The sequence below is a fragment of the Streptomyces sp. NPDC097129 genome (assembly GCF_055668065.1).
The window spans coordinates 55,602-106,884 of sequence record NZ_JBVOQE010000012.1; the positions used below are offsets into that span (position 1 = coordinate 55,602).

The following is a 51,283-nucleotide window of genomic DNA, read 5'->3' on the forward strand; positions in this document are numbered from 1 at the left end:
TCTCGCACCCCGCCTCGCAAGCGCAGGGCCAAGGTCTCGCTCCCCGCCGTAGAAGGGCCAGGCCCCTTCACCCGCCTCGCAGGGGCAGGGCCAAGGTCTCGCTCCCCACCCTGCAAGGCCAGGCCCCCCACGCCGCCCTGCAAGGCCAGGCCCCTCACGCCGCCCTGCAAGGCCAGGCCGCCTCAACCCGCCCTACAAGACCACGCCCCCTCACCCCGCCGTGAAGTGGCCGATCAGTAGGGACAGTCGCCGCTCGTGCGCCTGCTCCGGCAGGCGGCCGCTGCGCATCAGGGTCACCAGGCCGTGCAGGCACGCCCAGAAGGTCTCGGTGAGGAGACCGGGTTCGTCGCCGTCCGCCGCGATCGGCTCGACGGCGCTCAGCAGCTCGCCGAAGGCCTCCTGCAGTGGCGCCGGCGCCTCGGGCGTGGCGAACGGCAGGTCGACGATGTGCGTGAACATCGCGTCGTACAGCGCGGGCCGCCGACGCGCGAAGGCGGTGTACGCCCCGCCCACGGCCGCCAGCGCCTCGCGCGCGCCGGGCGCCGCCGTGCGGGCGGCCCGCAGCTCCGTGGCGAGTTCGGCGCAGCCCTGCACCGCGACCGCCGCCATGATCGCGTCCTTGCCCTTGAAGTGGCTGTAGAGGACGGGCTGGCTGTACTCGATCTCGGCCGCGAGCCGTCGTGTGGTCACCGCGTCCCAGCCCTCGGCCTCGGCCAGCTCCCGGGCGGCCGTCACGATCAGGCGCTCACGTTCCGCTCGTTCGCGCTCCCGGCGCGTCTGGATCGTCATGGCAAAAGTCTAGCAGCGCTAGCCAATCTGTCGGCGCTCGTGCTAGCTTCGCTCCAGTTCCTAGCGATGCTAGAAAAACAGTCACAGGGGGATTCCATGACCGTCACCGCGTACACCCTGGCCGTGCTGCTCGACGTGTTCTGCCTGTTCCTCGGCTACCGCTTCTGGTTCCAGCCCGGCCCCGCGGCGGCCGGCTACGGCGTCCCGGCCGACCCGCGCGGCGACGCCCGCGCCTACCTGTCGGTGAAGGGACTCAGGGACGGCACCTTCGGGCTGCTGGGCCTGGCCCTGCTCGCGTTCGCCGGGGCCCGCGCCGAAGCCTGGTTCATGGTCTGCGTGGCGCTGGTCCCGTTCCTGGACACGCTGATCGTGCTGCGCAACGGCGGCACGAAAGCCGTCGCCTTCGGGATCCACTTCGCCACCGCGATCGTTGTAATGATCAGTGCGGGACTGCTCTTCGCGGTCTGACGCAGAGAAGCCACGCAGGGAAACGAGGGGGACACGTCATGTCGCTGTTCGTACCGAAGTTCGACGAGACCGTGCTGGTCCGGGACGCCGAGGCGGAAGTCGTCGGGGGTGACCCCGTCGCCGTCCGGCTGCTCGCCGACAGCAGCGCCAGCGGCGGCGCGCTGTCCACCGTCCGCGTGACGCTCGGCGAGGGCGCCGACGGCGCCAAGCCGCACGTGCACCACCACTCCGCGGAGATGTTCTACCTGCTCGACGGCGCCGCCGACGTCCTGTCCGGCGACGATGTCGTCACCGCCGGGCGCGGCGACCTGATCATCGTCCCGCCGGACCGCCCGCACGCCTTCGCCGCCGTCCCCGGAGCCACCGCGGACCTGCTCATCGTCATCACCCCGGGCGTCGAGCGCTTCGAGTACTTCCGCCACCTGCAGCGCATCCGGCTCGGCGAGGTCGCCCCCGAGAGCCTCCTCGACGTGCAGGAGCTGTACGACAACCACTTCCTGCCCAGCGAGGCATGGGAGAAGCGCCGCAGCTGACCCCCGGACCGGTCCGGCCCGCGAGGCCCCCGGCAAACCGTTTAACGAAGACGGGCCCCCGCCCCATAGGATTGGGCACTGGCGTCACATTTCCGCCTGCCGCAGGACGCCTGGCAGCACGCTCGCCCTCCGGGCGGACGGCGGAAATGAGACACCGGCCCCCGGCCCACACCACACACACTCACCCCAGAGGATCGCTGCATGCCTGGCATCACGCGCGAGGAGGTCGCCCACCTCGCCCGGCTGGCGCGTCTGGAGCTGAAGCCCGAAGAGCTCGACCACTTCGCGGGACAGCTGGACGACATCATCGGCGCGGTGGCCCGCGTCAGCGAGGTCGCCGACCAAGACGTACCGCCGACCTCGCACCCGCTCCCGCTGACGAACGTCATGCGGCCGGACGAGGTCCGTCCCTCGCTCACCCCCGAGCAGGCGCTCTCCGGCGCCCCGGCCCAGGAGCAGCAGCGTTTCAAGGTGCCGCAGATCCTGGGGGAGGAGTGACCGCCATGACGGACAACATCATCAAGCTCACCGCCGCGCAGATCGCCGAGAGGATCGCCTCCGGCGAACTCACGGCCGTCGAGGTCACCGAGGCCCATCTGGCCCGGATCGAGGCCGTCGACGAGAAGGTGCACGCCTTCCTGCACATCGACCGCGAGGGCGCGCTCGCGCAGGCCCGCGCCGTGGACGCCAAGCGTGAGCGCGGCGAGAAGCTCGGCCCGCTGGCCGGCGTCCCGCTCGCGCTGAAGGACATCTTCACCACCGAGGGCGTGCCCACGACCGTCGGCTCGAAGATCCTCGAGGGCTGGATCCCGCCCTACGACGCGACCGTCACGCGCAAGCTGAAGGCCGCCGACGTCGTCATCCTCGGCAAGACCAACATGGACGAGTTCGCCATGGGGTCCTCCACCGAGAACAGCGCCTACGGCCCGACCGGCAACCCGTGGGACCTCACCAAGATCCCCGGCGGCTCCGGCGGCGGTTCCTCCGCCGCGCTCGCCGCCTTCGAGGCGCCGCTCGCCATCGGCACCGACACCGGCGGCTCCATCCGCCAGCCGGCCGCCGTCACCGGTACGGTCGGCGTGAAGCCGACCTACGGCGCGGTCTCCCGCTACGGCATGGTCGCCTTCTCCTCCTCCCTCGACCAGGGCGGCCCCTGCGCCCGTACGGTCCTGGACGCGGCCCTGCTGCACGAGGTGATCGCCGGCCACGACCCGCTGGACTCCACGTCCATCGACGCCGCGGTCCCGCCGGTCGTCGAGGCCGCGCGCAACGGCAGCGTCGAGGGCATGCGCGTCGGCGTGGTCAAGCAGTTCCGCGGCGAGGGCTACCAGGCCGGCGTCATCCAGCGCTTCGACGAGTCCGTGCAGCTGCTCAAGGAGCTGGGCGCGGAGATCGTCGAGCTGGACTGCCCGTCCTTCGACCTCGCGCTGTCGGCGTACTACCTGATCGCGCCCTCCGAGTGCTCCTCCAACCTGGCCCGCTTCGACGGCCTGCGCTACGGCCGTCGCACCGGCGACGACGGCGGCCACTCGGCGGAGGAGGTCACCTCCCTGACCCGTGAGGCGGGCTTCGGCCCCGAGGTCAAGCGCCGCATCATGCTCGGCACGTACGCGCTGTCGAGCGGCTACTACGACGCCTACTACGGTTCCGCGCAGAAGGTCCGCACGCTGATCAAGCAGGACTTCGACAAGGCCTTCGAGCAGGTCGACGTGATCGTCTCCCCGACGACCCCGACCACCGCCTTCGCGATCGGCGAGCGCGCCGACGACCCGATGGCGATGTACCTCGCGGACCTGTGCACCATCCCGACCAACCTGGCGGGCAACGCGGCCATGTCCCTGCCCTGCGGTCTCGCCCCGGAGGACAACCTCCCGGTCGGCCTGCAGATCATCGCCCCGGTGATGAAGGACGAGCGTCTGTACAAGGTGGGCGCCGCCGTCGAGGCCGCCTTCGTGGAAAAGTGGGGGCACCCGCTCCTGGAGGAGGCTCCGTCACTGTGAGCAAGCTGTCCAAGGCCAAGGACTTCAAGAAGTCCAAGTCCGGTACGTACCTGTCGATGGCCACCACCGCGTTCGGCGCGCTCGGTGTCGCCAAGCAGATCAAGAAGGCCCGCGCCGAGCAGGACACGCTGCGGCTGATCGACGCCACCGTCTCCGCGGTCGCGATCGTCACCGGCCTCGCCATCCTGTACCGCGAGCTGAAGCGGCTGGGCGACGACGACGTCCTGCTGGGCTGAGAGGGAAGTTTCACCGTGACCACCACGACCGACCTGGTGTCGTACGACGAAGCACTCGCGTCGTACGACCCCGTCATGGGCCTCGAGGTCCATGTCGAACTCGGCACCAAGACGAAGATGTTCTGCGGCTGCTCGACCTCGCTCGGCGCCGACCCGAACAGCCAGACCTGCCCGGTCTGCCTCGGTCTGCCCGGCGCGCTCCCGGTCGTCAACGCGACCGGAGTCGAGTCCGCCATCAAGATCGGCCTCGCGCTGAACTGCGAGATCGCCGAATGGTGCCGCTTCGCCCGGAAGAACTACTTCTATCCGGACATGCCGAAGAACTTCCAGACCTCCCAGTACGACGAGCCGATCGCCTTCAACGGCTACCTCGACGTGCAGCTGGAGGACGGCGAGACCTTCCGCGTGGAGATCGAGCGCGCCCACATGGAGGAGGACACCGGCAAGTCGACGCACGTCGGCGGCGCCACCGGCCGTATCCACGGCGCGTCCCACTCCCTGCTGGACTACAACCGCGCCGGCATCCCGCTCATCGAGATCGTCACCAAGCCGATCGAGGGCGCCGGTGAGCGCGCCCCCGAGGTGGCGAAGGCGTACGTCCGCGAGCTGCGCGAGGTCATCCGTGCCCTCGGCGTGTCCGAGGCCCGCATGGAGATGGGCCAGATGCGCTGCGACGTGAACCTGTCGCTGCGTCCCAACGGCACCGAGAAGTTCGGCACCCGCAGCGAGACCAAGAACGTCAACTCGCTGCGCTCGGTGGAGCGTGCGGCCCGGTTCGAGATCATGCGCCACGCGGCCGTGCTCTCCTCCGGCGGCACGATCATCCAGGAGACCCGCCACTTCCACGAGGACACCGGGTCCACGACCTCGGGCCGCGTGAAGGAGGAGGCCGAGGACTACCGGTACTTCCCGGAGCCCGACCTGGTGCCGGTCGCGCCCTCGCGCGAGTGGGTCGAGGAGATCCGCGCGGCCCTGCCCGAGATGCCGCTGGCCCGCCGCACCCGCCTGCTCACCGAGTGGGGCATCACCGCCACCGACATGCAGGCGATCCTCAACGCCGGCGCGCTGGACCTGATCGTCGCCACCATCGACGCCGGCGCCGACGCGGCCTCCGCCCGCAAGTGGTGGATGGGTGAGCTGGCCCGCAGCGCCAACGAGTCCGGCACCTCGCTGGACGAGCTGGCGATCACGCCGCAGCAGGTGGCCCGGGTGACCGAGCTGGTCACCAAGGGCGACCTGAACGACAAGCTGGCCCGGCAGGTCATCGAGGGCGTCCTCGCCGGCGAGGGCACCCCGGACGAGGTCGTCGACAAGCGCGGCCTGAAGGTGGTCTCCGACGAGGGCGCGCTCACCACCGCGGTCGAGGACGCCATCGCCGGCAACCCGGGCATCGCGGACAAGATCCGCGGCGGCAAGGTGGCCGCGGCCGGCGCCCTGGTCGGCGCCGTCATGAAGGCCACGCGCGGTCAGGCCGACGCGGCCCGCGTCAAGGAGCTGATCCTCGACAAGCTGGGCGTCAGCGAGGGCTGAGCGAGACCCGTGCACAGGCAGGCCCCGGGGACCGATGTCCCCGGGGCCTGCCGCATGTGAGTGACGCCACAACAGGTGACAGAGTTCCCCCGATTGTCCTGTGACCTCGCTCCCAACACCTGTGAACCAGGCCACGAAAGCGGCAAACGATCATTTCCGCCTGAAAGAGTGGCTATGCGTTGCTCATGCGTTCTTTGCGGGCTGTTCGGTTAATGGACCACTGTTCCCGGTCAAAGATCCACAATTCAGTCACTCTGGGAGCAGGTTCGTGGCAGCCCTTGCACGCTGGTGTGTTCGACGGCGCCTGATCGCCGTACTGCTGTGGCTCCTCGCCTTCGGCGGAGTCACCGCTGCCGCCGCCGTGACCGGCTCCGCCTACTCCAACGACTACGACGTCCCCGGCACCCAGGCCGGCCACGCCGCCGAACTGCTCGCAGAGGGCTTCCCCGGCATGAGCGGCGACAGCGACACCGTCGTCTGGCACACCACGTCCGGCACCGTCCGCGCCGCCGACGTCGAGCAGACCATGACCCGCACGCTGGAGAAGATCGACGACCTGCCCGGCGTGGTGGCCGTCAGCGGCCCCTACAGCGGCCAGGGCGCCGGCCGGGTCAGCGCCGACGGACACACCGCCTACGCCACCGTCACCTTCGCCGACACCGTCGAGCACCTCACCCCCGCCGAGGCGCAGGCCGTGGTGCACACCGCCAAGGCCGCCGAGGGCGACGGGCTCCAGGTCGAGCTGGGCGGCAGCGCCATCGCGCTGACCAAGACCTCCGGCGGACACCTCGCCGAGATCGTCGGCGTGCTCGTCGCCGCCGTCGTGCTCTTCCTCGCCTTCGGCTCCCTCGCCGCCTCGCTGCTGCCCATCGCCACCGCCCTGGTCGGCGTCGGCACCGCCTACGCGGGGATCGAACTGCTCGGGCACGCCATGACCGTCGCCGACTTCGCGCCCATGCTCGGCATGCTCATCGGGCTCGGCGTCGGCATCGACTACGCGCTGTTCATCGTCACGCGCCACCGACGCGGGCTCAAACGCGGGCTCAGTGTCACCGAGGCCGCCACCAACGCCGTCGCCACCACCGGACGCGCCGTCGTCTTCGCGGGCGCGACCGTGTGCATCGCCCTGCTCGGCATGCTGATCCTGCGGCTGAACTTCCTCAACGGCGTCGCCGTGGCCGCCTCACTGACCGTGGTGCTCACCGTCGCCGCCTCCGTGACCCTGCTGCCCGCCCTGCTGTCGTTCATCGGCATGCGCGCCCTCAGCCGCCGCGAACGGCGCCGGCTCGCCGAGCACGGGCCGCAGCCGGAGCTGCCGACCGGGTTCGCGGCCCGCTGGTCGGCGTTCGTCGAGCGCCACCCCAGGAAACTCGGCGGCATCGCCGTCGCCGTCATCGCCCTGCTCGCGCTGCCCACGCTCTCCCTCCATCTGGGCACCTCCGACCAGGGCAACGACCCGCAGACCACCACCACCCGCAAGGCCTACGACCTCCTCGCGGACGGCTTCGGGCCGGGCGTCAACGGGCCTCTGACCCTGGTGACGCGCGTAGACGGCGCCCAGGACAAACTCGCCCTGGACAACCTCGACACCACCCTGCGCGGCACCCGGGGCGTCGCCTCCGTGACCCCCGCGACCTACGGCCCCGGCGGCGACACCGCGTACCTCACCGTCGTCCCCGAGTCCGCGCCGCAGTCGCAGGCGACCAGCGACCTCGTCGGCCGGCTGCGCACCGACGTGCTGCCCCGCGCCGAGGCCGGAACGTCCCTCGACGTGTACGTCGGCGGCGTCACCGCCTCCTACGACGACTTCGCCGGCGTCATCGTCGGCAAACTGCCCCTCTTCGTCGGCGTGGTCATCGGGCTCGGCTGCCTGCTGCTCCTGCTCGCCTTCCGGTCCGTCGGCATCCCGCTGAAGGCCGCCGTGATGAACATCGCCGCCGTCGCCGCCGCGTTCGGCGTCGTCGTCGCGATCTTCCAGTGGGGCTGGGGCAGCGAACTGCTCGGACTGGGCCGCGCGGGCCCCATCGAGCCCTTCCTCCCCGTGATCATGGTGTCGGTCCTCTTCGGGCTCTCCATGGACTACCAGGTCTTCCTGGTCAGCCGGATGTACGAGGAGTGGCTGGAGACCGGCGACAACCGGCGCGCCGTCCGCATAGGGCTCGCCGAGACCAGCCGGGTGATCAACTCCGCGGCGGTCATCATGATCTCCGTCTTCCTCGCCTTCGTCCTCAGCGGAGACCGGGTCATCGCCATGTTCGGCATAGCGCTGGCCGCCGCCGTCGCCCTGGACGCCTTCGTCCTGCGCACCCTGCTGGTGCCCGCCCTCATGCACCTGCTCGGCGCCGCGAACTGGTGGCTGCCGCGGAGCCTGGACCGCGTCCTGCCCCGCATCAGCATCGAGCCGCCCGAGTGCCGCGCCGCCCATGAGAGGCTGGCCGCTGCGACGGACGCCGAGGTGGCGGACGTACTGGCGAAGGAGCAGCGGCAGGATGTACGCGATATCCCTGGGTGACGACGGAGCGCGGCTGCGGCCGCTGGAGCCCTGGCACGCCGAGGAGTTCCTGGCGCACCTGGAGCGGGGACGCGACTTCATCAACCGGTACGTCCCCTTCGGCTCCAAGGCCGTCGACGTCCCCACGGCGCGCGAGGCGCTCCAGCGGTACGCCGACCTGCGCGCCGCCGGCACGGCCTCGCTGCACGGGCTGTGGCTGGACGGCAAGCTCGTCGGCGGCGTCCTCACGCTGAACTTCGACGCCGAGAACGGCACCTGCGAGGTCGGCTGCTGGCTGGAACCCGCCGCGACCGGGCGCGGGCTGATCACCCGGGCGATGCGGGTGCTCATCGACTGGGCCGTCGAGGAGCGCGGCATCCACCGCGTCGAGTGGGTCGCCTCCGCCGGCAACGTCCCCAGCATCAACGTCGCCCGCCGCCTCGGCATGACCCGCGACGGGGTACGGCGCGCGGCCTACCTCCACCACGGAGAACGGCACGACCTGGAGATCTGGTCGGTGCTCGCCCCCGAATGGCGCGCGGCACGCGCGTGACGCCCGCCGGGCCCCGGGACGATCATTAAGGGACCTCTCAGACTCCGTCCGTACGGTGCGGAGCATGGCTACCAAGACTGAGCACGAGGCCGCGGCGACGCCGGCCGACGAGGCGACCGGGACCGAGGAGGAGACGCAGACCGAGCAGGAGACGCCCGAAGCGCAGGCGGGGGAGACCGAGCAGCAGGAGGCCGGCCCGTCCGGGGTCGGCCAGGGCGCCGGCGCCGTCGTCGCCGCCGGGCTGGGCATCGTCTCGCTCACCGGCGGCTGGACGGGCACGGTGGCCTCCGCGCGCCAGTCGCTCATCGGCCAGCTGCACACCTCGCAGTCCTCCAGCGTCGCGAAGATGGTCAAGGCGGGCTACGGCGACGCCTGGCAGGCCACCGCGCTGTGGGCCGGCCTGTTCGCACTGGCCGCGCTGGTCGTGGGTGTCGTCGTGCTCGCCCGGCCCGCGTTCGGCGCACCCGGCAGGCCGCAGGCGCCGTGGATCAAGTCGGTCGCCTGGGCGGGCGTCTCCCTCGGCGTCATCGGGCTGCTCCTGGCGGTCCTGAAGTACACGGACGTCCTGCTGGGACTGCCCGCCACGAGCTGACCCCGGCGATGGTCTTAGGTCCACCGCAGTGCCTTACGACGGCCCTGAGACCCCTTACCCGTGTCTAAGGCCCCGCGCGGCGCGCAAGATGCGGAACTCTCCCGATGTGGCGGACCCCCCTGGGAGACGAGAGTTGGGGCATCGCAGCAAGCGAAACCTCGACTCTCATCCCGCAGGGGGACCCCATGTACGAGTACGACGTCCAGCAGGCCCGATCCGCCGAGCTGATCCGCCGGGCCGACCAGGAGCGCCTGGCCCTCGAGGCCGTCCGCGCCCGCCGCGCCGCCCTCCGCGAAGCCGCCGCACACACCACGGAGGCCGAGGGGCATACCGGCCGCCCGCGCCGCCGCTGGTCCACCCGGGCCGCGTGAGCGGTACGACGCCGGGTGCGGGGAGCGGCCGTACGGGGGTCGGCCGCCCGCACCCGGCGACGTCCACGCCGGCACACCCACCCGGTACCACCGACACCGGCCTCCCGACGAGGCCGGTGTCCGGCGTTTCGGAGGCGATGGTGTCCGGGATGGCGGCGGCGCCGGAGGTCCGGGCGCCCGGGTCGGTACCGGCCCCGGCCGATCGCCCCGGCGGAGGGGACGTGTCCGGATCGGTCCCGGTGACCGCGCCCGTCGCACTTCCCCGGCCGCCCGACAAGGACACCGCGGGAGCCTCCGCCCGTGCGGGCGTCGGCCTGATGACCAGCGTCGAGGGTCCGGCGCCCGCTCTGCCCCCGGCGAAAACCGGTGCCCGGTTGTCAGAGGCCCGTGCGATGCTCTCCGGCGTGGAGACCAGGTCCGTCAGTCCCGTGTTCGTCGGCCGCGCCGACGAGTTGGAGACATTGCACAACGCGCTCGCCCGCGCCGCCACGGGCGAGCCGCAGGCGTTGCTCATCGCGGGGGAGGCCGGCGTCGGCAAGACGCGGCTGGTGGAGGAGTTCGCCACCGCCGCCGGCCGGGAGGGCGCCGTCGTCGCGCTCGGCGGCTGCGTCGAGATCGGCGCCGACGGCCTGCCGTTCGCCCCGTTCTCCGCCGCCCTGCGCGCCCTGCGCCGCGAACTGCCCGCCGACGTCGCCGCCGCGGCCGCCGGTCAGGAGGACGAACTGGCCCGGCTGCTGCCCGAGTTGGGCGAGACCGGGACCGGCCGGCATGACGAGGAGGGCATGGCCCGCCTCTTCGAACTCACCGCCCGCCTGCTCCAGCAGATCGCCGCCGAGCGGACCGTCGTCGTCGCCCTGGAGGACCTGCACTGGGCCGACGCCTCCACCCGTCACCTCCTCGCCTACCTGCTGCGCACCCTGCGCTCCGGCCGCCTCGTCGTCCTCGCCACCTACCGCTCCGACGACATCCACCGCCGCCACCCCCTGCGCCCCCTCCTCGCCGAACTCGACCGGCTGCGCACCGTCCGCCGCCTCGACATCGCCCGCTTCACGCGTGAGGAGGTCTGCCGTCAGGTCGCCGGCATCATCGCAGGCGAACCCGACCCCGACCAGGTCGACGACATCTTCGAACGCTCCGACGGCAACGCCTTCTTCGTCGAGGAACTCGCCGTCGCCGCCCACGCGGGCTGCTGCACCGGCCTCACGGACACCCTGCGCGACCTGCTCCTCGTCCGCGTCGAGGCGCTGTCCGAGAGCGCCCAGCGGGTCGTCCGGGTCGTCGCCGAGGGCGGCTCCACCGTCGAGTACCGGCTGATCGCCGCCGTCGCGTCCCTCGCCGAGGACGACCTCATCGAAGCCCTGCGCGCCGCCGTCAACGCCAGCATCCTCAGCCCCACCCCGGCCGGCGACGGCTACCGCTTCCGCCACTCCCTGGTCCGCGAAGCCGTCAGCGACGACCTGCTCCCCGGCGAGCGCTCCCGCCTCAACCGCCGTTACGCCGAGGCCCTGGAGAGCGACCCCGCCCTCGTCCCCGCCGACCAGAGCTCCATGCGCCTGGCCAGCTACTGGTACCACGCGCACGATCCCGCCAAGGCCCTGCCCGCCGTCCTGGACGCCTCGGTCACCGCCCGCCGCCGCCACGCCTACAGCGAGCAACTCGGCCTGCTGGAACGGGCGATGGAGCTGTGGGACGCCGTACCGGAGGACGTACGGGCGCGCCTGCGGCCGCACGACCACGCGGACGCCTATCCGGCGTGCGGCTGCGATCCCGCCTCCACCCCCCTGCGCTACCTCGACCTGATGGCCGAGGCGGCCGTCGCCGGCCGGCTGGCGATGGAGCGGGAACGCGCCCTGAAGATCACCAAGCGGGCGCTGCGCCTGCTGGAGGCCGACCCGGACCCGCTGCGCGCCGCCTGGTTCTGGCGCGAGCGGTCCCGTCTGGTGCAGGCCCTCGCCCGCGGGGACGGCTGGGCCGAACTCGCCACCGCCCAGGAGCTGGTGCGCGGACTGCCGCCGTCCACCGTGCACGCCGAGGTGCTCGCCGCCGTCGCCGGCTGGTCGATGCTGCACCAGCCCGGGGCCGAGGCGCTCGCCGCCGCGCAGAGCGCGGTGGAGTACGCCCGCATGGTCGGCTCCCGCGCCACCGAACTGAACGCCCGGCTGACGCTCGGCGGGCTCACTGTGGACTCCGGCGCCGTCGAGGAGGGCCTCGCCGACATGCGCCAGGTCCTGGACCAGGCGATCGAGGACGGCGTGCCCACCGTGGCGGGCCGCGCCTACGTCAACCTGCCCTCCGAGCTCGAATCGGTGGGACGTTCCCGGGAAGCCGCCGCGCTGCTGCGCGAAGGCACCGCCTACGCCCGGAAGTTCGGGCTGCTCGACTTCGAATCCTGGGCGTGGGGCAACCTCTCCGACTCGCTGTACTCGCTGGGCGAGTGGGACGGCGCCGCCCAGGCCGCGGAGAACGCCCTGCGCCGCGGACAGAGCGCCAAGCCGCAGGCCACGGGCGCGCTGTGCCTGGCCCACCTCGCGCTCGCCCGCGGTGAGGTGGCCGAAGCCGAACGGCAGCTCAACGCCTCCCGCAGCCACCTCGGCTCCCACGACCCGATGCCCCAGCAGTGGCTGCCCCTGGCCCGGATCGCCGTCGGCGTCGCCGCCGCCCAGGGCCGCCTCCAGGGCGCCCGCGCGGAACTCGAGGGCGCCCTGGACGCCGGGACACCGCTCGGCACCCAGCGCTACGCCTGGCCCCTGCTGCTGGCGGCGGCCACCGCCGAGGCGGACGCGCGCACCCTGCCCGCGGCCGCGCAGGACCGCGAGCGGACCCTCGACCGCATCCGCCAGGCCGCCAGAAAACTCACGACGGCCGCCCCGATCTGGCACGCCCACGAGCAGTGGGTCCGCGCCGAACTGCTGCGCGCCGAGGGCCGCGCCACCCCCGGCACCTGGACCCCGGTCGTCGCCGCCTTCGAGGCCCTGGAACGCCCCTACGACCTCGCCCGCGTCCGGCACCGCCTCGCCGAGGCCCTCGTCACCGCCGGCGGCGACGACGAGCGCGCCCGGGCCACCGAACTGCTCCGCCTGTCCCACGCCGTCGCCGACCACCTGGGCGCCCGCCCGCTGGCCGACTCCACCGCCGAGCTGGCCCGCCGCGCCCGGCTGCCCCTGACCGGCCCCGCGCAGCCGGACCGGGCCTGTGACGACCCGGCCGAAGCCCTCGGCCTCACCAGCCGCGAACGGGACGTGCTGCGCCTGGTCTCGGCCGGCCGCACCAACCGCCAGATAGCCGAGGAGCTGTTCATCTCCCCGAAGACCGCCAGCGTCCACGTGTCCAACATCCTGGCCAAGCTGGGCGTCTCCGGCCGCGGAGAGGCGGCGGCCGTCGCGCACCGGCTGGGCCTGTACGCCGAGGCCCTCCCTGTCCGGGCCGCGCGCTGAGACGTAGGGTGGAGGCAACCGGCAGGGGAGGGGCGATGTTCAACGTCTTCGAGGAACTGTTCTCGCCCGGCCGCAAGCACACCCGTGACGAGCAGAACCGGCTGGAGCTGACCCGGGAGGACGTCGGCGACGGCGACCCCGGGCGCGGCCCGATAGACCTGGCGTCCGGCAAGGTGGTCGTACGGCCACCGAGCCCGGAAGAGGACGAGGACGCCCCGCGCTGAGCGCCCTCAGCCGACCCGCAGCTCCAGGATCCGGTCGTCGCCGCTCTTCGGCTGACCGCGTCCGTCGGTGTTGCTGGTGGTGACCCACAGCCTGTCCCCACCGGCCGCGACCACCGTGCGCAGCCGCCCGTACTCACCTCGCAGGAAGTCCTGCGGCGCCGCGGACGCCTGTGTGCCCTTGAGGGGAATCCGCCACAGCCGCTGCCCCTTGAGCGCGGCCATCCACACACAGCCGTCGGCGTAGGCGATGCCGCTGGGCGAGGCGTCGTCCGTGTGCCACTGAGCGATCGGGTTCACATACGCGCTGTCACCGGACCGCCCCTCCACATCCGGCCACCCGTAGTTGCCCCCCGGCTTGATCGCGTTGAGCTCGTCCCAGGTGTCCTGCCCGAACTCCGAGGCGAACAGTCGCTGCTTGCCGTCCCAGGCGAGCCCCTGCACATTGCGGTGCCCGTAGGAGTACACGGGGGAGTCGGGGAACGGGTTACCCGGCGCGGGCTCCCCCTCCGGCGTGATCCGCAGAATCTTCCCGCCCAACGACTTCCGGTCCTGCGCGAGACCCCGTTCCCCGCTCTCGCCCGTCCCGGCGTACAGCATCCGATCCGGCCCGAAGGCGATCCGGCCGCCGTTGTGGATCACCCCCTTGGGAATGCCCTTGAACACGGTGTCGGGGGCACCGAGCTGCTCCTTCGCGGGCTTCCTCGCGTCGTAGATCATGCGGGCGATGCGGTTGTCCGAGGCGGAGGTGAAGTAGGCGTAGATCATGTGGTCCGCGGCATAGTCCGGGGACAGCGCGATGCCCAGCAGCCCGCCCTCGCCGTCCGCGGCGACCCCGGACACCTCACCCAGCTCGGTCTTCTTCCCGGTCTTCTCGTCGACCCGGGTGATCGTGCCCTTGTCCCGCGAGGCCACCAGCAGACCACCGTCCGGCAGCGCAACAAGCCCCCACGGCGTGTCCAGCCCGGTGGCGACGGTACGCACGACCGTGACGGTGCCCTTCGCGGGCGCGGCGGACTCCCCGGACGCGGTCGGCGCCGCCACCGCGCGACTCGGCGAGGCGGCCGTCTCCGGCGACGTCCCGCCGGCGGAACAACCGGCGGCCCCCACGATCACGACGGTGGCCGCCAGAGCCGCCCCAACTCGCCCCTGCACGCTGCACTCCCTTCCCCGCCCCCTGCTTCATACGCCGCCCACACCCCCAAGGTTCCCGCTCCGACAAACCCGACGCACGCATGGCGGCCCGCAGTCGCCGACGGCGGGAAGGGGCCGGGGTGGGGGGTGTCCGCCCGCAGCGTCCGGCACCGACCAACAGCGAGCGCGTCGGAAACGGCCGGCCGGACCGAGGACGGACACCCCCCACCCCGGCCCCGACTCAGAAACCGGCCGCAGGCGCGACAGCAACCGCCCACCGGACAGCAACGGGCCGCCGCAGGCATCAAAGGGGCGCGGGGAACGGCGCGACCAGCCACAACGCACCCGCAGACGACCACGCACCCAGCGCCGCAGGCACAACGCACCCGCAGGCGACAACGCACCCGCACCCGACACACGACCCAGCGCCGCAGGCACCCGCACCCGCACCCGACACACGACCCAGCGCCGCAGGCACCCGCACCCGCCCCCCGCAAAAGCACCTCAGTCCCAAGACCCCCGAGCCGCAGGCAACGCCCCCAACTCCGCCAGATCCGCCCCCGTCAGAGACACCCCCACCGCCCCCGCGTTCTCCGAAACCCACCGCTCCCGCTTGGCCCCCGGCACCGCCACGACATGCCGACCCTGCGCCAGCACCCACGCCAGCGCCACCTGCGCCGGTGTCACAGACTCCCCGTGCCGCCGCGCAACCCTCCGGAGCCCCGCCACGATCGGCTGGTTCGCCGCCATCATCTCCGCCGTGAACCGCGGATGCCGCGCCCGCATGTCGTCGGGCTCGAACCCCTCACCCGGCGTCAACGTGCCGGTCAGGAACCCGTTCCCCAACGGCATCGCCGCGAGGAAACCCACCCCCCGCGCCTCGCACCACGGCAACAGCGCCCGCACGGCCTCCGGCGACCACACGGACAACTCCGCCTCCACCGCGCTCACCGGAAACACCTGCTGCACCCGCTGCAACTGCCGCAACGTCCCGTCGTACAGCCCGCGCCGGTCACCGCCCCGCCGCCCCCCGCGCCCACGCACCCCCACCGCGCACAGCCCCAGCGCCCGCACCTTCCCGGCCTGCACCAGCTCCGCCATCGCGCCCCACGTCTCCTCGACGGGCACCTCGGGGTCGGCACGGTGAAGCTGGTAGAGATCGATCACGTCGGTCTGCAACCGCCGCAGCGACGCGTCGCACGCCCGCTTCACATACCCCGGACGCCCGTTGGCCACGACGTGCTGATCACCCACCAGCAGCCCGACCTTGGTCGACACGAACGCGTCCGCCCGCCGCTCCTTCAGCACCCGCCCCAGCAGCAGCTCGTTCGTGAACGGCCCGTACATGTCCGCGGTGTCCAGCAGCGACGAACCCAGATCGAGCGCCCGGTGAACCGCCCTGACCGACTCCTCGCCCCGCTGCCGCGACCGGCTGTACCCCCAGCTCATCGGCATGCACCCGAGTCCGACGGCCCCAACAGAGAGTGCCGCCGCGCCGATCGTCCTGCGCTCCACCTGCTCGTGACCCTCCCTCTCCAGGCGTCCCAACCTAACCTCTGCGCCTGCGGACACCTGACATAGCCTCCACCCATGACTGCTGACGTGACCGCCGACGTGTGGCTGCCCCTCCCGCCCGACGAGATCGAGGGTCTCCCCGAGGGCCCGGCCTACCGTTTCTGGAACGGCGAGCCGGAGTTCCCCGCCGACCCGGCCGACTGCGCCTTCTACGTCGTGCCGTACATGAAGCCGAGCGGTGTGGGCGTGCGCCCGCTGCCCGAGATGCGGGGTGTCCAGGTCGTCCAGACCCTGTCCGCCGGCATCGACCACGTCCAGCCCGGCCTGCACCACCTCCGCCCCGGCGTCCGCCTGTGCAACGCCCGCGGTGTGCACGAGGCGAGCACGGCCGAACTGACCCTGACCCTCATCCTGTCCTCCCTGCGCGGCATCCCCGACTTCGTGCGGGCGCAGGAACGGGGCGAGTGGCTGGGCGGCTTCCGTCCCGCCCTCGCCGACAAGACCGTCCTCATCGTCGGCTACGGCTCGATCGGCGCCGCCATCGAGGACCGGCTCGCGCCGTTCGAGCTCGCGCGGGTCGTGCGCGTCGCACGCTCCGCGCGCACCACGGAGCGCGGCCCCGTGCACCCGCTCACCGAACTGCCCGCGCTGCTGCCCGAGGCGGACGTCGTCGTGTTGTCCACTCCGCTCACCGACGCCACCCGGCACCTGGCCGACGGCGAGTTCCTGGCCCGGATGAAGGACGGCGCCCTGCTCGTCAACATCGCCCGCGGCCCCGTCGTCGACACCAAGGCGCTGCTCGCCGAACTGGAGAGCGGCCGCATCACCGCCGCCCTGGACGTCACCGACCCCGAGCCGCTGCCGCGCGACCACCCGCTGTGGCGTGCCCCCGGCGTCCTCATCTCGCCGCACGTCGGAGGCCCCACGTCCGCCTTCCTGCCGCGTGCCAAGCGGCTCCTCGTCGACCAGTTGACCCGCTTCGTGAACCGTGAGCCGCTGCGCAACGTGATCCTCACGACGGGGGAGGACGGCGGCGCGTAACCCGGTCCCGCGGACCACACGAGCCCCACCGGACGCCGTTCGGGCACCCTCCGCAGTCCCCCGAACGCGGCCCGTGCCCGCGTTCCCGCTGGTCGTCACGGAGCGTAGAGGAACTATGTCCCTGAGTGACGAGACTGGTGTATCGTCCCGACAGGGGCTGCGCCGCGCGCCGTTCGGCGCCGGGGACGGACATCTCAGAGTTGTGAGGGGGGCGACGGGCGATGCACGGCCTTTGGACCGACGACCCGACGCTGTCGGACCGCCGACAGCGACCCTGGCGCACGGCGGCACGCACAGCGAGCCACCACGCCGACCACAGCACGCACAAGAGCCGAACCGGCCACATGGGCCACAACGGCCAGCATCACAACGGCCAGCATCACAACGGTCAGTACCACGGCGGCCATCCGCCCCACGGCGGTGGCAGGCGCGGCCACCGCGGTCACGCCACCCAGCACCCCCCTCACTCCCGCAGGACCGGCGCGCGCAGGAGGAACGCCCACCCACCGCACCGGGACCCCCGGGAGCCGGGGACCGCGCGGACCGGGAGGCCCCGGTGAGCTCGCCCCCGCCCTCCGTGACCACCCTGGACGGCGCCCTGCGCACGCCGCCTCCCGCACCCGCGCCGCTGCCGCGCCGGCCGGCCGGTGACGGCGCCCGCAACCTCGTCCACCAGCTGCTGCTGGCCCTCGTCTGCGGTGCCTACGCCGTCGGCTCCTCGTTCGACTGGGGATCGCGGGAACTCGCCCTGATCATGGGCGACTTCGGACTGGCGGTCGCCGCCGCCGCGGCCTCGGTGTCCTGCTTCTTCTACGGGCGCGCCCGCCGGGTCCGCTTCCGGCCCGCCTGGATGCTGTTCGCCTTCTCCTCGGCGATGGCGGCCCTCGGCAACGGCGTATGGGGCTGGTACGAGGTCGTACTCGACCAGCCCGTGCCCAGCCCCTCCATCGCCGACCTGTTCTTCCTGTGCTTCGCGCCGCCCGCCATCGTCGGCCTGCTGGTGCTGGCCAAGCGGCCGGTGTCGAAGGCCGGCTGGGTGTGCCTGGCGCTGGACGCCTGGCTGATCGCCGGCTCGCTGCTCACCCTGGCCTGGAGCCTCGCGCTCGCCCAGGCGGCGAAGTTCGACGGCCCCAGCGTCGCCCACGCCGCGCTGTCGCTGGCGTATCCGCTGCTGGACATCGCGCTGGTCAGCATGGTGCTCGTGCTGCACTTCCGGCGCTCCGCGGTGAACCGCACGGCCGTCAACACGGCGATCGGCGCACTCGCCCTCACCGTGATGTGCGACGCGCTGTTCACCTCGCCGCTGCTGCACAACAACTACCGCTCGGGTCAACTGCTCGACGCGGGCTGGTTCGCCGGCTCGCTGCTGCTGGCCTACGCCCCCTGGGCCGCGCCCCGGCACAGGCGCGTGGCCGCCGCCCGCGGGCACACCCGCGTCGTCCACGAACACCTGCCCGGCGGCCCGCGCGGCGAGCAGCAGCTCGGCGGCCCGCGCGGGGAGCAGCACTCCGGCGACCCGCGCGCCGACCAGCACCTCGGCGGCCCGCGCGGCGGGCACCACCCGGCACCGGATGCCGCGGCGCCCGCGACGAGGGCGCCCGCTCCCGTGGCCACGCCGCCCGCGCAGGGCCCGCCCCCGGCCGGCGACCACGGCCGGTACCCGGCCACCCGGCCCATCACCGGCTCCCTCGCCGCCCTCACGCCGTACCTCGCCGCCGCGGTCTGCACGCTGGGGATCCTCTACAACGTCCTCAACGGCCACAGCGTCTCGCGCGTGGTGCTGCTGACCGGCGGCACGGTCGTGCTCGCGCTCGTGGTCCGCCAGGGCATCATGCTGCTGGACAACATCACCCTCACCCAGGAACTGGCGCAGAAGGAGAACCACTTCCGCTCCCTGGTGCAGGGCTCCAGCGACGTCATCATGATCGCCGCGCCCAGCGGCATCCTCCGGTACGTCTCCCCGGCCGCCGCCGGCGTCTACGGGCGCCCCGCCGAGGAGCTGGTGGGCACGGAACTGGCCAGCCTGATCCATCCCGAGGATCTCGGGTGCGTGGTGCACGAGGTGCGCCGTTTCCTCGCCGCGAACCCGCAGGACGAACCCACCACCCGCATCGAGTGCCGCTTCCGCTCCGGCGACGGCGGCTGGCTCAACGTCGAGTCGACCGTCAACCGCCACCAGGGCGGCCTGATCTTCAACAGCCGGGACGTGACCGAGCGGGTGCGGCTGCAGGCGCAGCTCCAGCACAACGCCGAGCACGACCCGCTCACCGACCTGCCCAACCGCGCGCTGTTCACCCGGCGCGTGCAGCAGGCGCTGTCCGGCCGCCGGGCCAGCGACCGCGGGCTCGCGCTGCGCAACACCGCGGTGCTCTTCATCGACCTCGACGGCTTCAAGGCCGTCAACGACACCATCGGCCACCAGGCCGGCGACGAACTGCTCGTGCAGGCCGCCCGGAGACTGCAGGACGCGGTCCGTCAGGGGGACACCGCGTCCCGGCTCGGCGGCGACGAGTTCGCGGCCCTGATCGCCGGCGACAACTCTCGCGACCGTACGGCCCGCGAACGGCACATCCTGGAGCTCGCCGACCGCCTCAGGGTGACGCTCTCGCAGCCGTACGAGATCGGCGGCAACGAGGTCCGGGTCGCCGCCTCCATCGGTGTCGCCTTCGCCGAACCGGGCCTCGGCGCCGGTGAGCTGCTGCGCAACGCCGACCTCGCGATGTACCGCGCCAAGGCGGGCGGCAAGGGCCGGGTCGAGCTGTACCGGCCGCAGATGCAGCAGGACGTCGTACGCAAGGCGGAGCTGGCCGGCCGGCTCAGAGCCGCACTGCACGACGGCGAGTTCTGTCTGCTGCACCAGCCGGTGGTGCGGCTGGAGGACGGCCGGATCACGGCGGTGTCCGCGCAGGCGCGCTGGCGGTCCTCGCAGGGCGTGCTGTTCACGCCCGCCGAGTTCCTGCGGGTCGCGGAGGACAGCGACAAGACGGCCGAACTGGGCCGCTGGATGCTCCAGGAGGCCGTCGAGCAGGCCGCCGAGCGCACCGGCGCCGACCGCGCCGTTCCGGTGGCCGTGCGGGTCTCGGCGCGGCGGTTGCTGGACCGGTCGATGCCGCTCGGCTCGATCGAGGCCCTGCTGACCCGGCACGGGCTGCCCTCCGGGGCCCTGGTGATCGAACTGGCCGACCTGGACCCGCGGGTGCCGCTGGAGGAGCTGGAGCGGCGTCTGGCGGCCCTGAAGCGGCTCGGTGTACGGATCGCCCTGGACGGCTTCGGCAGCGGCTACGCGGCCGTCACGGCGCTGCGGCGGCTGCCGGTCGACGTGCTGAAGCTGGATCGCGGCCTGGTGGAGGGGATCGTGGAGTCCGCCCGGCTGCACAAGATCACCGGCGGGCTGCTGCGGATCGCCGGCGACCTCGGGCTGCAGTCCGTCGCCGAGGGCGTGGACCTGCCCGAGCAGGTGGTCGCCCTGCGCGCGATGGGCTGCACCCACGGACAGGGCATGGCCTTCGCCGGGCCGCTGGACGAGTACCGGCTGCGCAGAGCGCTCGCTTCCGGCCGCTGCCCGGTGCCGCACGGCCCGGCCGAACCGGCGTTCGCGGGCGGTTTCCGCTCAGGTGTTCCGGCCGTTCTGGGAGGCGGGACGGCCTTGCGCTCACATAATGAGACTCCCGTCCCACCCACTTGACACCGAGTGCGTGCCGGGGGGAGGGTCAGTGCCATGCGCACCCGAATTCTCGTACTTGGACAGCGCGTCGGCTGACGCTGAGCCCCGATCGCTCAGCGACCCCCACCCGGCGCGCTCCCCTCGCTTGCCTTACGGCACGAGGGGTTTTTTGTTGCACAGACAGCAAGCGTACTTCGCCCAAACTTCGCAAAAACCCTCAGCATCGAGAAGAGAATGCCGATGACCGAGCAGGCCACCGGGGCCCATCATCCGCAGCCGCGGCCCCGTTCCGGAGGACAGCACGCCCCCGTCGAGCACGTCACGGGCGCGCAGTCCCTCATCCGCTCCCTCGAGGAGGTCGGCGCGGACACGGTATTCGGCATTCCGGGCGGCGCGATCCTTCCCGCCTACGACCCGCTGATGGACTCGACCCGGGTGCGCCACGTCCTGGTCCGCCACGAGCAGGGCGCCGGTCACGCCGCCACCGGCTACGCCCAGGCCACCGGCAAGGTCGGCGTCTGCATGGCCACCTCGGGCCCCGGCGCCACCAACCTGGTCACCCCGATCGCCGACGCGCACATGGACTCCGTGCCGATGGTCGCGATCACCGGCCAGGTCGCGTCCAGCTCGATCGGCACGGACGCCTTCCAGGAGGCGGACATCGTCGGCATCACCATGCCGATCACCAAGCACAACTTCCTCGTCACCAAGGCCGAGGACATCCCGCGGGTCATCGCGCAGGCGTTCCACATCGCCTCCACCGGCCGCCCGGGCCCGGTCCTGGTCGACATCGCCAAGGACGCCCTCCAGGCGAAGACCACCTTCACCTGGCCGCCCGTCATGGACCTGCCCGGCTACCGCCCGGTGACCAAGCCGCACGCCAAGCAGATCCGCGAGGCCGCGAAGCTGATCACCGCCGCGAAGCGTCCCGTCCTCTACGTCGGCGGCGGCGTGCTCAAGGCCCAGGCCACCGCCGAGCTGAAGGTCCTCGCCGAACTGACCGGAGCGCCCGTCACCACCACCCTGATGGCGCTCGGCGCGTTCCCCGACAGCCACCCGCTGCACGTGGGAATGCCGGGCATGCACGGTGCGGTCACCGCCGTCACCGCGCTGCAGAAGGCCGACCTGATCGTCGCCCTCGGCGCCCGCTTCGACGACCGTGTCACCGGCAAGCTGGACAGCTTCGCGCCGTACGCGAAGATCGTCCACGCCGACATCGACCCGGCCGAGATCGGCAAGAACCGCGCCGCGGACGTGCCGATCGTCGGGGACGCCCGCGAGGTCATCGCCGACCTGATCCAGGCCGTGCAGAAGGAGCACAGCGAGGGCAACCAGGGCGACTACACCGCCTGGTGGAAGGACCTCAGCCGCTGGCGCGACACCTACCCGCTCGGCTACGACCAGCCCGAGGACGGCTCGCTGTCCCCGCAGCAGGTCATCGAGCGCATCGGGCAGCTCGCCCCGGAGGGCACGATCTTCGCCGCGGGCGTCGGCCAGCACCAGATGTGGGCCGCGCACTTCGTCCAGTACGAGAAGCCGGCGACCTGGCTGAACTCCGGCGGCGCCGGGACCATGGGCTACGCCGTCCCGGCCGCCATGGGCGCCAAGGCCGGTGCGCCCGACCAGACGGTGTGGGCGATCGACGGCGACGGCTGCTTCCAGATGACCAATCAGGAGCTGACCACCTGCGCCCTGAACGGCATCCCGATCAAGGTCGCCATCATCAACAACGGCGCCCTCGGCATGGTCCGCCAGTGGCAGACGCTGTTCTACAACCAGCGCTACTCCAACACCGTCCTGCACTCCGGCCCGGAGCACGACGGCAAGGCGCCCGCCCAGGGCACCCGCGTCCCCGACTTCGTCAAGCTGTCGGAGGCCATGGGCTGCCACGCGATCCGCTGCGAGGACCCCGCCGATCTCGACAAGGTCATCGAGGAGGCGAACTCCATCAACGACCGCCCGGTCGTCATCGACTTCATCGTCCACCAGGACGCCATGGTCTGGCCGATGGTCGCCGCCGGCACCTCCAACGACGAGATCTTGGCCGCCCGGGACGTCCGCCCCGACTTCGGCGACAACGAAGACGACTGACGGCAAGGAAGAGCAGAAACCATGTCCAAGCACACGCTCTCCGTCCTGGTGGAGAACACGCCGGGCATCCTCGCCCGGATCGCCGCCCTGTTCTCCCGGCGCGGCTTCAACATCGACTCGCTCGCGGTCGGTGTCACCGAGCACCCCGACATCTCCCGCATCACCATCGTGGTCGGCGTCGAGGATCTGCCGCTGGAGCAGGTGACCAAGCAGCTCAACAAGCTGGTCAACGTGCTCAAGATCGTCGAGCTGGAGCCGGCGCACGCCGTGCAGCGCGAACTCGTCCTGGTGAAGGTGCGCGCCGACAACGAGACGCGCTCCCAGATCGTCGAGATCGTCCAGCTCTTCCGCGCCAAGACGGTCGACGTCTCCCCGGACGCCGTCACGATCGAGGCGACCGGCTCGAACGACAAGCTGTCCGCGATGCTGAAGATGCTCGAGCCGTACGGCATCAAGGAACTCGTGCAGTCCGGCACGATCGCCATCGGCCGCGGCGCACGTTCGATCACGGACCGGTCGCTGCGCGCCCTGGACCGGTCTGCGTAACGACGCGTTCGGGCGGCCGGGTGACACCGGCCGCCCGGATACCGAGACCCCGGAACTTCCCCTCCCCCCGCCGTCATACGGTGGGACGCAACACCTGTACACAAGGAGAGAACCCAAAGTGGCCGAGCTGTTCTACGACGCCGACGCCGACCTGTCCATCATCCAGGGCCGCAAGGTCGCGGTCATCGGTTACGGCAGCCAGGGCCACGCCCACGCGCTGTCGCTGCGTGACTCGGGTGTCGACGTGCGTGTCGGTCTGCACGAGGGCTCCAAGTCCAAGGCCAAGGCCGAGGAGCAGGGCCTGCGCGTGGTGACTCCGGCCGAGGCCGCCGCCGAGGCCGACGTCATCATGATCCTGATCCCGGACCCGATCCAGGCCCAGGTCTACGAGGAGTCCATCGCCCCGAACCTGGCGGACGGCAACGCGCTGTTCTTCGCCCACGGCTTCAACATCCGCTTCGGCTTCATCAAGCCCCCGGCCGGCGTGGACGTCGCCCTGGTCGCCCCGAAGGGCCCGGGCCACCTGGTCCGCCGTCAGTACGAGGAGGGCCGCGGCGTCCCCGCGATCGCCGCCGTCGAGCAGGACGCCACCGGCAACGCCTTCGCGCTGGCCCTGTCGTACGCGAAGGCCATCGGCGGCACCCGCGCCGGCGTCATCAAGACGACCTTCACCGAGGAGACCGAGACCGACCTGTTCGGCGAGCAGGCCGTGCTGTGCGGCGGCGCCTCCGCCCTGGTCAAGGCCGGCTTCGAGACCCTGGTCGAGGCGGGCTACCAGCCGGAGATCGCCTACTTCGAGTGCCTGCACGAGCTGAAGCTGATCGTGGACCTCATGTACGAGGGCGGCCTGGAGAAGATGCGCTGGTCCGTCTCCGAGACCGCCGAGTGGGGCGACTACGTCACCGGCCCGCGCATCATCACCGACGCCACCAAGGCCGAGATGAAGCAGGTCCTCGCCGAGATCCAGGACGGCACCTTCGCCCGGACCTGGATGGACGAGTACCACGGCGGTCTGAAGAAGTACAACGAGTACAAGCAGCAGGACGCCGAGCACCTGCTGGAGACCACCGGCAAGCAGCTCCGCAAGCTGATGAGCTGGGTGAACGAGGAGGCGTAAGCCTCACGCCGAGGGGCCGGAGCGAGACCGTTCCGGCCCCTTCGGCGAACCTCGGGTAACGTCGGTAGTGCGGCGTTGTCCACCCCGTCCAGCCACGGACGGGTGATCCTTCCGCGGAGGCGCAATACGGCCCCCGCCACGCCACTAGACTGCTGAACAACACGCGTCAGGCCCACAGCGTCGTGCGTCTTCCGCGGTAGCCCCCCTCCACCGCCTGCGGCCGTCGGGACGGCCGTCCGCATCGCACATGTGAGGACTCACGTGAGCTCGAAACCTGTCGTACTCATCGCTGAAGAGCTGTCGCCCGCCACCGTGGACGCCCTCGGCCCCGACTTCGAGATCCGGCACTGCAACGGCGCTGACCGCGCCGAACTGCTGCCGGCCATCGCCGACGTGGACGCGATCCTGATCCGCTCGGCCACCAAGGTCGACGCCGAGGCCATCGCGGCCGCGCGCAAGCTCAAGGTCGTCGCCCGCGCCGGCGTCGGCCTGGACAACGTCGACGTCTCCGCCGCCACCAAGGCCGGCGTGATGGTCGTCAACGCCCCCACCTCCAACATCGTGACCGCCGCCGAGCTGGCCTGCGGTCTGATCGTCGCCACCGCCCGCCACATTCCGCAGGCCAACGCCGCACTGAAGAACGGCGAGTGGAAGCGCAGCAAGTACACGGGCGTGGAGCTGGCCGAGAAGACCCTCGGCGTCGTCGGCCTCGGCCGCATCGGCGCGCTTGTCGCCCAGCGCATGTCCGGCTTCGGCATGAAGGTCGTCGCCTACGACCCGTATGTGCAGCCGGCCCGCGCCGCGCAGATGGGCGTGAAGGTCCTCTCCCTGGACGAGCTGCTCGAGGTCTCCGACTTCATCACCGTCCACCTGCCCAAGACCCCCGAGACGCTGGGTCTGATCGGCGACGAGGCCCTGCGCAAGGTCAAGCCGAGCGTGCGGATCATCAACGCCGCGCGCGGTGGCATCGTCGACGAGCAGGCCCTGTACTCCGCCCTCAAGGAGGGCCGGGTCGCCGGCGCCGGCCTCGACGTGTACGCCAAGGAGCCCTGCACGGACTCCCCGCTGTTCGAGTTCGACCAGGTCGTGTGCACCCCGCACCTCGGCGCGTCGACCGACGAGGCCCAGGAGAAGGCGGGCATCGCGGTCGCCAAGTCGGTGCGCCTCGCGCTCGCCGGTGAGCTGGTCCCGGACGCGGTGAACGTCCAGGGCGGTGTCATCGCCGAGGACGTCAAGCCCGGACTGCCGCTCGCCGAGCGCCTCGGCCGCATCTTCACCGCGCTCGCGGGCGAGGTCGCGGTCCGCCTCGACGTCGAGGTGTACGGCGAGATCACCCAGCACGACGTGAAGGTGCTGGAGCTGTCCGCCCTCAAGGGCGTCTTCGAGGACGTCGTCGACGAGACGGTCTCCTACGTCAACGCCCCGCTGTTCGCGCAGGAGCGCGGCGTCGAGGTCCGCCTGACCACCAGCTCGGAGTCGGCCGACCACCGCAACGTCGTCACCGTGCGCGGCACGCTCGGCACCGGCGAGGAGGTGTCGGTCTCCGGCACGCTGGCCGGCCCCAAGCACGTCCAGAAGATCGTCGCGGTCGGCGACTACGACGTGGACCTGGCGCTCGCCGAGCACATGGCCGTGCTGAAGTACGAGGACCGTCCCGGTGTCGTCGGCACCGTCGGCCGCATCCTCGGCGAGGCCGGCATCAACATCGCCGGCATGCAGGTCGCCCGCGCGGCGGCCGGCGGCGAGGCGCTCGCCGTCCTGACCGTGGACGACACCGTGCCGGCGGGTGTGCTGGCCGAGCTCGCCGCGGAGATCGGCGCCACGTCGGCCCGTTCGGTGAACCTGGTCTGATCCACTGCCACAACGCCGGGTGGGGCCGAGGAGAACCTCGGCCCCACCCGGCGTTCGCGCGTGTTCAGGCAGCGATGGCCGCGGTGTCTGCGGTGTCTGCGGTGTCTGTGGTGTCGGTCTCTGCCTGCTCCCGCACCCGTACGCCCCGCAGCGTCACGGCCGCCGCAACGGCCGCCCCCGCCAGCAGGACCGCACCCGCGATCGCCGCGCCCTGCATCCCGCTGGTGAACGCCTCCCGGGCCACCGCCGCCAGTCCCGGCACCTTCCCGGCCACCGTGAGCGCGCCGCCCAGGGTCTCGCGGGCCGCGTCCGGGGCCGAGGCCGGGATGTCGTGGCGGTAGACCGCCGTCCCGATGGAGCCGAGCACCGCCATCCCCAGCGCGCCGCCGAACTCGGTGCCCGTCTCCAGCAGGGAGGAGGCGGAGCCGGCCCGCTCCACCGGCGCCGTACCCATCGCGAGGTCGGTCATCTGGGAGATCACCATGACGATGCCGGAGGCCAGCACCCCGCACGCGGCCAGGACCAGCCACATCGAGTCGGTGCCGGCGAGGGCCAGCATCCCGTACCCGGCGGCGGCGACGAGGAAGCCCGCCGTGACGACGTAGGCCCGCTGAACGCCCCGCTGCACCAGGGCCGCGGCCAGGGGCGCCGCCATGCCGATCGGCACCGACGGCAGCAGCGCCCACAGGGCCGCCTCCATCGCGCTCTTGCCGAGCACCGACTGCAGGTACTGCGTGGTGAAGAAGGCCGAGCCCATCATCCCGAAGGACGACACCAGGTTGAGGACGACCGCCGGCGCGAACCCCCGTCCGCGGAACAGTGCCGGCGGGATCATCGGCGAGGCCGCCGTGCGCTGACGCTGCACGAAGAGGACCGCGAAGAGCAGACCGACGGTGACGGAGACGACGTACTCGACGTGCCAGCCCTCGGACGGGATCTCCTTGAGGCCGTAGATCACGGGCAGCACCGCGGCCATGGACAGCGGCACGCTCACCCAGTCGAAACGGCCGGGCTCGGGATTCCTCGACTCGGGCAGCAGGACGGGGCCGAGGACCAGCAGCAGCGCCATCGCGGGCAGGTTGACCAGGAACACCGAGCCCCACCAGAAGTACTGGACGAGGACGCCGCTGAGTACTGAGCCCAGCGCGATGCCGCCGGTCATCACACCGGACCACATCCCGATCGCCTTCGCGCGCTGCGCGGGGTCGGTGAACATCGTGCGGACGATCGCCATGGTGGACGGCATCAGGGTGGCCCCGCCCACGCCGAGGACCGCGCGGGCCGCGATCAGGGTCCCGGCGCTGTCGGCGTACGCGGCGACCAGTGAGGCGGCGCCGAACGCGGCCGCGCCGACCAGCAGCAGCCGGCGGCGGCCGATGCGGTCGCCCAGCGAGCCCATCGTCATCAGCAGGCCGGCCAGCACGAACGCGTAGATGTCGAAGATCCACAGCTGCTGCGTGCCGCTCGGCTGAAGGTCGGCGCTGATCGCGGGGATCGCGAAGTACAGCACCGAGACGTCCATCGAGACCAGCAGCAGCGGAAGCATCAGCACACCGAGCGCGGTCCATTCACGGCGTCCGGCCCGGGCGGCCGGGGGCGGGGTGGTGCTCGTCGGGTTCGTCGTCATGCCCATGAATGTACGGCTGTATTAAACGGTTGTCTAGAACGCTTGTATAATTCATCTGTATGGGACGGCTGTATGAATCCGGGTAGGGTGAGCACATGGGACACCGTGAGGACCTGCTCGAGGGCGCCAAGCGCTGCCTGCTGCAGAAGGGCTTCCTGCGCACCACCGCGCGCGACATCGTCAAGGAGTCGGGGACCAACCTCGCCTCGATCGGATACCACTACGGCTCGAAGGACGCCCTGCTCGTGCAGGCGTACGTCGAGCTGATCGAGAGCGTGGGGGAGAGCTGGGACCCCGATCTGGGCGGCGCGGTGACACAGCCGCCGCGCTCACTGGAGCGCTTCCAGGAGGTCTGGGCGACCATCATCCGCGCGGTGCCCGAGTCGCGCGCGGTCTGGCTGCTGAGCTTCGAGCTGATCCTCCAGGGCGACCGGCTCCCGGAGGTCCGCAAGCTCTTGGCCGAGGCGCAGGAGGAGGGCCGCGCGGGCATCGTCCCGCTGTTCAACGGCGTCTGTGAGAGCGAACTGGACAAGGAGACCATCGACACAGAGGGCCGCTTCTACCAGACGCTGCTCAACGGCCTGATGGTCCAGTGGCTCTTCGACCCGGCCTCCGCAACCACCGCCGACCAGCTGACCGAGGGCCTGCGCCGGGTCCTCGAAGGCGCCACGCGGAACTGACACGACCACCCGGCCGGAGGCTAGAGCCGCGCCGCCTTCAGCGCCATGTGCAGCAGCAGCCGGTCCTCGCCGTCGTCCAGGTCCAGGCCGGTCAGCTGCTCGACCCGGGACAGCCGGTAGTAGAGGGTCTGGCGGTGGATCCCCAACTGGGCCGCCGTGCGCCCGGCCTGGCCCGCGCAGTCGAGGAACACCTCGGCGGTCCGGGCCAGCTCGCGGTGGGCGGCGGTGAGCAGCGGCGCCACCACCGGGTCGGCGGCCGCGAGGGGCGGCAGCGAGGTCAGCAGACGGTACGGCCCGATGCCGGACCACTCGGCGACGGGCCCGAAACGCGGGTCGGCCAGGGCCGCGTGCGCCGCCGCCGACGCCTCCCGCCAGGCCGTGCCGAGCTCGGCGATCCCGGTGCGGGGCGCGGCGATGCCGGCCACGGCGCCGGCGGTGGACCCCGCGGCGCCGCCCCCCGCCCCGGCCCGCTCCCGCAGCCGCGTCGCCACCGACGCCGCCGGCGTCACCGTCTGCGTCGAGCGCAGCCTCACCAGTACCGCCAGGCAGTGCTCCGTCGTGCCCCACGGCACCGTGCACAGCGCCGTCGCGCCCGGCAGCGTGCGCACCGACGGGGCCTGCGCCGGGTCGGCCGACGGCCAGGGCGCCACGCACACCACCGTGTGCGGCCCGTCCGCGCGCACCCCCAGCGCCGTGCGCAGCTCCGCCACCGCCGCGTCCCGCTGCCAGCCCGGCTCCGCCGCCAGCACCGCCCGCAGCTCCCGGGTCAGGTCGGCGCCGTGCTGCGCCTCGTCGGCGAGCAGCGCGCCGATGCGGGCGGTCACCTCCATGGCGGCGGCCAGCTGGGCGTCGCTCGGCCCCGGCTCGCCGTCCAGCAGCCACACGTAGCCGAGGACGACCCCGCGATGGCGCACCGGCAGGCAGATCCGGCCCCGGTAGACCCCGGCGTCCGGGGTGGGCGGGATGCGGACCGGGCCGGTCGCCCGGGTGATGCCGAAGCCCTCGAACCAGGCCCGGACGGCGGCCGTGGAGCGCCGGGTGAGGATCGAGCGGGTGCGCACCGGGTCCAGGACCGTCGGGTCGAGGTCGCCCTCGTCGTCGTAGGCGCCGAAGGCGATCAGTTCGAAGTCCCGGTTCTCCAGGGTCGCCGGAGCGCCGAGCAGCTCCGAGATCTCGTCCACGAGCTCCTGGTAGTCACCCCTGTGTGCCGCCGTCACCCGGGCATTCTCCCGCATCCCGGCCCGGCCTTCATACGTCTGTCTGAGATCTCGGGCACGGATGCGTGACAGCTGTCGATGGCTGACGATCGGGGGGATCCTTAGATTTCACGGTGGTTCTCCGTGCCGTACCCGGCTCGTGGGTTTTCGGCCTGGTCTTGTTCGTAGTGGAGGTGCCCCGTGCTGGGTCCCGTGATTCTCGCCGCGTCGCGCAGCGACCGGATGCGACGCCTGATCTCGGCGGCCCCGGTGACCAAGCAGGTCGTCGACCGCTTCATCCCCGGGGAGACGGTCGACGACGTCGTCCCGATCATCGAGGACCTCACGGCCAAGGGCCTGGAGCTGACGATGGACGTCGTCGGCGAGGACATCACCACCCCCGAGCAGGCAGCCCACGCCCGGGACGCCTACCTGGCCCTGATCGACCACCTGAAGGACCTCGGGCTCGGCGAGCGGGTCGAGATGTCGGTGAAGCTGTCCATGTTCGGCCAGGCGCTGGAGGGCGGCCACGAGCTGGCCCTCGCCAACGTGCGCCCGGTCGTCGAGGCCGCCGCCGCCATCGGCACCACCGTGACCCTCGACGCCGAGGACCACACCACCCTCGACTCGATGTTCGCCATCCACGAGGAGCTGCGGAAGGACTTCCCGCAGACCGGCTGCGTCATCCAGGCCTACCTCTTCCGCACCGAGGCCGACGCCCGCCGGCTCGCCGCCGCCGGCAGCCGGGTCCGCCTGGTCAAGGGCGCCTACAAGGAGCCCGCGTCCGTCGCGTACCAGGACAAGCACGAGATCGACAAGGCGTACGTCCGCGTCCTGCGGATCCTGATGGAGGGCGAGGGCTACCCGATGATCGGGTCCCACGACCCGCGCCTGATCGCCATCGCCCAGGAACTCGCCCACCGCGCCGGGCGCAAGATGGACGAGTACGAGTTCCAGATGCTGTACGGCATCCGCGGCGAGGAGCACCTGCGGCTGGCCGCCGAGGGCCACCGTATGCGCGTCTACACCGCCTACGGCACCGACTGGTACGGCTACTTCATGCGCCGCCTGGCGGAGAAGCCAGCCAACCTGCGCTTCTTCGCCCGCTCGATGCTCACCAAGGGCTGAGACCGAAACACCGCTCACCTCAAGGAGTTACGGAAAACATGGACGCTGTGACCCAGGTCCCCACCCCCGTCAACGAGCCGGTGCACGGCTACGCCCCCGGTTCGCCCGAGCGCGCCCGGCTGGAGACCAAGCTCAAGGAACTGGCCGAGAACCCCATCGACCTGCCCTGCACCATCGGCGGTGAGCAGCGGATGGGCGGCGGCGAGCCGTTCCAGGTCGTGCAGCCGCACAACCACAAGGCCGTCCTGGGCACCTTCCGCCACGCCACGAAGGCGGACGCGCAGGACGCCATCGACGCGGCCCTCGCCGCCGCACCGGCCTGGCGCGCGCTGTCCTTCGACGACCGCGCGGCGATCTTCCTGCGCGCCGCCGAGCTGCTGTCCGGCCCGTGGCGCGAGACGCTGGCCGCCTCCACCATGCTCGGCCAGTCCAAGACCGCCCAGCAGGCCGAGATCGACACCCCGTGCGAGCTCGTCGACTTCTGGCGCTTCAACGTCCACTACGCCCGCCAGATCCTCGCCGAGCAGCCCCCGGCGAACTCCCCGGGTGTGTGGAACCGCCTCGACCACCGCCCGCTGGAGGGCTTCGTCTACGCGATCACGCCGTTCAACTTCACGGCCATCGCGGGCAACCTGCCCACCGCGCCCGCCCTCATGGGCAACGTCGTGGTGTGGAAGCCGTCCCCGACGCAGACCCACGCCGCCGTGCTGCTGATGCGTCTGCTGGAGGAGGCGGGGCTGCCCAAGGGCGTCATCAACCTGCTCACCGGTGACGGCATCGAGGTCTCCGAGGTCGCCCTGAACCACCGCGACCTGGCGGGCATCCACTTCACCGGTTCGACCAGGACCTTCCAGTACCTGTGGAAGACGGTCGGCGCCAACATCGAGAAGTACCGCTCCTACCCGCGCCTGGTCGGCGAAACCGGCGGCAAGGACTTCGTCGTCGCCCACCCGAGCGCCGACCGTGCCGTCCTGAAGACCGCGCTGACCCGCGGCGCCTTCGAGTACCAGGGCCAGAAGTGCTCGGCGACCTCCCGGGCGTACATCCCGGCGTCGATCTGGAACGACGGTTTCAAGGAGCAGTTCGCGGCCGAGGTCGACGGCATCGCGATGGGTGACGTCACCGACCTGTCGCACTTCATCGGCGCCGTCATCGACGAGCGTTCCTTCGCCAAGAACAAGGCCGCGATCGACCGCGCCGCGTCCGACCCGGCGTGCACGATCGTCGCGGGCGGCTCCTACGACGACTCGGTCGGCTACTTCGTCCGGCCGACCGTCATCGAGTGCAGCGACCCGGCCAACGAGGTCTTCACCACCGAGTACTTCGGCCCGATCCTCGCGGTGCACGTCTACGAGGACGACAAGTACGACGAGATGCTCGAGCAGATGGAGTCCGTCTCCGACTACGCGCTGACCGGTTCGGTCATCGCGGGCGACCGCGCGGCGGCCGCGTACACGATGGAGAAGCTCCGCTTCGCCGCGGGCAACTTCTACATCAACGACAAGTCGACCGGCGCCGTCGTCGGCCAGCAGCCCTTCGGTGGTGGCCGGGCCTCCGGTACGAACGACAAGGCCGGTGCGCCGCAGAACCTGCTGCGGTGGACGCTGACGCGTGCCATCAAGGAGACGCTGGTGCCGCCGACCGAGTACGGCTACCCGCACATGGGCTGACGCCCCGAGTGTCACGGGCCGGGTCTTCCGCACGGGACCCGGCCCGTTTCGCTGTTCCCGGCCGGCTACTCGGCGATCTCGGTGCGCTCCCACCACTCGTACACCGGCAGCCGGCCCTGCTCGGTTTCCTGGTGGCGGGTGGTCGACCGGAAGTGTTCGTACCCGCCCCGGTGGGGGACCTTCAGCTCCGTTCCCGGGGGAGTGATCGGGACGATCCGCTCCGCGAGGTCGTCGGGGCCGCCTTCCAGAACTGCTTTGGCCGTGTTGGTCATGGGCTGAGGGTTCCCGGGGGTGGGTGGGGTGTCCCGGGCGGGGGCGAGGATCAGTCGTCCGGGGGAGCGGGTGCCTGCGGCGCCGGGTGCGTTGTGCCTGCGGCGCTGGGTGCGTGGTCGTCTGCGGGTGCGTGGTGGCTGGTCGCGCAGTTCCTCGCGCCCCTTTTGTGCCTGCGGCGGCCTGTTGCTGTCCGGTGGGCGGTTGCTGTCGCGCGTGCGGTGCGTTGTGGGTCGGGGCCGGGGTGGGGGGTGTCCGTCCTCGGTCCGGCCGGCCGTTTCCGACGCGCTCGCTGTTGGTCGGTGCCGGCCGCTGCGGGCGGACACCCCCCACCCCGGCCCCTTCCCGCCGTACGCGGGTGCAGCGTCGTCGTGGTGGGTGCCTCGCGGGAAAGCGCAGGTCAGGGCAGTGTGACGTAACCCGGTGTCTCAGATAGTAGGAAGTCCGAGTAATTGTGGAGACAGATGCGCGGTCCTGTCCTAGCTTTGTAGGAGCCGAACGTCTCGCTCGACCCAGCGAACGGCGGTTGTGAGCCGGGCCCCGATGCAGGCAACCCCTGCGGTCCGTCGCTCCCCGCCTCTTCCGGCGTCTCGTTACCCCTCCGTGTTTGCTTGAAGGAGTCGATCCCTCATGGCCGAGACGACCGTCCGCCGCCGCGTCCGCCACTCCTCCCGCACGAGCGAGTCCGACCGCAAGAACGCCGCCGCCGCGCTCCAGCGCGCTCTCGACCGCCGTGACAACGGCGGCGCCACCGGCCACTGAAAGACCCGCAGGCACGCCCGCTCCTTGTCCGGATGGCGGACGGTTCGTGTCATCCCATGGGACGAGGAGTAGGGTGCCCGCATGTCTCGCAGCATCGATCTCGCAGTGATCCCCGGTGACGGCATCGGGCAGGAAGTCGTGGCCGAAGGCCTCAAGGTCCTCTCCGCCGTCCTCCCGCAGGATGTGAAGCTGGAGACCAAGGAGTACGACTTCGGCGCCCGCCGCTACCACTCCACCGGTGAGACCCTCACCGACGACGACCTGGCCCAGCTGAAGGGGCACGACGCCATTCTGCTCGGCGCCATCGGTGACCCGTCGGTGCCGTCCGGCGTGCTGGAGCGCGGCTTCCTGCTGAAGCTGCGGTTCGCCTTCGATCACCACGTCAACCTGCGTCCGAGCAAGCTGCTCCCGGGTGTCGCCACCCCGCTCGCCGGTGAGCCGCAGATCGATTTCGTCGTCGTGCGTGAGGGCACCGAGGGGCCGTACACCGGCAACGGCGGCACCATCCGCAAGGGCACCGAGCACGAGGTCGCCACCGAGGTGTCCGTGAACACGGCCTTCGGTGTCGAGCGAGTGGTGCGGGACGCCTTCGCGCGTGCCCAGGCGCGGCCGCGCAAGAAGCTGACGCTGGTGCACAAGAACAACGTGCTGACCTTCGCCGGTCACCTGTGGACGAACATCTTCAACAAGGTGGCCGCGGAGTACCCCGAGGTCAGCACCGAGTACATCCATGTCGACGCGGCCACCATCTACCTGGTGACCCAGCCCGAGCGGTTCGACGTCATCGTCACCGACAACCTCTTCGGCGACATCATCACCGACCTCGCCGCGGCCGTCTCCGGCGGCATCGGCGTCGCGGCCTCCGGCAACATCAACCCGAGCCGCGAGTTCCCGTCCATGTTCGAGCCGGTCCACGGCTCGGCCCCGGACATCGCCGGCCAGGGCAAGGCCGACCCCAGCGCCACGGTCCTGTCCGTCGCCCTGCTGCTGCGCCACCTCGGCTACGAGGCCGAGGCCGCCCGGATCGAGGACGCGGTCGCCGCCGACCTCGCCGAGCGCGTGGGCAAGCCCGCCCGCTCCACCTCCGAGATCGGCGACGCGCTCGCCGTACGCGTAGCCGGCTGACCCGGTGCGCTCCTGAAGAACCACTTCGAAGCCGCCGGGTCGCCTTGACGCACCCGGCGGCTTTCCCTGTGCGGCGCCGGGTGGAACCATCGACCCCTGGGCCGCCCCACCCGGATTCCTTCAGCCGCCGCGCCCGCGCGATAATCGAACGCGGAGCCGCGATATGAGGGAAAGCTCGGACGTCCTAGCACTGGCCGGAAACGGCCCTTGCCCGGCGTGCAGGAGCGCGGCCCGTCACGACAACCGGTGAAGGACAACCACTGATGACGACGCCCACGATCGAGCTCAAGCCCTCCGCCCATCCGCTGCCCGCCGCGCAGCGCGAGGCGATCCTCGCCAGCCCCGGGTTCGGCCGCCACTTCACCGACCACATGGTGACGATCAAGTGGACGGAGGGCCGCGGCTGGCACGACGCGCAGCTCGTCCCGTACGGCCCCATCTCCCTCGACCCCTCCAGCCACGTCCTTCACTACGGGCAGGAGATCTTCGAGGGGCTCAAGGCCTACCGCCAGCCCGACGGCTCGGTCGCGCTGTTCCGCCCGGAGGCCAACGCGCGCCGCTTCCGCAACTCCGCCCGCCGCATGGCCATGGCCGAGCTGCCCGAGGAGCTGTTCATCGCCGCCCTGGACGCGCTGCTCTCCCAGGACGCCGCCTGGGTGCCGCCGCACGGCGGTGAGGAGTCCCTCTACCTGCGGCCGTTCATGTTCGCCTCGGAGACCGGGCTCGGTGTGCACCCGGCCAACGAGTACCTGTTCATGCTGATCGCCTCCCCGTCCGGCGCCTACTTCGCGGGCGGCGTCAAGCCGGTCACCATCTGGGTCTCCGAGGACCACGTCCGTGCCGTCCCCGGCGGCACCGGCGACGCCAAGACCGGCGGCAACTACGCCGCCTCCCTGCTGCCGCAGGCCGAGGCCGCCGCCAACGGCTGCGACCAGGTCGTCTACCTCGACGCGGTGACCCGCACCAAGGTCGAGGAGTCCGGCAGCATGAACGTCGCCTTCGTCTACGGCGACCGGATCGTCACCCCGGCGCTGACCGGCTCCATCCTCGAGGGCATCACCCGCGACTCCCTGCTCCAGGTCGCCCGCGACCTCGGCTACACCGCCGAGGAGGGCGTGGTCACGCTCCAGCAGTGGCGTGAGGACGCCGCCTCCGGCGCGCTCACCGAGGTCTTCGCCTGCGGCACCGCCGCCGTCGTCACCCCGATCGGCCACGTCAAGACCAGGTCGGACGCCTGGAGCCACGGCGACGGCACCCCCGGTCCGGTCACCCTCCGGCTGCGCGAGGCCCTGCTCGGCCTCCAGCGCGGCATCACCGAGGACAAGCACGGCTGGATGCACAAGCTCGGCTGACCTCTTCGACGAACAGCAGGGCCGCCCCGGACAGTGCGTCCGGGGCGGCCCTGCTGTTCTTCGGCCCGGGCCGGCCGTCCGTCCTCGGCCGGCCCGGGGGTCTGGGGGGTCAGGCGTCGACGGTCACCGTCTCGGCCGGTGCCACGGGGTCGGCGGGGAGGACCGGAACGCCCGCGCCCCGGGCCGTCAGCGCCAGGTAGACGACGCCGCCGACCAGGCCCGACAGCAGGAAGCTGCAGTCGACGCCGCCGGTGAACTTCAGCAGCGGGCCCTCGTACTCCGGCAGGGACACCGCGAGCAGACCGGTGAACGCGCCGATCGCCCAGGAGACGGCGGCCTGGACGTTCCAGCCGGCCCGGTACCAGTAGATGCCGCCGTGCGAGCGCCGGTTGAACACCTGCAGCGCGTCCGCGTCGTACACACCACGGCAGCGGGCGAAGCCGATGAGGGTGATGACGGCCCACGGGGTGCCGATCGCGGTGAGCAGCAGCACGAACGAGGTCATCGCCGCCTGCGCGTCCCACAGGAAGTGGCCGACGAAGACGCAGGCCGTGGCGACGATCGCGACGGTGAGGGTGGCGCGGGCGCGGGAGGCCCGCGGCAGGATCGCGTCCAGGTCCAGGCCCATCGAGTACAGCATCAGACCGGCGTTGCCGACCGAGCCCGCGGAGGCGGCCAGCAGGAGCGGAATCAGGTACCAGGTGGGGGAGGCGCCCACCAGCGGGCCGGCGTAGTCGAGCGCGGCGCGGGCGCCGAACGCGGTGAAGGTGCCGAAGAGCTGCGGCACCAGCAGGCCGAGGATCAGGCCGAGCCAGGTGGCGTGCAGGATGCGGCGCGGGGCGTGGCGGCGGGGGGAGATGTAGCGGGTGTAGTCGCCGAGCAGGGTGATGAAGGCGATCGGCCCGGACAGGCCCGCGGCCACTGCCGACAGCAGCCACGTCGGCCAGAACCCGCCCAGCAGATAGCCGCCGGCCTGGGGGAGCGCGGCGGTGGTGAAGTGCGGGGCGTAGGCGAGCAGGCCGAGCGCCAGCAGGGCCGTCATGCCGACGGCGAGGACGCGGGACATGGTGAGCAGCACCTTGTAGCCGTACACCGCGCCCGCGACGGTCGCCCCGGCCAGCAGGGCGTAGATCACGCCGTACGACACGCCGTTCGCGGGGAGGCCGAAGAGGCGGCCGAGCACGCTGACCGAGACGTCACCGCCCACCCACACGGTCAGGGCGGTGTAGCCGAGGGCGAGCAGCAGACCGACGACCGAGCCGACCAGCCGGCCGCGCACGCCGAACTGGGCGCCGGAGGAGGTGGACAGGTTGGTCGCGGTGCGCAGAGAGATCAGCGCCAGCGGTGCCGTCAGCGCCGTACCGACGACCGTGCCCGCGAGGATCGAGGTGATCGAGGACCAGAAGTCGAGGCCGAAGGAGGCCGGCAGCCAGCCGAAGACGATGACGCCCAGGCAGAGGTTGGAGCCGAGGAGGATCGAGACGAGGTCGCGTGGCCCGCTGGTGCGTTCCTCGTCGGGGATCGTGTCGACTCCGCGCTGTTCGATGGGCATGGTGTGGGTCTCCTTCGACGGCCACCTGATGTTAGAGCGACGTTCAATGTGACGTGCGTAAAGGTGGCCCGTCAATATTTCCGTTGCGTGAATCTGGTGTTTAGAGTGGTGCTCTAAAGCGAGGAAGGCAAGGAGGTGCCGCGAGGTGAGACTGACTCCCACGGAACGTGACCGGCTGCTGCTCTTCGGAGCTGCCGAGCTGGCCCGTGCCCGCCGGGCCCGAGGGCTCAGGCTGAACGTCCCGGAGGCGACCGCGCTGATCGCGGACACCGTCTGCGAGGCCGCCCGGGACGGCAAGCGGCTCGCCGAGGCCATCGAGGCGGCCCGCTCGGTGCTCGGCCCCGACGACGTGCTGCCCGGCGTCGCCGACGTGGTCACCGAGGTCATGGTCGAGGCCGTCTTCGACGACGGCTCCCGGCTCGCCGTCGTCTCCGACCCGATCGGCGGGGGCCTGGGGGAGGAGGCGCCGGGTGCGCTGCTCCCGGCCCCGATGCACTCCGACCCCGAACCAGTGGTCCGGCTGACGGTCACCAACACCGCGAGCGTGCCAGTGTCGGTCACCTCGCACTTCCACTTCTTCGAGGCCAACCCCCGCCTGGACTTCGACCGCGCCGCGTCCTACGGCATGCGGCTCGCCGTCCCCGCCGGGTCCTCGGTGCGCTTCGGGCCGGGCGAGACGCACGAGGTCGGCCTGGTGCCGATCGGCGGCGAGCGCATCGCGATCGGCTTCGCCGGTCTGGTCGACGGGCCGCTGGACGCGCCGGGCGCGAAGGACGAGGCCCTGCGCCGGGCCGCCGCCTGCGGCTACCTCGGAGTACCGGACACCACCGAGAAGGAGGCCGAGCGATGAGTCGCCCCGGAGGCCACCCCGCCGAAGCCCGCCACCTCACGCCGTACGAGTACGCGGCCACCCACGGCCCCCGGGCCGGCGACCGCGTCCGCCTCGGCGACAGCGGGCTGACCATCAAGGTCGAGTCCGACGCGCAGAAGTACGGAGACGAATTCCTCGCCGGCTTCGGCAAGACCGCCCGCGACGGACTGCACCTGAAGGCCGCCGCCGTCCGCGACACCTGCGACGTCGTGATCAGCAACGTCGTCGTGATCGACGCCGTGCAGGGCATCCGCAAGGTGTCCATCGGCATCCGGGAAGGACGGATCTGCGGGATCGGACGGGCCGGCAACCCGGACACCCTCGACGGCGTCGACGTCGTCGTCGGCACGGGGACCTCGATCGTCTCCGGCGAGGGGCTGATCGCCACCGCCGGTGCCGTCGACACGCACGTCCACCTGCTGTCGCCGCGCATCATGGAGGCCTCGCTCGCCTCCGGTGTCACCACGATCATCGGGCAGGAGTTCGGCCCGGTGTGGGGTGTCGGCGTCAACTCGCCGTGGGCGCTGCGCCACGCCTTCAACGCCTTCGACGCCTGGCCGGTCAACATCGGTTTCCTGGGCCGGGGTTCGTCCTCGCACGACGCGCCCCTGATCGAGGCGCTGGCCGAGGGCGGCGCGTCCGGCTTCAAGGTGCACGAGGACATGGGCGCCCACACCCGCGCCCTGGACACCGCGCTGCGGGTCGCCGAGGAGCACGACGTGCAGGTCGCCCTGCACAGCGACGGCCTCAACGAGTGCCTGTCGGTGGAGGACACCCTCCGGGTGCTGGAGGGCCGCACCATCCACGCCTTCCACATCGAGGGCTGCGGCGGCGGACACGTCCCCAACGTGCTGAAGATGGCCGGCGTCCCCAACGTCATCGGCTCCTCGACCAATCCGACGCTGCCGTTCGGCCGGGACGCGGTCGCCGAGCACTACGGCATGATCGTCTCCGTGCACGACCTCAAGCCCGACCTGCCCGGCGACGCCGCCATGGCCCGCGACCGCATCCGCGCGGGGACGATGGGCGCCGAGGACGTGCTGCACGACCTGGGCGCGATCGGCATCACCTCCTCCGACGCCCAGGGCATGGGCCGGGCCGGCGAGACCGTGCGCCGCACCTTCGCCATGGCCGGCAAGATGAAGGCCGAGCTGGGCGGCCCGGACGCCGACCACGACAACGAGCGCGTCCTGCGGTACATGGCCAAGCTGACCATCAACCCGGCCATCGCCCACGGCCTCGCCCACGAGGTCGGCTCGCTGGAGGTCGGCAAGCTCGCCGACATCGTGCTGTGGCGGCCGGAGTACTTCGGCGCCAAGCCGCAGCTCGTCCTGAAGTCCGGCTTCCCCGCCTACGGTGTGGTCGGCGACCCCAACGCGGCCACCGACACCTGCGAACCCCTCGTGCTGGGGCCGCAGTTCGGCGCGTTCGGCGCCACCGCCGCCGACATCTCCGTCGCGTTCGTCGCCCAGGCCGCCGTCGACCAGGGCAACGACACGATGCCCACCCGGCGCCGCCGGGTCGCCGTGCGCGGCACACGCGGCATCGGCCCGGCCGACCTGCGGCTCAACTCCCGTACCGGACAGGTCGACGTGGACCAGCGCACCGGCCTCGTCACCCTCGACGGCGAGCCGCTCAGCTCGGAGCCCGCCGACTCCGTCTCCCTCAACCGCCTCTACTTCCTCTAAGGACCTCCCGTATGAGCACGCCCGTCGCCGACGGCTTCTCGATGCCCGCCGAGTGGACCCCGCACGAGCGGACCTGGATGGCCTGGCCGAGCCCCAACCCCACCTTCGACGACCCCGAGGACCTCGCCGCGTCCCGGATCGCCTGGGCGTCGGTCGCCCGTGCGATCCGCCGCTTCGAGCCGGTCACCGTGGTCTGCGGCCCCGGCCAGTCCACCGAGGCCGCCACCCTGCTCGGTGAGGGCATCGACGTCGTCGAGCGCGAACTCGACGACGCCTGGATGCGCGACATCGGCCCCACCTTCCTCACCAACGGCCGAGGCGAACTCGCCGCCGTCGACTGGACGTTCAACGGCTGGGGCGCCCAGGACTGGGCCCGCTGGGAGCACGACTCCAAGATCGGCGCCTACGTCTCCGACCTGGCCGGCGCGAAGACGTACGCCTCGCGGCTGGTCAACGAGGGCGGCGCGATCCACGTCGACGGCGAGGGCACCGTGCTCCTCACCGAGACCGTGCAGCTCGGCCCCGAGCGCAACCCGCACTGGACCAAGGAGCAGGTCGAGGCGGAGATCCACGCCCACCTCGGCACCACCAAGGCGATCTGGCTGCCGCGCGGTCTGACCGGCGACTACCCGCCCTACGGCTTCGGCACCCTCGGTCACGTCGACATCGTCGCCGCCTTCGCCCGGCCCGGCGTCGTCGTCGCCCACCACCAGCCGGACCCGGCCCACCCGGACTTCGAGGTCTCCAAGGAGGTCATCTCCCTGCTGCGCTCCCAGACCGACGCCCGGGGCCGCGCGCTTGAGGTCGTGGAGGTGCCCGCCCCGACCGTGCTGGAGGCCGACGGCCACTGGGCCGACTACTCCTACATCAACCACTACCTGTGCAACGGCGGCGTCGTGCTGTGCGGCTTCGACGACCCGCGCGACGAGATCGCGGCCGGCATCTTCCGCAAGCTGTTCCCCGAGCGGACGGTGACCCTGGTGGACGCGCGTACGATCTTCGCGGGTGGGGGCGGCATCCACTGCATCACCCAGCAGCAGCCGAAGGTCTGACCCGCAGACCGGTCCGAGACACAGGAGCAGCAGATGGCCGGTGCGGCCCGTGCGCGCAGGAACGCGCCGCCGCGCGAGGAGGTCCTCGCCTCCGCCATGGACATGATCGCCGAGCGCGGTCTGGAGAAACTCACCATGGCGGGGCTGGGCCGCGAGGTCGGTATGAGCAGCGGCCACCTGCTGTACTACTTCCGCTCCAAGGACGAGCTGCTGCTGCGGACCCTGGAGTGGAGCGAGGGCCGGCTGGGCGCCGAACGCGCCCGGCTGCTGTCGAGCGGCGGCACCGCCCGCGAACGGCTGGCGGCCTACGTCGACCTGTACGTCCCCGACGGGCACCGCGACCCGCACTGGACGCTGTGGCTCGAGGTGTGGAACCGCTCGCAGAACGCCGACGACGACGCCCGGGTCCGCCAGGCCGCCATCGAGGGCGCCTGGCACCGCGACCTGGTCGCCCTCGTCGCCGAGGGCATCTCGCACGGCGAGTTCCGCGCCGTGGACCCCGACCGCTTCGCGTCCCGGCTGCGGGCCCTGCTGGACGGGTTCTCCATCCACGTGGCGATCGGCCTGCGCGGCACCGACCGGGCACAAACCCTCGCCCACGTGCGGGAGTTCATCGACGACGCGCTCCTCGCGCACGGCTGACCCCCCGCCCGGCGGCGTCACCGTCCGGGCAAGGGCGCACCCGGTCACGCGAGAGGTGACCGGCGCCGCGCTCGCATCCTGAGACGGGCGGTGAGCAACCGGGCGGATTGTGCCAGACTGCCCCCGTGCTCTCGTTCGCCACGATTATTGGCAGCAGGCGCGCCGGTCCGCAGTGACCGCCACGTACGACCAGGTACGGGCGGCCACCGTCGTCCTCGACCCGCGCGCAGACCTCTCGCACCCGCGAGGGGTTTTTCTGTTTCCTGGCCCACCTTCAGCCGGGAGTCAGGCGTGAGGGACCATTGGGGGGACGGTGGAGCCGGTCATTCCGGTAAGATCGAAGATCCACAACAGGAGCCTTGAGACCATGACCGAGACGGCAACCAGCGAGCTCGACGACTCGTTCCACGTCTTCGACACCACCCTGCGGGACGGCGCCCAGCGTGAGGGCATCAACCTCACCGTCGCCGACAAGCTCGCGATCGCACGGCACCTGGACGACTTCGGCGTGGGCTTCATCGAGGGCGGCTGGCCCGGCGCCAACCCGCGCGACACCGAGTTCTTCGCCCGCGCGCAGGCGGAGATCACCTTCCGGCACGCCCAGCTCGTCGCCTTCGGCTCCACCCGCCGCGCCGGAACGACCGCCGCCGAGGACCCGCAGGTCAGGGCGCTCGTGGAGTCCGGCGCCCCGGTGGTCACCCTGGTCGCCAAGTCCCACGACCGGCACGTGGAGCTCGCGCTGCGCACCACGCTCGACGAGAACCTGGACATGGTCCGCGACACGGTGTCCTACCTGCGCTCGCAGGGCCGCCGGGTCTTCGTCGACTGCGAGCACTTCTTCGACGGCTACCGCGCCAACCCCGAGTACGCCAAGGCCGTCGTACGCGCCGCCTCCGAGGCCGGCGCCGACGTCGTCGTCCTGTGCGACACCAACGGCGGCATGCTGCCCGCGCAGGTCCACGCCGTCGTCTCCACCGTGATCGCCGACACCGGCGCCCGGCTCGGCATGCACGCCCAGGACGACACCGGCTGCGCGGTCGCCAACACGCTCGCCGCCGTCGACGGCGGCGCGACCCACGTGCAGTGCACGGCGAACGGGTACGGCGAGCGCGTCGGCAACGCCAACCTGTTCCCGGTGGTCGCCGCGCTGGAGCTGAAGTACGGCAAGAAGGTGCTGCCCGAGGGCCGGCTGCGGGAGATGACCCGCATCTCGCACGCCATCGCCGAGGTCGTGAACCTCACGCCGTCCACGCACCAGCCGTACGTCGGCGTGTCCGCCTTCGCGCACAAGGCCGGGCTGCACGCCTCCGCGATCAAGGTCGACCCGGACCTGTACCAGCACATCGACCCCGAGCGGGTCGGCAACACCATGCGGATGCTGGTCTCCGACATGGCCGGCCGCGCCTCCATCGAACTGAAGGGCAAGGAGCTCGGCATCGACCTCGGCGGCGACCGCGAACTGGTCGGCCGGGTCGTCGAGCGGGTCAAGGAGCGCGAACTCAAGGGCTACACCTACGAAGCCGCCGACGCGTCCTTCGAGCTGCTGCTGCGCACCGAGGTGCAGGGCAGGCCGCTGCGCTACTTCGAGGTCGAGTCCTGGCGCGCGATCGTCGAGGACCGGCCCGACGGCACCCACGCCAACGAGGCCACGGTGAAGCTGTGGGCCAAGGGCGAGCGGATCGTCGCCACCGCGGAGGGCAACGGCCCGGTCAACGCCCTCGACCGCGCGCTGCGCGTCGCGCTGGAGAAGATCTACCCGCAGCTCGCCAAGCTCGACCTCGTCGACTACAAGGTGCGCATCCTGGAGGGCGTGCACGGCACCCAGTCCACCACCCGCGTCCTGATCTCCACCTCCGACGGCGCCGGCGAGTGGTCCACGGTGGGCGTCGCCGACAACGTCATCGCCGCGTCGTGGCAGGCGCTGGAGGACGCGTACACGTTCGGGCTGCTGCGGGCGGGCGTGCACCCGGCCGAGTAGGCCACAGTGGAGGCATGACCTCTTCGGACGGTGACCTTCTGGGCCGGGCCCGCGTGGCGACCCGGCTGCCCGCCCGGGACCTGGAACGGGCCCGGCGGTTCTACGCGGACAAGCTGGGTCTGACCCCCGTGGACGAGCGGCCCGGCGGGCTGCTGTACCGGTGCGGGGCGGTGGACTTCGTCGTGTTCCGCTCGACGGGGTCCTCGCCCGGCACGTTCACCCAGATGGCGTTCGAGGTGGACGACATCGAGGCGGTTGTCGCCGAGCTGCGGCGGCGCGGGGTCGTGTTCGAGGACGTCGACGCGCCGGGGCTGCACACCCGGGACGGGATCGCCGAGGTCGAGGGCAACTACCCGAGCAAGGGCGCGCGGGGAGAGCGCGGGGCGTGGTTCCGGGACAGCGAGGGGAACCTGCTGGCCGTGGGGCAGCCGGTCGTCTAGCCGGTCTACCTGTAGGGGGAGCCGGTGGGGTGGGCGTGGCCCCGCCGGCTGATCAGAGGCCGCGCCAGATGTTGGCGTACGCGTCGTCCTCGATACGGCGGCGCTGGCGGACGGCCGCCAGTTCCGTGACCGCGTCGTTGACGGCCGCGACGACCGTCACGACGGCGTCGTCCAGGTCCGCGGTCTCCTCCTGCCCCGTGGGCCCGGCGTGCCCGGGGATGCCCAGGGCGGCGGCCAGGGCCGCGAGGACGGGCTCGCCGAACGCCCAGCGGTCGGCGGCGTGACGGCGGCCGGGATCGTCGGGCGGGGTGTCGCCGTCCCGCCGTCTGCGTGAGAGCGGCCACCGGTGGCCGCCGCGCTCGCCCTCCAGCTCTGCGGCGTAGGCGGCGGCGAGGCCCCGGCCCCGCCGCCACAGCCAGTCCTCGACGGACTCGTAGGGAGTGTCACGGCTCAGGGCCGCGGCCGCCTCGTCCAGCAGCCGGTCACCCGTGGCCCGCTGGAGGCCGGGCAGGATCCGGTCGTCGTCCAGGTGGACGGACTCGTCGGCGATCAGGTCGACCAGCTCGGCCCCGGCCAGCGCGAGCGACAGATCGCCCTGCGTGAGGGGGCGGGCGGCCGGCACGTCCAGGGCGGTGATCAACAGGTCGCGTGCGGTGGTCATGCTTCCAGCATGCGGCTTGCCTGCGGCGCTGGGTCGTGTTTCGTCTGCGGGTTTCGTTGTGGCTGGTCGCGCCGTTCCCCGCGCCCCTTTGATGCCTGCGGCGGCCCGTTGCTGTCCGGTGGGCGGTTGCTGTTGCGCCTGCGGTGCGTTGTGGGTCGGGGCCGGGGTGGGGGGCGTCCGTCCTCGGTCCGGCCGCCCGTCCCCGACGACGGCACCGTTGCCCGGTGCCGGACGCTGCGGGCGGACACCCCCCACCCTGTCCCCTGCCCGCCGTCGGCGACTGCGGGTCGTCGTGGCTGGGCAGGCCAAGGGTCAGAGGGGGCTATGCGGGGCTCAACGGCATGGAAGTCGCCATGAGTTGGCTGTGCGTCAGGTGCGGTGTGGCTGGCCGACGTGCTGTACGGCAGGCGGCCGTTCACCGGGCAGCTGCTGATCGTCCAGCAGAAGGCGGGGCAGCACCTCACCCCGGCGATCGCCGGGCCGGACCACCTGGGGCCTGATTCCGCTCAACGCGGAGGAGCGTTTTGGGATGCTTCGGGTACGTTCGACATATGAAGGCTGACGTACGGACCCGAAGCCTCCCGGCCCTGCTGGCGGCCGCCCTGCTCGCCGCGTGCGCGGTGCTCTGGGCGCCTGCCCCGCACGCCGTCGCGGACTCCGATCTGTCCACGATCGGGCGGTCGCTGCGCGAGAACCCCGTCTACGTCGACCCGGCCGCCTCGGCGCAGTTGCCGGCCGGGGACGCCGCCGCCCTGGCGAAGCGGATCAAGGGCGCGGACAAGCCGCTCTTCGTGGTGGTGCTGCCGGGTGACTACCCGACCAAGAGCCTCTTCACGGACCTGCGGACCGCCACCGGCATCACCGGGCTGTACGCGGTCCGGCTCGGGGACCGCTTCGACGCCCGGGCCGACTCCTCCGTGCTGCCGCGGACGGCCGTGCGCAACCTGGTCGGCAGTGTGCAGGGCGAGACGGACGCCCGCGCTCAGCTGACCGGCTTCACCGACCGGGCCCTGCTCAACATGCACGGCTCGGCGCCCTCGGGCTGGGGTTCCTCCGGGAGCAGCGGGGTGTCGGCCACCGCGCTGGTCGCCACGGCTGCCGTGGTGGTCGTCGGCGGCGCGGGCGCGTACGCCTTCGTCCGGCGTGGGCGGCGCCGCCGCGAGGACGAGCAGCGGGGCGCACTGGAGAGGCTGCGCGTGGTCGTCGACGAGGACATCACCGCCTTCGGTGAGGAACTGGACCGGCTGGACTTCAACCCGGCCGAAGGGGGCGCCGACGACGCCATGCGCGGGGACTACGAGCGGGCCCTGGACGCCTACGAGCAGGCGAAGTCGCTGATGGCGGCGGCCCGGCGGCCGGAGGACGTACGGGCCGTCACCCAGACGCTGGAGGACGGCCGCTTCTCCCTGGCCCAGCTCGCCGCGCGCCGTGAGGGCCGGCCGCTGCCCCAGCGCCGGCCGCCGTGCTTCTTCGACCCGCGCCACGGCCCCTCGGTCGCCGACGCCACCTGGACCCCGGCCGGCGGCGCCCCGCGCGAGGTCCCGGTGTGCGCCGCCGACCGGACCCGGCTGGAGGACGGCCGTGACCCGATGGTCCGCGAGGTCGACACCGACTACGGCCGCCGCCCCTACTGGGACGCCGGCCCGGCCTACGGCCCCTGGGCGGGCGGCTACTTCGGCGGCGGCATGCTGCCGGGCCTCCTCGTCGGCACCCTGCTCGGCAGCATGATGGCCACCCCGTCCTACGCCGCCTACTACGGCAGCGGCTACGGCGACTTCGGCGCCGGCGGTTACGACGGCGGCGACGTGTCGGGCTCCGACTTCGACTCGGGCGACTTCGGGGACTTCGGCGGCGGCGGGGGAGGGGACTTCGGCGGAGGCGGCGGGGACTTCGGGGGCGGCGGGGACTTCGGCGGCAACTTCTGAACGGGCGGCGGCACGAACGCGGCACGGGCCCCCGGTTTCCGCGAAGGACGCGGAAGTCGGGTGGCCCGTGCTGTGCCGGTGTTCGGGTCAGGCGTTGCGGATCGCCGAGATGTCGAAGACGAGCTTGATCTTGTCGGAGACCAGGACGCCGCCGGTCTCCAGGGCCGCGTTCCAGCTCAGGCCCCACTCCGAGCGCAGGATCTCCGCCTTGCCCTCGAAGCCGACGCGCTCGTTGCCGAACGGGTCCTTCGCGGCGCCGTGGAACTCCAGGTCGATGGTGAGCGGCTTGGTGACGCCGAGGATCGACAGGTCACCGGTGATGCGGTAGTCGTCGCCGCCCAGGGCCTGCGCCGCGGTGGAGCGGAAGGTCATCGCCGGGAACTCGTCGGTCTTGAAGAAGTCCGCGGACTTCAGGTGGCCGTCGCGGTCGGCGTTGCCGGTGTCGATGCTGTCCATCTTGACGTCGAGGGAGGCCGTCGAGCGCGACGGGTCGGCGCCGTCGAGGTGCAGCGACCCGGAGAAGTCGAGGAAGGAGCCCTTGACGTTGGTGACCATGGCGTGGCGGGCGACGAAGCCGATCGTGGTGTGGCTCGGGTCGATCGTGTAGTCGCCGCTGAGCGCCGCGAGGTCCGGGCCAGCGGGCGCCGTGGCGGTGGCGGTGGCGCCGGTGGTCTCGGGGGTGGTGGCGGTGGTCTCGGGGGTGTTCTTGCGGCCGAAGATGCCCATGGCGTGCTCCTTGGGGACGGGATGTTGAATGTTCAACGATGCCAACGACTTCGACCGTAGACCTATTCCGTTCAAAGTTCAACAGTCTCGGCCGGGGTAGTCTTTCCGAGGTCGCGACCCCGGCCCCGATTCACTCCGGGGATGGCATCTGAGCGCGCCGATGTGAGGCGGCTTACGTCCCCCGGTTTTGTGCGACCCCCACAACCCCGACGCCCTCTGAGCAGTCGGAACGCCTGCATGCCCGCCGGGTTCTGTTCAGGGGTACCAGGAAAACGGCCCGGAGACTGTACGGAGTCGACGGCTCGCTTTCCTGGGCGGTCTTCGTAAGGTCACTACATGACCGTTTTGGAAGACACGACGGGTGAGCCCACCGGCGAGCCGACGGACGCGCGCGGGCGGGTCGCCGAACTGCACGAGATCCGTGCCCAGGCGTTGGCCGGTCCGGGAGAGAAGGCGACCGCGGCCCAGCACGCCAAGGGCAAGCTGACCGCCCGGGAGCGCATCGAGCTGCTCCTGGACCCGGGGTCCTTCCGGGAGGTCGAGCAGCTGCGCCGGCACCGGGCGACCGGTTTCGGGCTCGAGGCCAAGAAGCCGTACACGGACGGTGTGATCACCGGCTGGGGCACGGTGGAGGGCCGCACGGTCTTCGTCTACGCCCATGACTTCCGCATCTTCGGCGGCGCGCTGGGCGAGGCCCACGCCACCAAGATCCACAAGATCATGGACATGGCCATCGCGGCCGGTGCGCCGCTGGTGTCGCTCAACGACGGCGCCGGCGCCCGCATCCAGGAGGGGGTCAGCGCGCTCGCCGGGTACGGCGGGATCTTCCAGCGCAACACCAAGGCCTCCGGCGTCATCCCGCAGATCTCGGTGATGCTCGGCCCGTGCGCGGGCGGCGCGGCCTACAGCCCGGCGCTGACGGACTTCGTGTTCATGGTCCGCGACACCTCGCAGATGTTCATCACCGGTCCGGACGTGGTCAAGGCCGTCACCGGTGAGGAGATCACGCAGAACGGCCTCGGCGGCGCGGACGTGCACGCGGAGACCTCCGGCGTGTGCCACTTCGCGTACGACGACGAGGAGACCTGCATCGCCGAGGTGCGGTACCTGCTGTCGCTGCTGCCGCAGAACAACCGGGAGAACCCCCCGCGGGCGGAGTCCGGCGACCCGGTCGACCGTCGCGGCGACGTCCTGCTGGACCTGGTCCCGGCGGACGGCAACCGGCCGTACGACATGGCGAAGGTGATCGAGGAGATCGTCGACGACGGCGAGTACCTCGAGGTGCACGAGCGCTGGGCCCGCAACATCATCTGCGCGCTGGCCCGGCTGGACGGCCAGGTCGTCGGCATCATCGCGAACCAGCCGCAGGTGCTGGCCGGTGTGCTGGACATCGAGGCGTCGGAGAAGGCCGCGCGGTTCGTGCAGATGTGCGACGCCTTCAACATCCCGATCGTCACCCTGTTGGACGTACCGGGCTTCCTCCCCGGCGTCGACCAGGAACACGGCGGGATCATCCGGCACGGCGCGAAACTGCTGTACGCGTACTGCAACGCGACCGTGCCGCGGATCTCGCTCATCCTGCGCAAGGCGTACGGCGGTGCTTACATCGTCATGGACAGCCAGTCCATCGGCGCCGACCTGACCTACGCCTGGCCGACCAACGAGATCGCCGTCATGGGTGCCGAGGGCGCCGCCAACGTCATCTTCCGCCGTCAGATCGCCGACGCCGAGGACCCCGAGGCCATGCGGCAGAAGATGGTCAAGGAGTACAAGGCGGAGCTGATGCACCCCTACTACGCGGCCGAGCGCGGCCTGGTCGACGACGTCATCGACCCCGCCGAGACCCGTGAGGTCCTCGTCCGCTCGCTTGCGATGCTCCAGACCAAGCACGCCGACCTGCCCTCGCGCAAGCACGGCAACCCTCCGCAGTAACCCTGCGGACCCACCGCGGCAATGCCTCGGACCCCTTACTCACGGAGACTGACACCCATGAGCACTCCCGACATCCGCGTCGAGAAGGGCCACGCCGAGCCCGAGGAGGTCGCCGCCATCACGGCCGTCCTCCTGGCCCGCGCGGCCGCCCGCCCCGCCGAGACCGTCCCCACTCACCGCGGCCGCCCGCGCGCCGGCTGGCGCCGCCTGGAGCGCGAGAACGGCTTCCGCGCCCCGCACAGCTGGCGCTGACTGCACCGCACACCGACGGCCCCGCCCTCCCCTCCGGGAAGGCGGGGCCGCCGCGTTGCCCGGCACCGGCAGCCAGCCCCCTCCGCCCCGCGCCGCCGGCCCAGCCGCCCCCGTCACGGTCGGGGCGCGCCGCGTCGGACTGGATGTTCCTCCGGCCGGAGGCCGTCGCCGGGTTCGGACTTCTGATCTCTTGGCCCCGGAGAGCAAGATCCCTAACCTGGCCGCCCGGCGTGTGCTCCTCGCGTCGGCGACAGGGAAGGCAGGCACCCATACGTGAGACTCCCCATGGTGCGGCACACCGCGTACGCCACCGCCGCGGCCGCCCTGCTGGCCGTGCTCGTATCCGCCCCGGCCGGGGCGGACGACGGCTGGCTCAGGGTCGGTACGGACTCCACCACCGGCGTCAGCGGCCTGGCCCACGAGGGCCGCACCGCGCTGATCGTCCACGACAACAAGCGCAGCGGGCAGCCGCGGCTGTCCCGGGTCGCCTTCGGCGCCGACGGCGCGCCCCAGGTCACCCCGCTGACCTGGAGCGGAGCCGAACCCGTCGACCTGGAGGCGATCGAGGCGGTCCCGGGCGCACCGGGGGAGTACCTGGCGCTCGCCTCCCGTGGCATCGTCTACCGGCTGACGGTCACCGACGCGACGGCGACCGTCGTCGACTACACCCCGGTGCCGGGAATCGCCGCCGGCGACGACTACGAGAGCCTGGCGCTCACGAGCGAGGGCGGCGGGCTCGTGGCCCTGTGGGCCGACCGGGGCGCCGGCGCCGACCGCCCCGCCACCCTGAACGCGGCGCCCCTGACGTTCGCCCCCTGGGGACAGCCGCAGTTCGGCGCCGTCACCCGGCACACCTACCGGGCGTCGTACCCCACCGCCCCCGGCACGCGGCACATATCGGATATCTCTGTCACCGCCTCGGGCCGCATACTGGTGAGTTCCGCGGCCGACGCCGGTGACGACGGCCCGTTCGACTCCGCGGTGAGCGACGCGGGACGGGTGACGGTGTCGCCGGCCGGCCGGGTGCGCGTCGCACTCGCCCGGAAGCCGACCGTGCTCGGCACCTTCCCCGGGCACAAGATCGAGGCCGTGGAGTGCCTGCCCGGCACGCCCGACGCCCTGCTCGGCACCGACGACGAGAACCTGGGCGGATTCGTGCGCACCGCACCCTTCTGCGGCGGCTGAACACCCCTTCCGCACCGGCTGGCCAAGCATGTCGACCATCACGCACGACGGCCACCACGCACGACGGCCCCCGAACCGCACGGTTCGGGGGCCGGAGGCGTTCCGCGGGAGGCCGCTAGCGCAGCCGCGCCATCAGCGCGTGCTCGACGAGCGTGATCAGGGCGGACTTGGCGTCGGCGCGGTGCCGTGCGTCCGTCGTGATGATCGGGGTGTCCGGGCCGATCTGCAGGGCCTCGCGCACCTCGTCGGGGTTGTACGGCTGCTGTCCGTCGAAGCCGTTCAGCGCGATCACGAACGGCAGGCCGCTGTTCTCGAAGTAGTCGACGGCGGGGAAGCAGTCGGCCAGGCGCCGGGTGTCGACGAGTACCACCGCGCCGATCGCGCCGCGCACG

The 51,283-nt window shown here is 71.9% G+C and carries 44 protein-coding genes; 34 read left to right on the forward strand and 10 right to left on the reverse strand.

What is annotated here, in order from left to right:
- Window positions 1-210: 210 nt before the first annotated feature.
- Window positions 211-789, reverse strand: coding sequence for a TetR/AcrR family transcriptional regulator (locus AC0B9F_RS29960; protein WP_472007819.1), 579 nt, complete (start codon window positions 787-789; stop codon window positions 211-213).
- A gap of 96 nt (window positions 790-885) precedes the next feature.
- Here AC0B9F_RS29960 and AC0B9F_RS29965 point away from each other — a divergent pair, with 96 nt between their 5' ends.
- The 12 genes from AC0B9F_RS29965 (at window position 886) to AC0B9F_RS30020 (ending at window position 13,221) form a co-directional block, all read left to right on the forward strand.
- A complete protein-coding gene (locus tag AC0B9F_RS29965; RefSeq protein WP_472007821.1) occupies window positions 886-1,257 on the forward strand; it encodes a DUF4267 domain-containing protein in 372 nt (123 codons plus the stop codon).
- A gap of 38 nt (window positions 1,258-1,295) precedes the next feature.
- Complete coding sequence (locus AC0B9F_RS29970) at window positions 1,296-1,790, forward strand: cupin domain-containing protein (protein WP_472007823.1); 495 nt, start codon at window positions 1,296-1,298, stop codon at window positions 1,788-1,790.
- A gap of 201 nt (window positions 1,791-1,991) precedes the next feature.
- Complete coding sequence (gene gatC, locus AC0B9F_RS29975; RefSeq protein ID WP_004925108.1) at window positions 1,992-2,288, forward strand: Asp-tRNA(Asn)/Glu-tRNA(Gln) amidotransferase subunit GatC; 297 nt, start codon at window positions 1,992-1,994, stop codon at window positions 2,286-2,288.
- 5 nt (window positions 2,289-2,293) lie between these two features.
- Window positions 2,294-3,790 carry an Asp-tRNA(Asn)/Glu-tRNA(Gln) amidotransferase subunit GatA gene (gene gatA, locus AC0B9F_RS29980; RefSeq protein WP_472007825.1) on the forward strand — a complete coding sequence of 499 codons (1,497 nt, stop codon included), beginning with the start codon at window positions 2,294-2,296 and terminating at the stop codon, window positions 3,788-3,790.
- Window positions 3,787-4,026, forward strand: a complete 240-nt coding sequence (locus AC0B9F_RS29985; RefSeq protein WP_103782893.1) for a hypothetical protein — start codon at window positions 3,787-3,789, stop codon at window positions 4,024-4,026. The genes gatA and AC0B9F_RS29985 overlap by 4 nt, the downstream gene beginning before the upstream one ends.
- Window positions 4,027-4,041: 15 nt before the next feature.
- Window positions 4,042-5,556 carry an Asp-tRNA(Asn)/Glu-tRNA(Gln) amidotransferase subunit GatB gene (gene gatB / locus AC0B9F_RS29990; protein WP_472007826.1) on the forward strand — a complete coding sequence of 505 codons (1,515 nt, stop codon included), beginning with the start codon at window positions 4,042-4,044 and terminating at the stop codon, window positions 5,554-5,556.
- Between the two features lie 268 nt (window positions 5,557-5,824).
- On the forward strand, window positions 5,825-8,068 hold the full coding sequence (locus AC0B9F_RS29995) for an MMPL family transporter (RefSeq protein ID WP_472007827.1): 2,244 nt from the start codon (window positions 5,825-5,827) through the stop codon (window positions 8,066-8,068).
- Window positions 8,046-8,600 (forward strand): GNAT family N-acetyltransferase, encoded by a 555-nt coding sequence (locus tag AC0B9F_RS30000; protein WP_472007829.1) that lies wholly within the window; start codon window positions 8,046-8,048, stop codon window positions 8,598-8,600. The genes AC0B9F_RS29995 and AC0B9F_RS30000 overlap by 23 nt, the downstream gene beginning before the upstream one ends.
- Before the next feature lie 64 nt (window positions 8,601-8,664).
- A complete protein-coding gene (locus tag AC0B9F_RS30005; RefSeq protein WP_472007830.1) occupies window positions 8,665-9,192 on the forward strand; it encodes a hypothetical protein in 528 nt (175 codons plus the stop codon).
- Between the two features lie 185 nt (window positions 9,193-9,377).
- Window positions 9,378-9,563, forward strand: a complete 186-nt coding sequence (locus AC0B9F_RS30010) for a hypothetical protein (protein ID WP_472007832.1) — start codon at window positions 9,378-9,380, stop codon at window positions 9,561-9,563.
- Window positions 9,564-9,955: 392 nt separating this feature from the next.
- Complete coding sequence (locus AC0B9F_RS30015; protein WP_472008114.1) at window positions 9,956-12,997, forward strand: helix-turn-helix transcriptional regulator; 3,042 nt, start codon at window positions 9,956-9,958, stop codon at window positions 12,995-12,997.
- Window positions 12,998-13,032: 35 nt separating this feature from the next.
- A complete protein-coding gene (locus tag AC0B9F_RS30020; RefSeq protein WP_472007834.1) occupies window positions 13,033-13,221 on the forward strand; it encodes a DUF6191 domain-containing protein in 189 nt (62 codons plus the stop codon).
- A 6-nt stretch (window positions 13,222-13,227) separates the two neighbouring features.
- Here AC0B9F_RS30020 and AC0B9F_RS30025 read toward each other — a convergent pair whose 3' ends face one another.
- Entirely contained in the window at window positions 13,228-14,373 is a 1,146-nt protein-coding gene (locus AC0B9F_RS30025; protein ID WP_472007835.1) for a PQQ-dependent sugar dehydrogenase, read from the reverse strand.
- A 483-nt stretch (window positions 14,374-14,856) separates the two neighbouring features.
- Window positions 14,857-15,867, reverse strand: coding sequence for an aldo/keto reductase (locus tag AC0B9F_RS30030; protein WP_472008116.1), 1,011 nt, complete (start codon window positions 15,865-15,867; stop codon window positions 14,857-14,859).
- 75 nt (window positions 15,868-15,942) lie between these two features.
- Between AC0B9F_RS30030 and AC0B9F_RS30035 the strand changes: the two genes are divergently transcribed.
- The 6 genes from AC0B9F_RS30035 (at window position 15,943) to serA (ending at window position 26,177) form a co-directional block, all read left to right on the forward strand.
- Window positions 15,943-16,908: a 2-hydroxyacid dehydrogenase gene (locus AC0B9F_RS30035; protein ID WP_472007837.1), complete on the forward strand. Its 966-nt coding sequence runs from the start codon at window positions 15,943-15,945 to the stop codon at window positions 16,906-16,908.
- 556 nt (window positions 16,909-17,464) lie between these two features.
- Entirely contained in the window at window positions 17,465-20,593 is a 3,129-nt protein-coding gene (locus AC0B9F_RS30040; protein WP_472007838.1) for a putative bifunctional diguanylate cyclase/phosphodiesterase, read from the forward strand.
- Window positions 20,594-20,806: 213 nt separating this feature from the next.
- Window positions 20,807-22,663: an acetolactate synthase large subunit gene (locus tag AC0B9F_RS30045; RefSeq protein ID WP_472007840.1), complete on the forward strand. Its 1,857-nt coding sequence runs from the start codon at window positions 20,807-20,809 to the stop codon at window positions 22,661-22,663.
- A gap of 21 nt (window positions 22,664-22,684) precedes the next feature.
- Window positions 22,685-23,209, forward strand: a complete 525-nt coding sequence (ilvN, locus tag AC0B9F_RS30050) for an acetolactate synthase small subunit (RefSeq protein WP_472007841.1) — start codon at window positions 22,685-22,687, stop codon at window positions 23,207-23,209.
- Window positions 23,210-23,327: 118 nt separating this feature from the next.
- Window positions 23,328-24,326, forward strand: a complete 999-nt coding sequence (ilvC, locus tag AC0B9F_RS30055) for a ketol-acid reductoisomerase (protein ID WP_472007843.1) — start codon at window positions 23,328-23,330, stop codon at window positions 24,324-24,326.
- 261 nt (window positions 24,327-24,587) lie between these two features.
- Entirely contained in the window at window positions 24,588-26,177 is a 1,590-nt protein-coding gene (gene serA, locus AC0B9F_RS30060) for a phosphoglycerate dehydrogenase (protein ID WP_472007845.1), read from the forward strand.
- Window positions 26,178-26,241: 64 nt separating this feature from the next.
- On the opposite strand, the gene AC0B9F_RS30065 is transcribed toward serA, so the two are convergent.
- The gene (locus tag AC0B9F_RS30065) at window positions 26,242-27,804 is read right to left on the reverse strand and encodes an MFS transporter (RefSeq protein WP_472007847.1); all 1,563 of its coding nucleotides are present in this window, start codon (window positions 27,802-27,804) and stop codon (window positions 26,242-26,244) included.
- A gap of 95 nt (window positions 27,805-27,899) precedes the next feature.
- On the opposite strand from AC0B9F_RS30065, the gene AC0B9F_RS30070 reads away from it, so the two are divergent.
- Window positions 27,900-28,484 (forward strand): TetR/AcrR family transcriptional regulator, encoded by a 585-nt coding sequence (locus AC0B9F_RS30070; RefSeq protein ID WP_472007849.1) that lies wholly within the window; start codon window positions 27,900-27,902, stop codon window positions 28,482-28,484.
- A 20-nt stretch (window positions 28,485-28,504) separates the two neighbouring features.
- On the opposite strand, the gene AC0B9F_RS30075 is transcribed toward AC0B9F_RS30070, so the two are convergent.
- Complete coding sequence (locus AC0B9F_RS30075; protein WP_472007851.1) at window positions 28,505-29,719, reverse strand: PucR family transcriptional regulator; 1,215 nt, start codon at window positions 29,717-29,719, stop codon at window positions 28,505-28,507.
- Window positions 29,720-29,881: 162 nt separating this feature from the next.
- On the opposite strand from AC0B9F_RS30075, the gene AC0B9F_RS30080 reads away from it, so the two are divergent.
- Window positions 29,882-30,808, forward strand: a complete 927-nt coding sequence (locus AC0B9F_RS30080; RefSeq protein ID WP_472007853.1) for a proline dehydrogenase family protein — start codon at window positions 29,882-29,884, stop codon at window positions 30,806-30,808.
- Window positions 30,809-30,846: 38 nt separating this feature from the next.
- Window positions 30,847-32,478, forward strand: coding sequence for an L-glutamate gamma-semialdehyde dehydrogenase (pruA, locus tag AC0B9F_RS30085; protein WP_472007855.1), 1,632 nt, complete (start codon window positions 30,847-30,849; stop codon window positions 32,476-32,478).
- Between the two features lie 65 nt (window positions 32,479-32,543).
- Here pruA and AC0B9F_RS30090 read toward each other — a convergent pair whose 3' ends face one another.
- Window positions 32,544-32,750 carry a DUF5988 family protein gene (locus AC0B9F_RS30090; RefSeq protein WP_472007857.1) on the reverse strand — a complete coding sequence of 69 codons (207 nt, stop codon included), beginning with the start codon at window positions 32,748-32,750 and terminating at the stop codon, window positions 32,544-32,546.
- 628 nt (window positions 32,751-33,378) lie between these two features.
- On the opposite strand from AC0B9F_RS30090, the gene AC0B9F_RS30095 reads away from it, so the two are divergent.
- The 3 genes from AC0B9F_RS30095 (at window position 33,379) to AC0B9F_RS30105 (ending at window position 35,987) form a co-directional block, all read left to right on the forward strand.
- Window positions 33,379-33,510: a hypothetical protein gene (locus AC0B9F_RS30095; protein ID WP_472007858.1), complete on the forward strand. Its 132-nt coding sequence runs from the start codon at window positions 33,379-33,381 to the stop codon at window positions 33,508-33,510.
- 81 nt (window positions 33,511-33,591) lie between these two features.
- Complete coding sequence (locus AC0B9F_RS30100) at window positions 33,592-34,635, forward strand: 3-isopropylmalate dehydrogenase (protein WP_472007860.1); 1,044 nt, start codon at window positions 33,592-33,594, stop codon at window positions 34,633-34,635.
- A 263-nt stretch (window positions 34,636-34,898) separates the two neighbouring features.
- Window positions 34,899-35,987: a branched-chain amino acid aminotransferase gene (locus AC0B9F_RS30105; protein ID WP_472007862.1), complete on the forward strand. Its 1,089-nt coding sequence runs from the start codon at window positions 34,899-34,901 to the stop codon at window positions 35,985-35,987.
- 109 nt (window positions 35,988-36,096) lie between these two features.
- Here the strand turns inward: AC0B9F_RS30105 and AC0B9F_RS30110 are convergent, their stop codons facing one another.
- Window positions 36,097-37,539 (reverse strand): cytosine permease, encoded by a 1,443-nt coding sequence (locus AC0B9F_RS30110; protein ID WP_472007863.1) that lies wholly within the window; start codon window positions 37,537-37,539, stop codon window positions 36,097-36,099.
- 145 nt (window positions 37,540-37,684) lie between these two features.
- Here AC0B9F_RS30110 and ureA point away from each other — a divergent pair, with 145 nt between their 5' ends.
- The 6 genes from ureA (at window position 37,685) to AC0B9F_RS30140 (ending at window position 44,210) form a co-directional block, all read left to right on the forward strand.
- Window positions 37,685-38,389, forward strand: a complete 705-nt coding sequence (ureA, locus tag AC0B9F_RS30115) for an urease subunit gamma (protein WP_472007865.1) — start codon at window positions 37,685-37,687, stop codon at window positions 38,387-38,389.
- Window positions 38,386-40,098 carry an urease subunit alpha gene (locus AC0B9F_RS30120; RefSeq protein WP_472007866.1) on the forward strand — a complete coding sequence of 571 codons (1,713 nt, stop codon included), beginning with the start codon at window positions 38,386-38,388 and terminating at the stop codon, window positions 40,096-40,098. Before ureA ends, AC0B9F_RS30120 begins: the two co-directional genes overlap by 4 nt.
- 11 nt (window positions 40,099-40,109) lie before the next feature.
- Window positions 40,110-41,150, forward strand: coding sequence for an agmatine deiminase family protein (locus AC0B9F_RS30125; RefSeq protein ID WP_472007867.1), 1,041 nt, complete (start codon window positions 40,110-40,112; stop codon window positions 41,148-41,150).
- A 33-nt stretch (window positions 41,151-41,183) separates the two neighbouring features.
- Window positions 41,184-41,792, forward strand: coding sequence for a TetR/AcrR family transcriptional regulator (locus AC0B9F_RS30130; RefSeq protein WP_472007868.1), 609 nt, complete (start codon window positions 41,184-41,186; stop codon window positions 41,790-41,792).
- A gap of 367 nt (window positions 41,793-42,159) precedes the next feature.
- Window positions 42,160-43,770, forward strand: coding sequence for a citramalate synthase (gene cimA, locus AC0B9F_RS30135; RefSeq protein WP_472007870.1), 1,611 nt, complete (start codon window positions 42,160-42,162; stop codon window positions 43,768-43,770).
- A 14-nt stretch (window positions 43,771-43,784) separates the two neighbouring features.
- On the forward strand, window positions 43,785-44,210 hold the full coding sequence (locus tag AC0B9F_RS30140) for a VOC family protein (RefSeq protein ID WP_472007872.1): 426 nt from the start codon (window positions 43,785-43,787) through the stop codon (window positions 44,208-44,210).
- A 52-nt stretch (window positions 44,211-44,262) separates the two neighbouring features.
- Here AC0B9F_RS30140 and AC0B9F_RS30145 read toward each other — a convergent pair whose 3' ends face one another.
- Window positions 44,263-44,871: a GPP34 family phosphoprotein gene (locus AC0B9F_RS30145; protein ID WP_472007873.1), complete on the reverse strand. Its 609-nt coding sequence runs from the start codon at window positions 44,869-44,871 to the stop codon at window positions 44,263-44,265.
- A gap of 551 nt (window positions 44,872-45,422) precedes the next feature.
- On the opposite strand from AC0B9F_RS30145, the gene AC0B9F_RS30150 reads away from it, so the two are divergent.
- Window positions 45,423-46,796 carry a hypothetical protein gene (locus AC0B9F_RS30150; RefSeq protein ID WP_472007875.1) on the forward strand — a complete coding sequence of 458 codons (1,374 nt, stop codon included), beginning with the start codon at window positions 45,423-45,425 and terminating at the stop codon, window positions 46,794-46,796.
- A gap of 87 nt (window positions 46,797-46,883) precedes the next feature.
- Here the strand turns inward: AC0B9F_RS30150 and AC0B9F_RS30155 are convergent, their stop codons facing one another.
- Window positions 46,884-47,522: a YceI family protein gene (locus tag AC0B9F_RS30155; protein WP_472007876.1), complete on the reverse strand. Its 639-nt coding sequence runs from the start codon at window positions 47,520-47,522 to the stop codon at window positions 46,884-46,886.
- A gap of 336 nt (window positions 47,523-47,858) precedes the next feature.
- Between AC0B9F_RS30155 and AC0B9F_RS30160 the strand changes: the two genes are divergently transcribed.
- From AC0B9F_RS30160 to AC0B9F_RS30170, 3 genes are all read left to right on the forward strand, one after another.
- A complete protein-coding gene (locus AC0B9F_RS30160; RefSeq protein ID WP_472007877.1) occupies window positions 47,859-49,454 on the forward strand; it encodes an acyl-CoA carboxylase subunit beta in 1,596 nt (531 codons plus the stop codon).
- Window positions 49,455-49,511: 57 nt separating this feature from the next.
- On the forward strand, window positions 49,512-49,706 hold the full coding sequence (locus AC0B9F_RS30165; RefSeq protein WP_472007878.1) for an acyl-CoA carboxylase subunit epsilon: 195 nt from the start codon (window positions 49,512-49,514) through the stop codon (window positions 49,704-49,706).
- A 273-nt stretch (window positions 49,707-49,979) separates the two neighbouring features.
- Complete coding sequence (locus tag AC0B9F_RS30170; protein WP_472007879.1) at window positions 49,980-50,891, forward strand: hypothetical protein; 912 nt, start codon at window positions 49,980-49,982, stop codon at window positions 50,889-50,891.
- Between the two features lie 115 nt (window positions 50,892-51,006).
- Here the strand turns inward: AC0B9F_RS30170 and AC0B9F_RS30175 are convergent.
- A partial coding sequence (locus tag AC0B9F_RS30175) for an ATP/GTP-binding protein (RefSeq protein ID WP_472007880.1) occupies window positions 51,007-51,283 on the reverse strand: 277 nt, incomplete at its 5' end.

Excerpts from the sequence above, each read along its gene's own strand:
- AC0B9F_RS29970 (WP_472007823.1), top strand. The coding sequence starts at position 1,296 with ATGTCGCTGTTCGTACCGAAGTTCGACGAGACCGTGCTGGTCCGGGAC.
- AC0B9F_RS30095 (WP_472007858.1), top strand. The coding sequence starts at position 33,379 with ATGGCCGAGACGACCGTCCGCCGCCGCGTCCGCCACTCCTCCCGCACG.
- cimA (WP_472007870.1), top strand. The coding sequence starts at position 42,160 with ATGACCGAGACGGCAACCAGCGAGCTCGACGACTCGTTCCACGTCTTC.
- AC0B9F_RS30090 (WP_472007857.1), bottom strand. The coding sequence starts at position 32,750 with ATGACCAACACGGCCAAAGCAGTTCTGGAAGGCGGCCCCGACGACCTC.
- AC0B9F_RS30120 (WP_472007866.1), top strand. The coding sequence starts at position 38,386 with ATGAGTCGCCCCGGAGGCCACCCCGCCGAAGCCCGCCACCTCACGCCG.
- AC0B9F_RS30100 (WP_472007860.1), top strand. The coding sequence starts at position 33,592 with ATGTCTCGCAGCATCGATCTCGCAGTGATCCCCGGTGACGGCATCGGG.
- AC0B9F_RS30035 (WP_472007837.1), top strand. The coding sequence starts at position 15,943 with ATGACTGCTGACGTGACCGCCGACGTGTGGCTGCCCCTCCCGCCCGAC.
- AC0B9F_RS30000 (WP_472007829.1), top strand. The coding sequence starts at position 8,046 with ATGTACGCGATATCCCTGGGTGACGACGGAGCGCGGCTGCGGCCGCTG.
- AC0B9F_RS30110 (WP_472007863.1), bottom strand. The coding sequence starts at position 37,539 with ATGCCCATCGAACAGCGCGGAGTCGACACGATCCCCGACGAGGAACGC.
- AC0B9F_RS30075 (WP_472007851.1), bottom strand. The coding sequence starts at position 29,719 with ATGCGGGAGAATGCCCGGGTGACGGCGGCACACAGGGGTGACTACCAG.
- ilvN (WP_472007841.1), top strand. The coding sequence starts at position 22,685 with ATGTCCAAGCACACGCTCTCCGTCCTGGTGGAGAACACGCCGGGCATC.
- gatA (WP_472007825.1), top strand. The coding sequence starts at position 2,294 with ATGACGGACAACATCATCAAGCTCACCGCCGCGCAGATCGCCGAGAGG.
- AC0B9F_RS30105 (WP_472007862.1), top strand. The coding sequence starts at position 34,899 with ATGACGACGCCCACGATCGAGCTCAAGCCCTCCGCCCATCCGCTGCCC.
- pruA (WP_472007855.1), top strand. The coding sequence starts at position 30,847 with ATGGACGCTGTGACCCAGGTCCCCACCCCCGTCAACGAGCCGGTGCAC.
- AC0B9F_RS30140 (WP_472007872.1), top strand. The coding sequence starts at position 43,785 with ATGACCTCTTCGGACGGTGACCTTCTGGGCCGGGCCCGCGTGGCGACC.
- AC0B9F_RS30165 (WP_472007878.1), top strand. The coding sequence starts at position 49,512 with ATGAGCACTCCCGACATCCGCGTCGAGAAGGGCCACGCCGAGCCCGAG.
- AC0B9F_RS30125 (WP_472007867.1), top strand. The coding sequence starts at position 40,110 with ATGAGCACGCCCGTCGCCGACGGCTTCTCGATGCCCGCCGAGTGGACC.
- gatC (WP_004925108.1), top strand. The coding sequence starts at position 1,992 with ATGCCTGGCATCACGCGCGAGGAGGTCGCCCACCTCGCCCGGCTGGCG.
- AC0B9F_RS30065 (WP_472007847.1), bottom strand. The coding sequence starts at position 27,804 with ATGACGACGAACCCGACGAGCACCACCCCGCCCCCGGCCGCCCGGGCC.
- AC0B9F_RS30070 (WP_472007849.1), top strand. The coding sequence starts at position 27,900 with ATGGGACACCGTGAGGACCTGCTCGAGGGCGCCAAGCGCTGCCTGCTG.
- AC0B9F_RS30020 (WP_472007834.1), top strand. The coding sequence starts at position 13,033 with ATGTTCAACGTCTTCGAGGAACTGTTCTCGCCCGGCCGCAAGCACACC.
- AC0B9F_RS30010 (WP_472007832.1), top strand. The coding sequence starts at position 9,378 with ATGTACGAGTACGACGTCCAGCAGGCCCGATCCGCCGAGCTGATCCGC.
- AC0B9F_RS30160 (WP_472007877.1), top strand. The coding sequence starts at position 47,859 with ATGACCGTTTTGGAAGACACGACGGGTGAGCCCACCGGCGAGCCGACG.
- AC0B9F_RS30045 (WP_472007840.1), top strand. The coding sequence starts at position 20,807 with ATGCCGATGACCGAGCAGGCCACCGGGGCCCATCATCCGCAGCCGCGG.
- AC0B9F_RS29960 (WP_472007819.1), bottom strand. The coding sequence starts at position 789 with ATGACGATCCAGACGCGCCGGGAGCGCGAACGAGCGGAACGTGAGCGC.
- AC0B9F_RS30015 (WP_472008114.1), top strand. The coding sequence starts at position 9,956 with ATGCTCTCCGGCGTGGAGACCAGGTCCGTCAGTCCCGTGTTCGTCGGC.
- AC0B9F_RS30130 (WP_472007868.1), top strand. The coding sequence starts at position 41,184 with ATGGCCGGTGCGGCCCGTGCGCGCAGGAACGCGCCGCCGCGCGAGGAG.
- AC0B9F_RS30145 (WP_472007873.1), bottom strand. The coding sequence starts at position 44,871 with ATGACCACCGCACGCGACCTGTTGATCACCGCCCTGGACGTGCCGGCC.
- AC0B9F_RS29965 (WP_472007821.1), top strand. The coding sequence starts at position 886 with ATGACCGTCACCGCGTACACCCTGGCCGTGCTGCTCGACGTGTTCTGC.
- AC0B9F_RS30150 (WP_472007875.1), top strand. The coding sequence starts at position 45,423 with ATGAAGGCTGACGTACGGACCCGAAGCCTCCCGGCCCTGCTGGCGGCC.
- AC0B9F_RS30155 (WP_472007876.1), bottom strand. The coding sequence starts at position 47,522 with ATGGGCATCTTCGGCCGCAAGAACACCCCCGAGACCACCGCCACCACC.
- AC0B9F_RS30005 (WP_472007830.1), top strand. The coding sequence starts at position 8,665 with ATGGCTACCAAGACTGAGCACGAGGCCGCGGCGACGCCGGCCGACGAG.